Annotated in this window: 45 protein-coding genes, 1 pseudogene and 2 riboswitches (2 of these 48 cut by a window edge); of the genes and pseudogenes, 12 read left to right on the forward strand and 34 right to left on the reverse strand. The window is 60.5% G+C overall.

The features are described 5' to 3' along the window. The 8 genes from F4V43_RS10335 to F4V43_RS10370 all read right to left on the reverse strand — a co-directional run. A protein-coding gene (locus tag F4V43_RS10335; RefSeq protein WP_150458173.1) for an S-layer homology domain-containing protein crosses the window boundary here: on the reverse strand, positions 1-487 show its start. It extends 1625 nt beyond the left edge of the window; only the first 487 of its 2112 coding nucleotides appear in the window; its start codon is at positions 485-487; the stop codon falls past the left edge of the window. A 238-nt stretch (positions 488-725) separates the two neighbouring features. Next, positions 726-933: riboswitch (cobalamin riboswitch) on the reverse strand. 87 nt (positions 934-1020) lie between these two features. Continuing rightward, complete coding sequence (locus F4V43_RS10340) at positions 1021-4218, reverse strand: hypothetical protein (RefSeq protein WP_150458174.1); 3198 nt, start codon at positions 4216-4218, stop codon at positions 1021-1023. Next, positions 4215-5477 (reverse strand): hypothetical protein, encoded by a 1263-nt coding sequence (locus tag F4V43_RS10345; RefSeq protein ID WP_150458175.1) that lies wholly within the window; start codon positions 5475-5477, stop codon positions 4215-4217. The genes F4V43_RS10340 and F4V43_RS10345 overlap by 4 nt, the downstream gene beginning before the upstream one ends. A gap of 250 nt (positions 5478-5727) precedes the next feature. Next, complete coding sequence (locus F4V43_RS10350; protein ID WP_150458176.1) at positions 5728-6357, reverse strand: beta-mannanase; 630 nt, start codon at positions 6355-6357, stop codon at positions 5728-5730. 27 nt (positions 6358-6384) lie between these two features. Then, positions 6385-7653: a vWA domain-containing protein gene (locus F4V43_RS10355; RefSeq protein WP_150458177.1), complete on the reverse strand. Its 1269-nt coding sequence runs from the start codon at positions 7651-7653 to the stop codon at positions 6385-6387. A gap of 100 nt (positions 7654-7753) precedes the next feature. After that, complete coding sequence (locus F4V43_RS10360) at positions 7754-10183, reverse strand: transcription initiation factor TFIID (protein ID WP_150458178.1); 2430 nt, start codon at positions 10181-10183, stop codon at positions 7754-7756. A gap of 1 nt (position 10184) precedes the next feature. Beyond that, complete coding sequence (locus F4V43_RS10365; RefSeq protein WP_150458179.1) at positions 10185-13574, reverse strand: tubulin-like doman-containing protein; 3390 nt, start codon at positions 13572-13574, stop codon at positions 10185-10187. Between the two features lie 31 nt (positions 13575-13605). Beyond that, positions 13606-15432 (reverse strand): vWA domain-containing protein, encoded by a 1827-nt coding sequence (locus F4V43_RS10370; protein ID WP_150458180.1) that lies wholly within the window; start codon positions 15430-15432, stop codon positions 13606-13608. 253 nt (positions 15433-15685) lie between these two features. Between F4V43_RS10370 and F4V43_RS19715 the strand changes: the two genes are divergently transcribed. After that, entirely contained in the window at positions 15686-15835 is a 150-nt protein-coding gene (locus tag F4V43_RS19715; protein ID WP_191089553.1) for a hypothetical protein, read from the forward strand. Continuing rightward, on the forward strand, positions 15832-16761 hold the full coding sequence (locus F4V43_RS10375; protein WP_150458181.1) for a hypothetical protein: 930 nt from the start codon (positions 15832-15834) through the stop codon (positions 16759-16761). Before F4V43_RS19715 ends, F4V43_RS10375 begins: the two co-directional genes overlap by 4 nt. A gap of 215 nt (positions 16762-16976) precedes the next feature. Here F4V43_RS10375 and F4V43_RS10380 read toward each other — a convergent pair whose 3' ends face one another. Together F4V43_RS10380 and F4V43_RS10385 are read right to left on the reverse strand one after the other, a co-directional pair. Beyond that, the gene (locus F4V43_RS10380; protein WP_150458182.1) at positions 16977-17981 is read right to left on the reverse strand and encodes a Gfo/Idh/MocA family protein; all 1005 of its coding nucleotides are present in this window, start codon (positions 17979-17981) and stop codon (positions 16977-16979) included. 27 nt (positions 17982-18008) lie between these two features. Next, complete coding sequence (locus F4V43_RS10385; RefSeq protein WP_150458183.1) at positions 18009-18401, reverse strand: DUF1648 domain-containing protein; 393 nt, start codon at positions 18399-18401, stop codon at positions 18009-18011. 159 nt (positions 18402-18560) lie between these two features. Here F4V43_RS10385 and F4V43_RS10390 point away from each other — a divergent pair, with 159 nt between their 5' ends. Next, the gene (locus tag F4V43_RS10390) at positions 18561-19052 is read left to right on the forward strand and encodes a hypothetical protein (protein ID WP_150458184.1); all 492 of its coding nucleotides are present in this window, start codon (positions 18561-18563) and stop codon (positions 19050-19052) included. A 169-nt stretch (positions 19053-19221) separates the two neighbouring features. Here the strand turns inward: F4V43_RS10390 and F4V43_RS10395 are convergent, their stop codons facing one another. The 7 genes and pseudogenes from F4V43_RS10395 to F4V43_RS10420 all read right to left on the reverse strand — a co-directional run bounded on the left by F4V43_RS10395 (position 19222) and on the right by F4V43_RS10420 (position 26500). Next, on the reverse strand, positions 19222-20097 hold the full coding sequence (locus F4V43_RS10395; protein WP_191089554.1) for a hypothetical protein: 876 nt from the start codon (positions 20095-20097) through the stop codon (positions 19222-19224). Positions 20098-20411: 314 nt separating this feature from the next. Then, positions 20412-21251 carry a methyltransferase domain-containing protein gene (locus F4V43_RS10400; protein ID WP_150458186.1) on the reverse strand — a complete coding sequence of 280 codons (840 nt, stop codon included), beginning with the start codon at positions 21249-21251 and terminating at the stop codon, positions 20412-20414. Positions 21252-21451: 200 nt separating this feature from the next. Further along, entirely contained in the window at positions 21452-22375 is a 924-nt protein-coding gene (locus F4V43_RS10405) for a DUF6612 family protein (RefSeq protein ID WP_317983781.1), read from the reverse strand. Positions 22376-22492: 117 nt separating this feature from the next. After that, positions 22493-22594, reverse strand: a pseudogene (locus F4V43_RS19850) (GNAT family N-acetyltransferase); the annotation flags it as partial. Between the two features lie 5 nt (positions 22595-22599). Continuing rightward, on the reverse strand, positions 22600-23157 hold the full coding sequence (locus F4V43_RS10410) for a DUF1273 domain-containing protein (RefSeq protein WP_191089555.1): 558 nt from the start codon (positions 23155-23157) through the stop codon (positions 22600-22602). Between the two features lie 146 nt (positions 23158-23303). Next, positions 23304-24284 (reverse strand): iron-hydroxamate ABC transporter substrate-binding protein, encoded by a 981-nt coding sequence (locus tag F4V43_RS10415; RefSeq protein WP_150458188.1) that lies wholly within the window; start codon positions 24282-24284, stop codon positions 23304-23306. 182 nt (positions 24285-24466) lie between these two features. Further along, positions 24467-26500, reverse strand: a complete 2034-nt coding sequence (locus F4V43_RS10420; RefSeq protein WP_150458189.1) for a beta-galactosidase — start codon at positions 26498-26500, stop codon at positions 24467-24469. A 142-nt stretch (positions 26501-26642) separates the two neighbouring features. Between F4V43_RS10420 and F4V43_RS10425 the strand changes: the two genes are divergently transcribed. Then, on the forward strand, positions 26643-27506 hold the full coding sequence (locus tag F4V43_RS10425) for an AraC family transcriptional regulator (protein ID WP_223879849.1): 864 nt from the start codon (positions 26643-26645) through the stop codon (positions 27504-27506). Here the strand turns inward: F4V43_RS10425 and F4V43_RS10430 are convergent. Beyond that, positions 27503-28750: an MFS transporter gene (locus F4V43_RS10430; RefSeq protein WP_150458190.1), complete on the reverse strand. Its 1248-nt coding sequence runs from the start codon at positions 28748-28750 to the stop codon at positions 27503-27505. The genes F4V43_RS10425 and F4V43_RS10430 overlap by 4 nt on opposite strands. Before the next feature lie 176 nt (positions 28751-28926). Here F4V43_RS10430 and F4V43_RS10435 point away from each other — a divergent pair, with 176 nt between their 5' ends. After that, positions 28927-29508, forward strand: a complete 582-nt coding sequence (locus tag F4V43_RS10435; protein ID WP_150458191.1) for a TetR/AcrR family transcriptional regulator — start codon at positions 28927-28929, stop codon at positions 29506-29508. Positions 29509-29918: 410 nt separating this feature from the next. On the opposite strand, the gene F4V43_RS10440 is transcribed toward F4V43_RS10435, so the two are convergent. Continuing rightward, positions 29919-31100, reverse strand: a complete 1182-nt coding sequence (locus F4V43_RS10440; protein ID WP_223879850.1) for an SGNH/GDSL hydrolase family protein — start codon at positions 31098-31100, stop codon at positions 29919-29921. 136 nt (positions 31101-31236) lie between these two features. After that, entirely contained in the window at positions 31237-33558 is a 2322-nt protein-coding gene (yicI, locus tag F4V43_RS10445; protein WP_150458192.1) for an alpha-xylosidase, read from the reverse strand. Between the two features lie 164 nt (positions 33559-33722). Here yicI and F4V43_RS10450 point away from each other — a divergent pair, with 164 nt between their 5' ends. Further along, complete coding sequence (locus F4V43_RS10450) at positions 33723-34646, forward strand: helix-turn-helix transcriptional regulator (RefSeq protein WP_150458193.1); 924 nt, start codon at positions 33723-33725, stop codon at positions 34644-34646. On the opposite strand, the gene F4V43_RS10455 is transcribed toward F4V43_RS10450, so the two are convergent. The 4 genes from F4V43_RS10455 to F4V43_RS10470 all read right to left on the reverse strand — a co-directional run bounded on the left by F4V43_RS10455 (position 34643) and on the right by F4V43_RS10470 (position 40392). Beyond that, the gene (locus tag F4V43_RS10455; RefSeq protein ID WP_150458194.1) at positions 34643-36043 is read right to left on the reverse strand and encodes an amino acid permease; all 1401 of its coding nucleotides are present in this window, start codon (positions 36041-36043) and stop codon (positions 34643-34645) included. The two genes, F4V43_RS10450 and F4V43_RS10455, sit on opposite strands and share 4 nt — an antisense overlap. A 135-nt stretch (positions 36044-36178) precedes the next feature. Next, positions 36179-36258, reverse strand: a riboswitch (glycine riboswitch). Positions 36259-36435: 177 nt separating this feature from the next. Beyond that, on the reverse strand, positions 36436-37860 hold the full coding sequence (gene araA / locus F4V43_RS10460) for an L-arabinose isomerase (RefSeq protein ID WP_150458195.1): 1425 nt from the start codon (positions 37858-37860) through the stop codon (positions 36436-36438). 221 nt (positions 37861-38081) lie between these two features. Next, positions 38082-38777 carry an L-ribulose-5-phosphate 4-epimerase gene (locus tag F4V43_RS10465; protein ID WP_150458196.1) on the reverse strand — a complete coding sequence of 232 codons (696 nt, stop codon included), beginning with the start codon at positions 38775-38777 and terminating at the stop codon, positions 38082-38084. A 1-nt stretch (position 38778) separates the two neighbouring features. Continuing rightward, positions 38779-40392, reverse strand: coding sequence for a xylulokinase (locus F4V43_RS10470; RefSeq protein WP_150458197.1), 1614 nt, complete (start codon positions 40390-40392; stop codon positions 38779-38781). Positions 40393-40737: 345 nt separating this feature from the next. On the opposite strand from F4V43_RS10470, the gene F4V43_RS10475 reads away from it, so the two are divergent. Both F4V43_RS10475 and F4V43_RS10480 read left to right on the forward strand, forming a co-directional pair. After that, on the forward strand, positions 40738-41826 hold the full coding sequence (locus F4V43_RS10475; protein ID WP_150458198.1) for a GntR family transcriptional regulator: 1089 nt from the start codon (positions 40738-40740) through the stop codon (positions 41824-41826). A 19-nt stretch (positions 41827-41845) separates the two neighbouring features. Further along, complete coding sequence (locus tag F4V43_RS10480; protein WP_150458199.1) at positions 41846-42310, forward strand: phage tail protein; 465 nt, start codon at positions 41846-41848, stop codon at positions 42308-42310. Between the two features lie 70 nt (positions 42311-42380). Here the strand turns inward: F4V43_RS10480 and F4V43_RS10485 are convergent, their stop codons facing one another. After that, positions 42381-43106 (reverse strand): 3-ketoacyl-ACP reductase, encoded by a 726-nt coding sequence (locus F4V43_RS10485; RefSeq protein WP_150458200.1) that lies wholly within the window; start codon positions 43104-43106, stop codon positions 42381-42383. A gap of 154 nt (positions 43107-43260) precedes the next feature. Between F4V43_RS10485 and F4V43_RS10490 the strand changes: the two genes are divergently transcribed. Further along, positions 43261-46230, forward strand: a complete 2970-nt coding sequence (locus F4V43_RS10490) for an S-layer homology domain-containing protein (RefSeq protein ID WP_150458201.1) — start codon at positions 43261-43263, stop codon at positions 46228-46230. Positions 46231-46327: 97 nt separating this feature from the next. Here the strand turns inward: F4V43_RS10490 and F4V43_RS10495 are convergent, their stop codons facing one another. Beyond that, the gene (locus tag F4V43_RS10495) at positions 46328-47098 is read right to left on the reverse strand and encodes a hypothetical protein (RefSeq protein WP_150458202.1); all 771 of its coding nucleotides are present in this window, start codon (positions 47096-47098) and stop codon (positions 46328-46330) included. A 125-nt stretch (positions 47099-47223) separates the two neighbouring features. After that, positions 47224-47922 (reverse strand): TetR/AcrR family transcriptional regulator, encoded by a 699-nt coding sequence (locus tag F4V43_RS10500; RefSeq protein WP_150458203.1) that lies wholly within the window; start codon positions 47920-47922, stop codon positions 47224-47226. Positions 47923-48055: 133 nt separating this feature from the next. Here F4V43_RS10500 and F4V43_RS10505 point away from each other — a divergent pair, with 133 nt between their 5' ends. Further along, complete coding sequence (locus F4V43_RS10505) at positions 48056-49408, forward strand: MATE family efflux transporter (protein ID WP_150458204.1); 1353 nt, start codon at positions 48056-48058, stop codon at positions 49406-49408. Between the two features lie 48 nt (positions 49409-49456). On the opposite strand, the gene F4V43_RS19855 is transcribed toward F4V43_RS10505, so the two are convergent. Then, positions 49457-49843 (reverse strand): collagen-like protein, encoded by a 387-nt coding sequence (locus F4V43_RS19855; protein ID WP_150458205.1) that lies wholly within the window; start codon positions 49841-49843, stop codon positions 49457-49459. A gap of 184 nt (positions 49844-50027) precedes the next feature. On the opposite strand from F4V43_RS19855, the gene F4V43_RS10515 reads away from it, so the two are divergent. Beyond that, complete coding sequence (locus F4V43_RS10515) at positions 50028-50864, forward strand: alpha/beta fold hydrolase (RefSeq protein ID WP_150458206.1); 837 nt, start codon at positions 50028-50030, stop codon at positions 50862-50864. Between the two features lie 120 nt (positions 50865-50984). On the opposite strand, the gene mqo is transcribed toward F4V43_RS10515, so the two are convergent. The 6 genes from mqo to lepB form a co-directional block, all read right to left on the reverse strand. After that, complete coding sequence (gene mqo, locus F4V43_RS10520) at positions 50985-52532, reverse strand: malate dehydrogenase (quinone) (RefSeq protein ID WP_150458207.1); 1548 nt, start codon at positions 52530-52532, stop codon at positions 50985-50987. A gap of 104 nt (positions 52533-52636) precedes the next feature. Then, a complete protein-coding gene (locus F4V43_RS10525; protein ID WP_150458220.1) occupies positions 52637-53515 on the reverse strand; it encodes a radical SAM/SPASM domain-containing protein in 879 nt (292 codons plus the stop codon). Between the two features lie 26 nt (positions 53516-53541). Further along, the gene (locus tag F4V43_RS10530; RefSeq protein ID WP_150458208.1) at positions 53542-54537 is read right to left on the reverse strand and encodes a Gfo/Idh/MocA family protein; all 996 of its coding nucleotides are present in this window, start codon (positions 54535-54537) and stop codon (positions 53542-53544) included. Positions 54538-54629: 92 nt separating this feature from the next. Further along, positions 54630-56021, reverse strand: coding sequence for a threonine synthase (gene thrC, locus F4V43_RS10535; RefSeq protein ID WP_150458209.1), 1392 nt, complete (start codon positions 56019-56021; stop codon positions 54630-54632). A gap of 85 nt (positions 56022-56106) precedes the next feature. Further along, the gene (locus F4V43_RS10540) at positions 56107-56610 is read right to left on the reverse strand and encodes a CYTH domain-containing protein (RefSeq protein ID WP_150458210.1); all 504 of its coding nucleotides are present in this window, start codon (positions 56608-56610) and stop codon (positions 56107-56109) included. An 89-nt stretch (positions 56611-56699) separates the two neighbouring features. Further along, positions 56700-57176: a signal peptidase I gene (gene lepB, locus F4V43_RS10545; protein ID WP_150458211.1), complete on the reverse strand. Its 477-nt coding sequence runs from the start codon at positions 57174-57176 to the stop codon at positions 56700-56702. A gap of 142 nt (positions 57177-57318) precedes the next feature. Between lepB and F4V43_RS10550 the strand changes: the two genes are divergently transcribed. Beyond that, on the forward strand, positions 57319-57671 hold the start of the coding sequence (locus F4V43_RS10550) for a 3'-5' exonuclease (protein ID WP_150458212.1). The gene runs 427 nt beyond the window's last position; 353 of the gene's 780 nt are visible here — the first part of the coding sequence; the start codon lies at positions 57319-57321; its stop codon lies off the right edge, out of view.

The raw sequence follows: 57671 nt of genomic DNA on the forward strand, positions 1-57671 counted from the left end.
TCAGCTTGTCCGCATTCCACGGCGCCGATGCCGGTACGGCATACCCGCCCGCATCAAGCGCAAGCAGCCCGTAGATCGGGCCGTTGAGTCCCTGGGAAGTCATTTTCGCATGATTATAAATGCCTTGGACCAGGTTATAGCCGCCGATATTGGTGGCATCCATTCCGGCTGCCGCTGCAGCCAGCACCCGCCGCGAATATTCGGTCACCTTGGAATACGTTCCCTTGGAGGCCTTGATCTCCTGAACGAGATCCGTTTTATAACGTTCCGGCAGGGCTTGTCCGCTCCGGATCAGGCCGATGGCCTGCCAGTCGGAGGAGATTCCTCCCTTCAGTAAATAGGCCGCCGCGCCTTTAGCCGCCTGCGCAGCCTCGCTGCCGCTCGCGGCGGACGCCGTCCCGGCAGTCCCCCAGCCTCCCAGCAGCAGGACCGTCAGCATCAGAACCGCCATACAGGCGCTCCACGATTGGATCATGCGTTGTTTCATCTGTTCTTCCTCCCCTTGGCCGATTGCTTCGGCCGGTTATTAGTCCGGATGCTGGCGCGTTCGCGCTTGTCTCTTCCGCAGACGGCTCCTCTCCCCGCGAAACAAATAACGCCGCCCCTTAAGGGGCGGCGTTGACGGGTCCGTCTGCTTCATTTCCATCGTCGGAATCCGGCGCACATGCTGTCCGCATGACTGCCCGGGCTCCGCACTTCTTCGCCGCGCTCACACCCCGAAGAGCGGCGAATATACATCAAAAGGCAGGTCTCCTGGCTCATGCCTCAGACGCCGTCCCTCCGCCTTCCCGTTCGCTGGGCGAACAGTGGCCTACTTGCTGGAGGGGGGCTAAGCATTTACAGTGGCGGGACCGCGCCGGTCTTTCACCGGCTTCCCTATTAAGCGACTGGCCGTCTTGGCGGACAGATCGCACCTTTGAATGAATCCCGTATTCAATTTGAACATTCCTTATCATATCGGTAAAAGGTCCCGCTGTCCACACCCGGCATTTCCCTGCCGGATAGAAATCTTCTTCCCGCTTACTCCCCCGCGGGGGAAGCGGACGGCGCCGAAGCCGTTCCGGCCGGGCTCGGGGAACCCGCCGGAGAAGCCGCCGGCGCTGCGGCCGGCCCGGTGCTGGCGGACAGCTCCGCCGATGCGGGCAGCCCTTCCAGCTCTCCGGTCATGCTGCGGTAGACCATCGTTCCCACGGTGCCGGGATCTTGGGGCGAGGCTGTAGCTTCCGCCGGTTCAGAAGCAAGGTCCATACTGAATTTATCCCCGGGCTTCAGGTCTATCGCCGCATTGAACGCAAGCAGAACTTGATAGGAGGACGACAAGCCGGATACAAAAGGAACCGCCTGTACAGCGGCCGGGCCGGACGCCGGGGCGGCTGTTCCTTCGGCTGCGCCCGCAGATGCGTCCGCTCCCGGCAGCGCCGGGGAAGCGGACGGCATCGGCGAGACTGCCGCAGCGGGCGACGGCGATCCGCCGGCGTTCTCCGCCGTATCCGTGCCGGCGGCCGGCGCCGGGCTGGCGCCGTCAGGCGACGGTGCGGCGGCGCTCTCCGCGCCAGCCTCCTGCCCTTCGTTCAGCACCGTCTCCGGCCCGGCGGAAGAATCGGCACGGGCGGATGCGCCTGCGTTCCCGCAGGAGTGGACCGCCGAAGTCAGCGGGAAAGGTCCCTTCCACTCGCCCTTGCCGCCTGGCTGCACCGAAATTTCCCCGCCTGCCGTGAACGAGCCGCAGTCAGCGGCGGTGCGGAAGGTCAGAAGCACCTGACGCGCCGCTTCTCCGTCTTGCCCCGAATCGGCGGGAAGGATATACGCCGCAGCCGGGGTTCCCGCTTCTCCGGCGGGCGCTGTCTTCGGGTCGTCCTTGCCCAGAAGGCCGGCCAGCGCCGCGATCCCTCCGGCCAGCACCAGGATCGCCGGAATCAGAATCAGCAGCGGCCGGCGCCAGCGGCGGACCCACTGCTCCACAGGCGTCGCCAGACGGCTGCGGGCCTCCGCATAGGCTTTGAGCAGAGCGGGCCCGGCGGCGGCTTCATGGTTTTTGCGGAACTCGCGCGACTTGAAGGCTTCCCGGTCATGGGTCACCAAGTCTTTCACAATCGCCTGCCGGTAGCCCGGCTCCAGCCGGCCCGGCTCCTTCAGGAAGAGCGGCCGGTCCTGCGACCATTCCAGGAACCGGTACATCGTCTCCCGGCTGCCGCCGGACTTGCGCCGCACCTCGGCGAGCAGCGCCGCATATTCCAGCTGGCCTCCTTCACGGTCGGCCCGGCTGTGGTAATACGCCAGCGGCAGCAGCGCAAAGGGCTCCGCTCCGGGCGACTCCTGCAGCCACCGGCGGCCAAGGAGCTGGACCTCATCCAGCTCCTTGGGCGTCAGTCCGTCGAAGATATGCTCGTCCGGCTCCTCTTCCCCGAACCACCGGTAAGCCGCCCGCAGTACCTTGGCCTTGGAGCGGTCGTGGTGGCTCAGCGCCGGCTTCCACTCCGTCATGTCCGCCGGATAGCGGACGAACGGAATGTCGAGCAGCTGATCCGGCGTCAGCGTCTCCAGCGTCAGGCAATGCAGCAGATAGCGGTCGGACGCCGTGAGCAGCTCCTGCTGAAACGCCAGCGCTTCCGCCGGATAGCCCCCCCGCCGCCGCGCCTTCTCCGCCTTCTCGGCCTCGTCATGCATATCGGCGACGGCGCGGACCGGGTCCTCCTCCGTCTGCAGCTTCTCGATCAGAAAGTCCAGGACAGCGCCCCGGAAGGCTTGAAGCCGGGCCGCCTCCGGCATGAAGCGTCCCCAATGGACGGCGAACGCCATTACCTCACCCGCGCCGGAGGCCTCCGTCAGGCGGCGCTCCATATACGGCTGGAACAGCAGGCGGGTGAAGTCCGGCATCGCCAGCACCCGCCGGAAGAAGGCGGCGGCGAGCTCGCCGTCGCTCTCGACCAGCCGGTAGCCTTCCTCCAGCAGATCGGTGCGCCCCGCAATTTCGGCATTCAGCAGACCATGGATGAAATAATCGACCGCCCGGCCCCGGTTGCTGTGCCCCTCCAGGCCGAAATGGCGCCGGTAAGCGCCCATAACGGCGGGCAGCGGCATGCTCTTGCTCCGCACCGCGGCATACTCCCGGTCCAGAAGCCCCAGCAGCAGATCATGCAGCGGCGCTCTGGCTTCCACGGACGCGGCGTCCGGCAGCCAGTCCAGCAGGCTGTTCAGCACAGCTCCGCGGTCCTGCTCGTAGAGCGCCTCCTCTCCCCCCGCAAGCCGGTAATAGACGGCCAGTTCATTATAGGCGGATACCGACAGACGCCGTTCGGCCTTCTCGCCGCGCAGCAGCCGGTCCGCCCAGTCCGCGAACGCTTCGGCCTCTTCCCGGTTCCGCTGAAGCAGCTCCCAGATGAGCTCGGCATACGGCTGCGGGCCATCTCCGAAGTCCGCGTTCCAGGTCCGGCCGCCTGCCAGATCGAACCCGTAATCCTTCTCGATATTCCGGTCTCCCGGACGCAGGCTGCCGCTCTCGACAAAGGTCAGATGAATGTATTTGCGGCTCTGCGGTTCACTGGCATAGGTCAGCACGCCCAGCCGGCGGCGGAACTCCTGCGGGAGCGCCGACATCAGCAGCTCGGTCACATCCGCCGCCCGGTTCGGCAGTTCTCCGACCGGAACGTCCAGGGTCACATACATCTTCTTCTTGCCGGAGACGGCGTTCATCGCCGCCTGCAGCAGCGCCTGAAAGGTAGCCCGGTCAATGCCGAGCTTGGCCAGCTCCGCTGCGGAGAGAGCCGCCCTTCCGCGGGAAGACGGCACTGCCGGCAGCTCAGGCAGCGTTCCGCCCGGTTCGCCTTCGTAACGCTCGGCGAAGTCCGCATGCAGCCACGCGCCGTACTCCGTTACAATATCCTCGGACCGGAGGGCCGGAACGATATAGTTATGCGTGAAGAATGCGCTGCGCAGCCCCGTGAAATCCGCGGCCTTGTAGAGGCTGCGGCCGATCACCGTCTCTCCGCTGTCCGTATGGAACAGATGGACCGCCGCCGGATACTTCGATTCCTCCTTCTCTCCCGCTGCGGAGAGCTCCGCCGGGGCGTCGTAGAGACAGAAGGGATGCAGCACTTTTTTGACAAAATTGCCGTCCAGCTTGTCCGACTTGGCCACCGTATCGAAGCCTTCGGTCGTGCGGAACACGCCGCGCCGCTCGCGGGTGTACATCTGCTGCAGAATGCCCGAATCGATCACGCGCGGTCGCTCCCCTCAATGAAATTCAGCTTATAGAGCAGCCAGAGGAACGGCTCATCGACCCGGATCGGGCTGACGACGCCCTCTATGCGCTGGCCGACCGGGTTGCTGCCGAGGGCCGACACCGCGAAATAGGCCGTATTGGCAAAATACACGTCCATCGTATCCTTGAACGGCCGGTCCACCTTGCCGATGAACCGCCGGATTTCGCCGTCGATGTTGTCCACCTCGCCGAGATTCAGCGTCCCCCGGTGCACGTAATTATTGAATACATTGCTGTTCGCCTTGATATAGTCGCCGTCCTCGTCCTTCAGGGAATGGAGCATGTCGCTCTTCGCCAGCACGATGGCGGTCGGAATCTCCGTCCGGCTCTTCTCCTGGTAGGCGATGAAGTCGCCGAACATGGTCAGGACCACGTCGCGAGGTTCATCGTACTGGGAGACGAACGCGCCCGGATGATCACCGAGATTGATCCGGATCTTCTCGCGGATGGAACGGATCTGCAGCGGATCGACCATGAACAGAATGCCCGCCGAGTTCTTGATATGCTGGCCGTGCAGGCCCAGGTAATCCTGATCCACCATGCCCTCGCCGGCCACATCGAAGAAGACCAGCGTCAGCGGAGGCTTGCTCTCGTCCTTGAATACGAACTGGAAGATGAACGGCTCCTGCATCTTCTCCTTCTGCGTCGAAGCCAGCAGATCGCCCCGCTCGAACAGCGGATCTTCGTAGAGCGACCGGAACTTGCGGCTGATCTCGGCGTTCAGCGGCATGCAGGCTGCGTCGAAATGTCCGGCCGTCGTATGCTGGAGCGTATGGATCAGGGAGGTCATATAGACGGATTTGCCGACCTGCGACGCGCCGATAATCGAAATGATGTTGCTCGGCACCTTGCCGGCGGTCACCGGGAGCTCGTTGTGGCAGTGCGGGCACAGCCGCCGCCGGGTCAGCACCCCGTAGCGGTCGGTCAGTCCCGTCAGCACATGGTCGCTGTAATGGCGGTGCTCCTCGGGGATATCGGCGGGGTCCAGAATCGCTTCCAGATCATCCACCCCGTCCAGGCCAAAACGCTCCCGGTAGCGGTTGAGCACCGCATCCTCCGAAGGCGCGTAGTTCTCGTCGTCCTCCCGGCTGTGCGCCGCGCGGAAGACCACTTCATCCGGCCCAAATTTGGCAAAGCAGTACGGACAGACAATATCGTAGAACAGCGGCCGCGGCTGCGGCTGGTTCTTCTTCAAGAATCGGCTGAAAAATGACATGAATTCTCCTCCTCCAAAACAGTCGGCGGGACCGCTTGTCCCCGCGGCCGGACCGCGCCGGGAGTTCTCAACGCTGTGCGCCAGACTCCCGGCCGCCGTCCCGCCGGGCCCGGCCGCAGCGCAGGACCTGCATCCCTCGGGATACAGCGCGCTGCGGTTCCGGGCGTCCGGTCATTCGGTATCCGGATCTCTGGCATCCGGATCTCTGGGCATCCGGTCTTTCGGTATCCGGTCTTTCGGTCTGTGTCTTCTACTCCGGCACCAGCTCGTAGTAACGGGCCTGGCGCGGGCCGTCGGTAAAGAACAGCCGGATATAATCATCCGGCCCGATTTCGATCGGGGGCAGCGCGTTCACGCCGGGGGCGAAATCACGGACGAACGGGTAGCGAATGCCGTCTTCCTTGTCCTGCGGGTATCCGCCCCGCTTCTTGACGTAGCACAGCACATCCTTATCGACGGGCGTCTCGGCCGTGACTGTAATCTGCGCCGTTCCCGACTTGCGCAGCAGCCCGCGTCTGCGATGAACCGAGTAGCCGATGCGGGCTTTGCCCGCGCCGACCGTCACCTGGTCCCCGCCGTCCGGGCGGCGGACCAGCCGCGTTCCTTCCTCATCGGAGAGCCGGACGTAGACCGCGTAGCGGACCGGTCCGATCTCCTCCATCCGGTCGCGGTACCCGCCGGCGGCCTTGTATTCTTCGCGGGTGTAGAGCTTGAAGCCGCCCGGCGCCTCTTCCGGCCCGGCACCCTCCGGCATTTTGGCGATGCAGACCGCCTGGGCGCCTTCCGGCCAGTGCCAGCGGAGCGTGCAGACCCGGTCTTCGACGCTGGCCTTCAGATCGGAGACCGCCGGCCGTCCTTCTCCCGGTTCAATAAATTCCATGCTGTCGTTCCTCCCTGCTGTACGGGGTCAAAATCCTTTGCTGCTCCGGCCGCCCGGCCGGCGGTAGCCGGAAGACGGACCCTGCGGAACCGGGTCCCGTCTTCCGCGCCGGACCATCCGTCCCTCGCCGATGGGGATGACCGCCGTGAACAGCGCCATCACTCCTGCGAGCAGCAGCACGGCGATCAGCCGGATTACGCCGTTCAGGAAGCCGTTGCTTCCGAGGCCGAATTCCAGCGTCAGTCCGGCCAGCAGGCCGGACACCGCTCCGCCGGTGCCGAAGCTCCGCGCCAGATAGCGGTTGTCGAAGATGATGCCCAGACCGATGCCGAGCGCCGTTCCTGCCAGCAGCAGCGCAAGAACTCGCACCGCCGCATAATACGGGCTGTCCGCCGTGTCGTCCGTGCGCTCCGTCAGCAGCGTGCGGTCGCCGAGCCGGTCATAGATTTCCCGGAATACGGCTCCCAGCCGTTCCGCGTCCTCCACATCGTAGTACGCGCCGCCGGTAGACGCAGCCATATCCCGGAGCAGGCTCGTACCGGAGGCTTCCGTCAGCGCAAGGCCGATCGTATTGACCGCAACCTCCCGCTCCCGGTATGCGGCCAGATCGCTCTCCAGATCAAGCGAGCTGACCCCGTCCGAGAGCAGGATGACCATCGCGCCCCGCTCCTTGCCGGAAGCGCCGGTAATGACGTTCATCGCCTCCGCAAGAGCGCCGCGCAGATTGGTTCCTCCGTCGGTCGTGGACAGGCCGCCTATCGCCGCCAGCACCCGTTCCCGGTTGTTTCCCTTCAGCCGGATCAGCGGCTGGGCTACAGCCGCCTCGTCGCTGAACGAGACGACGGCGACCCGGTTGTCGCCGTCCATCGAGGCGATCAGCTCCCGCGCCGCTTCGTAGCGGCGGTTGGACGGGTCGCTCTGGGACATGCTGCCGGAGTCGTCGATCACCAGCACAATATCCTTCACGGGCTTCGAGCCTCCGAAATTCAGCTCATAGATGAATTCCGTCAGGGAACCGACTCCCAGCAGCAGCGCGACGGCCAGCGGCAGCAGCTTCCACGACAGTCCCAGGTAACGCTGCCGCCAGGACGCGCCGTTCAGTCTCGGCGATATCATTTCCGCCAGCAGACAACCGGCTCCGACGCCCAGCGCGACCAGGGCAAAATAGAGGCCGACGACGAGTATCGGCGGCCATTCCTCCAGCTTCGCGCCAAGCAGCAGCTCGCCTGCGGCAAAAGCCGCCGCGCCTCCGGCAAGGCTGAACAACAGCAGGAGTGCATTGATTTTACGCTGCATGCTTCAACATCCTTTCCCCCATCGAGCGGACCGAGAGTCCGCTCTTGTTGTGCGCGGGCCGGCCGGACTGTGCCGCTGCCCGCATTCTTCGCCGCCCGCCTTACCCGCGCAGCGGCGGCAGGTCCCCGCTCTCATCCGCATGCAATTCGTATCCGTTCTGAAGGTACGTCTCATAATAGATCCGGCCGTTGCGGTAATAGAGCAGATCCTCCAGATGGAAGCCGCCCATCAGGTTCAGCTTGGAGACCCCGCTGCGGCGTTCCTCATGGACGAAGCCGACCCGGTAATTGCGGGTCGTCTCTCCCTGGGCCAGCGCATAGCGCAGGAACTCGGAGCCCGAATCCCCGAAGAAATACTTCTCCTCGTGCCGGTGCTCCTGGGTGTACTGGAGCAGGCGGACATTGACCGCTGCTCCCTCCTCCAGATTCCGGTACAGCCGACGGAACAATTCTTCCTTCGGCAGTACCTCCCGGTTCTCGTACGCCGCCGCGACATTGGCCCGCCGCAGCAATTCTTCCTCGAACGGCAGTCCAAAAGCCGGCGATGCCAGCACCTCCCGTTCACACAGCGCGACCAGCTCCCGGAGGAAAGCCTCGCCGCCCCGGTCCAGCAGAGCCGCGGGATCGCCCAGCATCCGTTCCGTGAACCACACGCCGGGTCCGCGTCTGGATTCGGCCTCCGCCAAGACCTGCTCCGTCACGCCCGCGTAGTACTCCATAATGTTGCGGCCCGTATCGGAGTCGTTCCTGCCGATGGCTTCCATCGCGGCAGCTCTCAGTTCCTCTTCCAGCTCTTCCATCAGCCGCGCCCGGCGGCCGTTCTCCGCATTCAGCCGGTCCAGCGCATCCTCCAGCCTGCGGCAGAGCGCAAGCTCGGTCTCCAGGCGAAGAATGCCGTATCTGCGGCCATACGCTTCCTCGAACAGATAGCGGACGGCGTTGCGGACCGTCCGCTTATCCAGCAGAGGCACGCGCGGAATCGGCAGGCGGCCGACTTCCGCTGCATACAGCCCGGCCAGCTCCTCCCGCGCGGTCGCTATCGCCGAGCGCAGCCCGGCCATATGCTGGCGGAGACTGTGCCGCACGCTTCCGGCCTCGTCGCGGTCGGCGGTCCAGCGGGCCAGCTGCATGAAGTTCGGCGGCGCGGGCATCGCCGCCAGCGAACGCAGCAGCTCGCGCTCCGGATCGGCTTCCTCCAGCCTTCGTCCGGCCGGAGCCTCGAAGTTCGCGCGGAAATAGCTCTCCGCGCCCTCGCCGAACAGCAGCTCCTCCGCCTCCCGGAGCGACAGCCGCCGCAGCTCTGCAAAGGACGGCTGCGTATGCGCCATCAGGCCGTTCATCTCGGCCAGCTCTTCCGGCTCCGGCAGCAGCCTTCGGGCCCGCTCCCGGAGGCTCGCCTCGTCCATTCCCATCAGCCCGAGCCGCTCCCGCGGGCTGAGGCCGCTGCTCTGCCGAAGCTGACCGGCCAGCAGGCGAAGCAGATGATACAGCACGGCCAAGGCGATCTGCCGGTTCGGCCGGGTCACCTCGGCGAAGCCCGCCGAAGCGTAGGTCTCCCGGCCCGATACCCCGCGGATGCCGCTCTTGAAGGCGGCGTTGTTATAGCCGCCCTGTCCGCCGTAGCCGCCCGGGCCGTGTCCGGCCGAAGCGCCTCCGCCCGCCGGACGCACGGCATTCTTCAGCAGGCTGATATGCGAGATCATCTCGTAGTTGTCTTCCATGCCGCGGGGCGAGACAATGCCCCGCTCATTCTTGTCGGACAGGCAGTAGACCAGATCGAACAGCGGCGCCGGGCCGTGGCTGACCGGAATCGACAGCCCATCCTCCGTCACCAGCAGCGGTGCGGTCAGGGCATAGTCTGACGCCTGCATGCCGTCCAGCTCCCGCAGAAAGGCGAGTCCGGCGGAGCTGGCATAGCCGAAATGCTCCGCCTGCTCCCGCTCGGAGATCAGGACGAACAGGTCGGTTCGCACCGACTTGAACGACTGGGCCAGCACGGTGCGCGCCAGCAGCGCAATCTGGGGCAGCAGAATGTTCGCGGGATCGTCGACCATCGTCACGATCGACAGATGAATCACATCGAACGACGAATAGAGACGTCCGTAATCCGCAATTTCATTGCTGATCCGCCGCAGCGCGGTGTTCATCCCGGCGAGATAAGCGGATTGCTCCTGAAACGCCCGCCAGACGTCCCGGCGGACCGTTCGGGGGTCTCTGCCCCCCACAGCGGGGAGCGCCATCTTCCGGACGGCCAGGTCCGGCAGCCCCGGCTTCGGGGCTGCTCCCGGGGACGGCTCTCCCGCATCGGAGGCCTCCTCCGGCGCGGCATGCAGCGCCAGCACGCCGCCGGCATTATCCCATTTGCGGCGGCAGCTCTGCACGACCGGCGAGATCGCCGGCTCGCACCGGGCTCCGAGGAACAGGAAGAGCGCCGGGTAATGAATGCTGGTGCGGCCGTCGCCGCTGCCCTGCTGCGCCTCCTCCCGGAGCGCATAGCCGTCCGCGAACTGCTCAAGCATCGCGCGGCCCATCTTATTTCAGCCTTTTGCGGATCGCGCTTAGCTTGCCGGTCATCGTCTGGTAGAACGCGTACATCTCGTCTCCGTCGGCATGCTCCGCACGTTCATACTCCAGCGAGTCGCGCGCTTCCAGGAAGGTGACGTACAGATTCTCCAATCGGTAGAGCAGCGGCGCCACGTCCTCGGAAGCCGTCATTTCGGCCGCGCGCTTCGCGGCTTTGCGCTGCAGCGCCGCCCGGCTCTTCTCGTCCAGGCTGCGATAGTGGCGGTACACCGCGTATTCCACATAGTTGCGTTCCTTCATCAGGTTGGCGAACGGCTCCCAGCTCTCTTCGTCCTCATCCTTGTCGTAGACGAACAGCGCGCCTTTCTTCGCGATCGTATCGGTGTAGAGCGCCTCGAGGAACTGATCCAGCCACTTCTCTTCGTCCCGGTGGCGGCCCAGAAGCGACTCCAGCTCCGCCGATTTGGCCGCGAGCGCGTCGTACTTCGCCAGCTCCTCCCGGACACGGGCGATCAGCAGCGGTGTGCGGATCAGATTCTCCCGCGCCAGCTCGCGGGTTACGCTGCCGAAGATATCCCGGGCGCCTTCCCGCACGAGTCCGCCGTCCCGCAGGCGCTTCAGCTCGTCGGCCGCCTTTCTCACTTCACCGAGGTTCGGGCGGCCGGAATCCAGCCGCAGATCGAACGCCCGAAGCACCGCCTCCACATCAAGCGGCCCCGTCAGAATGACCGAATAGCGGCTGCTCGTCTGTTCCGCCGCGCTCTTCTCGGCGATGACGCCCAGCTCCAGCGCCCGGTCAAAGTCGGCGCGGACGCCGGAATTGTACGCCTTGACGCGGAAGTTGCTGTACGTATCGCCCCAGGATTGCTCCGGAATCGGCGACGGCAGGTAGGTCCAGTTCTCCCTCTCCGTCATGACCAAATGGCGTCCGATGCCTTCCTTATCGAGAATCGTACGCTCGTAGTTCTCTTCGTAGACCTTCAGCGGCGTATAGACGAACAGCGGCACTCCGTTGCGCGTGTTGAGCCAGAAGATCCGGTTCTTGACTTCGCTCTCCTTGATCGTAAAATGCGACTTCCCGAGCGCATTGTCCTGATACGCTTTGATTCCCTTCAGGATGCCCGGCGCCTTGACCGGCACCGAGACGAAGCCCCAGGACGGAAAATGCAGGCTGCCCGAGCTGTTGCTCAGGTGGAACACCGGCACGGCTTCATCATCCAGCTTGCCGGCTATCGTCCGCTCCACCAGCTTGTCGAGCGGCTCGTCCTTGCCGAACTTCATAACCAGGAAGTCTTCCATGGAGCGGGTGATGAGATCGCCGAACTTGTCGCTCAGGAACTCCGAGATCGAAGCGACGATGTCGATATCCTGCTCCTGCACCCAGCGGCTGGAATGGCGCAGCATTTCGCGCGAGAAGTCGCGGATCAGGTCGTCGCCGTCCTTTTGGTCCATCAGCTTCGAGATCGTCCCGGCAATGTCGGGTACGCTGACAATGTTCCAGTAGTACGTCTTGTTCCCCTTATGGTCGGTCTGCTCCTCGCCGCTCGTCAGAATGTCGCCGTTCTTCTCGAAGATTGCGCTCAGCGCGTTCAGAATCTCCGTAAATACGCCGTAGATTCGGCTGTTCTCTTCATTCAGCAGCTCGAACAGGTCTTCGTAGAACTCGATCATCCGCTCGGTCCGCTCGACATCGGCGTGCAGCCAGTATTCGTTGATCTTGGCTTCGATATAGGCGTTCTTCTTCTTCTCCTTGGAGACAAAAGCGCTCCGCGCGTCGCCCAGCTTGTCGTCGGCCGCATCCCGGGCCGCCTCGATGTCGCGCGGCAGGCGCAGCAGTCCTTCGCGCAGCGTCTCAACATAGGACTGGATCAGCTTCAGGAGACAGAAGCCTTTTTCGGTATAGATCAGCCGGGAGACATAGAAGGGGCCCTGCTCGGGATGAAGGAACGTCCGCTCCATCTCTTCGCCGAATTTGGCCACAATCTCGCCGGGAAGCTGCTTGCGGGTCTTGATGTACTCCTCCCGGGCGCGGGCCAGGAAGCCCTGCTCCAGTTCGGTATCCATATCGACGACCTGGTTCTTGATGACGTTGGCGTGGCTCAGCCGCTCGCTGTTCTCGAAGCCCGGCAGCGGCTCCGGCACCCGGGACTCGAAGGTCTTGACCATGGTGTCGAGGTCGATGCCGAGCTTGCGGGCGGTCTTCTCCACATCCTCCTGGCCGGGAGCCTGATGGAACATTTTGTCCATCTTGTCGAACAGCCGGTAAGCCAGATAGGTCGTCATTTCCTCAATCGGCAGCACGGCGGAAGACGCCCCGATGATGTTGTATTCATAGTTGGCCGGATAGGACTTGTTCATCTGCGCGATGTTCGTCCGGATATTGCTGATATAGTCGTGAATCGCGAACTCCTCGCCCGACTGCTTCTCTTCGCTCGCCATGAAGTTCGTAATGTTCTCGGCCGTCACGTTCATGCAGTAGTCATAGGCGTTCTCCAGCAGCTTGCCCTCGGTGTTCGTCGCCGAGATCAGGTGGCAGAGATTGAACGGCGGCAGCGGCGAATTGACCGTCAGGATGTTGCCGTACTGCTGGCGGAAGCGTTCGCCCCGGCTGTCCACGTTCATCCAGTAATCCAGTTCCTTGAGCGCGGCATAGCCGTTCTTGCGGACATACTCGCGCGTGTGTTCGCTCAGACTTTTATTGGCCAGGTTGACGTCGGGCGTGAACAGATAGCCGAGCGTGTTGACCCGGTCGATGCCCGCCGAACCGTAGTCCCGTTCAATCAGGCCCCGGACGATGTAGGCGATGTCGAGGAACGTTCCGCTGCCCGTACCGCCCGATAGGCCCGTCAGCAGGAAGACCATCAGCTTCTTGTTCGTGCCAACCGACAGCGTCTTGATCTTCTTGTCGATGGCGCCGACGACCTGGTTGATCTTCGTGAACAGCAGCAGCCGTCCCGCCTGGCGGACGCCGGCGGCGCCGTTCATCCCGTCGGTGATGCTGAGCTCGGGCGAGAGCCATTCCGTAATATAGGGATCGAGAATGCTGCGGTTCTGCAGCAGGCCGCCGATCTCGGCGTTGGCCAGCAGCACGAATTCGTTCTGGGAATCGAGGCCGACGCCCCGGTAGCGCTTGCCGCGGTCCTGCTCGTTCGTCTCAAAAGCTAAGAATTCCACATTGTCCGGTTTGTCCCGCTTCTTCTTCGTAATCGGGTCCTCCGGCAGCTTGAACCGCCGGTTGATCTGATATTTCAGCCGCAGCAGGGCGTCGATGCCCGTACCCCCGAGGCCGATGATCAGAATCGGGTTGTCGATGGTATCGACCCGGATTTTGTCGCTGACGATACCTCCTCCGAGCGATACGTCCAACTGCTGGATATGCTCTCTAACGACCGGTTTCATAAGTGGTGTTCTCCTCTCGTTCGTGCGTCTCTTACTTCAAATATTCCAGCAAAATGCTCTTGTCCACGGTATGCAGCTGCACGGCAATGCGGTCGCCGCTCTTCAGTTCCAGCCCCCGGACGGTATCGACCGCCCGGCCCGATTTCTCGACTGCGGTATCCGGCCCGCCCTTCAGCACGATCCGGTCGCCGGTCCCCGGACGGAACACCAGGTTCTCCGTCTCTTTCAGCTCCGGGGCGAGCTGGAGAAGCTGATGCAGCGTGAACTTGCCGCGGAACCCGCTCAGCTTCTTGTACTGCGGGTACGTCTTCTCGCCGGTGTTGCCGTCTACCACTTCGACGACCATCTGGCCGACGAAGCCGCGGTTCGCCTTCTTGTAGAACAGCCACGCGGCGGCCGCAGCGGCCAGCACCGCCAGCGCTCCCAGCGCGATCAGGATATTGCGGAGCGTATGGCCGCTGCCGGACTCGCTGCCGCTGCCCGCTCCGCCGGCCGGAGAGGCCGCCGGGACCGCTTGGCCGCCTGCGTTGATCTTGACGGCGGGGCTCTCCCGGTAGAAGCTGCTCTCTTCGGCCCGGACCTTCAGCTCGTAGTTATGGCTTGCTTGGACCTGGAAGGTTCCCTTGAAGACGCCCTGCGTATTGTCGAGCGGAAGCTTCTCGGTCTTGCCGGTGTCCAGATCCGTCGCCAGAAGGACCGCCTTCATTCCGGCATAGAGCCCCGCTTCCTTCACCTGTGAGCCGCTGCTCATCAGATGGGCGGAGATATCGAGCTTGTCGCCCTTCTTGTACACTCCCGGAGCCGGCGAATCGACAGCCAGCGTCAGATCGTAATTGAAGATCAGATTAATGTCGATCTTGTCCTTCGGCACGCCCTTGACCGAGAGCTTCCAATCTCCCTCCTGAGGGGACTGGAGCTTGATGAGACTGTAGGTCTTGGATTTGGAGAGCAGCACGCCGCTTGAAGGGATGGCGACGTCCTTTCCCTTGGGATCGGTCAGCTTCGCGGTGACCGGTTGATCCGAGATAATGGAAATATTGGCTTCCAGCACGCTTGCGTTCGGCACGGATACCGTCACATCCTGGTAGTCTCCGTTCGCCGTCAGCGACTGCACCGGCACGACCTTCAGCTTCAGATGGTCGGCAAAAATTTCGCTCAGAATCTCCGGCAGATCATCCGCCGTATTCGTCGCGAACGCCTTGCCGCCGCTGTCCTGCGAGAGCTGCGCCAGCTTGGCCTTGTTCAGCTTCCCGTCGGCGTTCAGCCCGATGGTATAGATCGGATAGCCGTTCTTCTTGGCCGCCGCTACGGCGTCGGCCAGTTCCCGGTCAGACTCGCTCTCTGTCCGGCCGGTCGCTTCGTTGAAATCGTTGTTGCCGTCGGCGAGCATAACGATCATCGGCTCATGCGAAGCGTCGCTGCCGTTCTGCAGCACTTTCACCGCTTCCTCGACGCCGACGGCGATATCGGTATAGGCCCCGCGGTCCAGGCCGTCGATGAAATCTTTCAGATCCTGCTTGTCGGAAGCGGACTTCACTTCCATCAGCGCCTTCTCGCGCTGTACCTTATCGGTATAGGCCACGATGCCGACTTTGTCCCCCTGCACGGACAGCATATCGACGAACAGCTTCATGGCCTCCGCGGCGATTCCGCCGGGATCGCTCGTCTTCATGGAATTGCTGACGTCCAGCAGCAGCACGGCGTCGATCCGAGACGCCGCCCCTGCCGGCGTCTTGGCCGAAGCGGCTGCCGCATGCGCGGCGGACGGCTCGCAGACAAGCGCGAGCAGGAGCAGCACGCTCAGGAACGCAGCGGAAATCCGGGTTCGGATGTTATCAATCGTCAAATGTCGAAACATGGCACAACTCCTCTAATCATTAGGTGTTCGGCCAGGCGAGCGCCCGCTGGTCGGGGCAGCTAAAATCTGTAAACAGCCTGCCATTATGATATAATTAAACCCTTCAAACTTCAACCGAGGCCAGGCCGGACAAGGCGGCAGGAGCGCCTTGACAGCGGCCGGCGCATCGAACGCCGGCGGCTCTGCTGCCATTGTAGCGGATGTACATTAAAGGAAGCTGAAGTCCGCGGCCCGGTAAGGAAAGGACCAAATTATGATTACATACGCAATATTGGGACTTGCGTTTCTCTATACGGCGATCCAGGCCATTCTGCTGCTATTGCGCCGCCGCAAGCCCGTCAGCCGGGAAGAGATCGACGAGCGGCTGCTCGCTTCGCTGAACGGGGGGAACCGACCGTCATGAAGACTGCCAAGAGACCCGTCGTGCTGCGCCCGTTCCGCTATCCCCGCTATTCGTTCGACGCGCTTCGCGTCTGTACGCGCTGTTCCCGCTATACGGCTCTCGCCGGGGAGCGCTGTCCGGCCTGCGGCAGAGCGTCGCTTCTTCCGGTGGAAGCCAAGGCAGCCTCCCTGGCTTCCAAGCGGCGCACGGTCCGGCTCGCAGCCGTGCTCATCCTGTCCGCTGCGGCCGTCTATTTCGCTGCCGACGGATCGCAGCGGTTCATCGCCCTTGCAGCCGGCCTGCTGCTGACCGTACTGCTGTCCTGGCTGCAGCTCCGCGCCCGCCTGACCGAAGACATCCGCTCGCTGGACGAGCTGTTCCGCCGGGATATCGGCCTCATCCGGGAAGGGCTGGAGGGCGACCGCCAGGAGGCGGTATCGGTGCTGCGTGAAGACGATGTGCTTGCCTATGAAAAGCTGCGGGAGGTCTCCGTGCTGCTCCGGGGCGACCGGGTCTCCCGCCAGCGCGTTGCGCTGCTGCACGGCTTCCAGCTCCGCAAGGACATGGATCTGGAGATGGAGTCCCTGATTCTGCGGGACTTCGAGCCGCTGCTCGCCGAGTACATCGGCGAAGTCGCGAAGCTGAAGCCGGAGCTTATCAAAGACCGGACGCTCCGCTACTGCCAGCTTCATGAAGCGCAGATTCTGGAAATGAAGGAGGGCCCGGCCATTCTGACCGCCGTCGCTGCCGCCGCCGTCCGGATGAAGCGCTACTGCCTGCTGTACTCCGGCTTCATCGGCCGTTATGCCGACGGTCTTCCAAGCGACCGGTTCCTCCGCCTGCTCCGGCTGGTGCAGGCCGACCCCCGGGAAGCCTGGAACGGACTGGACGCCATTGTCCGGGACATCGCCGGGAACCGGGGCATCCCGGAGGCACGGTCTCATTGATGGCCCCTGCCATTGGCCCTGCCGGGATAGGCGCGGCAAGGGTTCGGTTATTGGACGCCGCCGGGCGTCCCCTTCCCTGCACTCTGCGCTGCGGCGCCGCCGGGCAGTCCGGATAACCGGGGCCCAAGACCCAAAAAACCAGCGTTCCCTCCGCCAAGGAAGGAACGCTGGTTTTTGGACGTTTATCCATATGGGTACTGCTTAGAAGCCAGGCGTTATTCGCCCGGGTAGACAAGCCCCCACTGCTTGCGTACACGATCCAGCAGCCCCATGATCTCCAAGGATTCATCCAGCGGCATCACCGGGCTCTCCTTCAGACCTGCCCGAAGGCAGCGGGCCACTTCGTCGGCCTCCAGCACATAGCCCTCGCAGACGCGGTCGTCCTCGAACCGCTCGACTCTCTCGTCTCCCGCGTACAGCTCGGCCGCATACGGATTAACCGGGGTCAGCGGGATATAGATACGGCCTTCTGTCCCGTAGATGTGCACATCGTTGGCCATGCCGAGCCGGATGGCGCCGGCCAGCTGGGCCGCCTTGCCGCCTTCATAGCCCAGCAGCAGCGAGAACTGCTCGTCGACGCCCGTCTCACCGATGTGTACCGCGCTCTGCACGTCCTTCGGGGACGGACCCAGAATCATGGATGCCAGAGCGACCGGATAAATCCCGACATCCAGCAGCGCGCCTCCGCCAAGCTCCCGGTTCAAGAGCCGCCCCTGCGGATTCCAGTCGGACCGGAAGCCAAGCTCTGCCTTGACCAGCTTCACTTCGCCGATCTTTCCGGCGGCAATCCATTCCCTGACCTGCACCATAGCCGGAATGAACCGGCTCCACATCGCTTCCATCAGGAACACGCCGTGTTCCCGGGCACAGGCGACGACCTCCTCCAGTTCGCTGCGGTTAAGCGTGAACGGCTTCTCGCAGAGCACCGCTTTGCCCGCGCGCAGCGCCAGCATGGCGTTCTCTTTATGAAAAGGATGCGGCGTTCCGATGTAGACGGCCTCTACCTCGGGATCGGCTACCAGTTCCTCGTAGCTGCCGTAGGCCCTCGGAATGCCGTGCTTGCCGGCAAATTGTTCCGCGCCCTCCGGACTCCGCGAACCGACTGCAAAGGCAGCCCCCTCCCGGCTGTAGGCCAGATCGCGCACAAACTTGTCGGCGATTACTCCCGTACTGATAATCCCCCAACGCAGGGGAACCTTCTTGTCAGCTTCATTAGGCATCGTTGGTCAATTGCTCCCTTCGTGAATTTACACCATTGCCGCCAGCGCGGAAATCCCGATACCCGAGAAGAGCAGAACAACGACGGCGCTGGACACATTCCATAGGGCGGCACGGGTCTTCGGCAACATGTCGCCGAAGGACGCCGCACTGCCGAGCATCTGGCGCAGACCCAGCATGAACAGCAGCCCGAGTTCGCCAAGCCCTGCCAGCAGCAGCAGCTCCCAACTGGTCTTCGGGACGAACCGGTCCGCCGCGCCTCCTCCGTCATAATGAATCGGAACCATATCGGGCATTCGCGGGTAGAGCAGAAGATATACGGCAAAAGGGATGATTCCAATCAGCACGCTTGCGATTATCCATCGTTTGGTCCGGGCCACGGTCAGCGCTCCTTCGTCGGTTCCATTCGGCCTCACCGTCATCGCCCTGTCTCTCGCAAGCTGTACTTCTCCCGTATGCGCGGCGCTCCGAATGTAAGGCCTTTCTTATCCATACCTTGTCATTATACCATCGTTTCAGCGTCCGGTGCGCCGTCATGTTATAATGAAACGAACGACCGAACGAACCGGAGGTTATTAATCATGCTCACTTTTGAACAGAAGCTTCGCATTCTGGATTCCTATCCCGAACTGACGCGCAGAGACGTCTCGCTCGGCCGGGTAAATTACAGTCTGGAGACCAGTCTTCATGACAAAAAAACCGTCGCCTACCATCTGCATCCGAACGGCAACGGCTATGTCTATGCCGGCCTTCTGCGCGGCCGCGAGACGGACGCCAAGGGTCTCGTCAACATCCGCGAATTTGAAGAAGCCGAGCTGCGCGAGCTGGTGGAGGCCTCCATCGCTTCCTTGTCCCAGGCGCCGGCTGACGCCGGCACCTCCGCCCCCCGCAAGCCGAAGAAAGCCAAGAACAATTCGGTCTGGCTGGACGCGGACGGCAGCGTCCTGGAACTGAAAGCCGAAGAAGGGCTCTGGTATCTCTACTCCGGTCCCAATCTCGACATGGCGTTCGAGACGCGCGCCGAGGCCGAGGAGTATCTCGCGGAGGAAGGCTTCACGGAGAAGCCGGAGTAGAATAGCCGCGAGCGGGCCGCTTCCGCTTCACTCCGGCCTACCGGAGATCACAAAAGGCCGAGCGCCGGCACCCGGAAGGGTATCGGCGCTCGGCTCTTTTGCATCCTAGTCTATATGCTTATTCGTCCGCGTCCTCCCGCTTTCGCGGCTTCGCGGTATCTCACCGGCCTCAAGCCTGGCGGAAATGCCGGCGCAGCAGACCGGTCAGCTCCTCCCTGTGAGCATGCGGATCGTAAGCGGAATTATTCACGGTATGGACCGGCATGTTCAGTTGACCCAGGATCTTCCGCTCCAGGGCTCGGCGGGCTTCCAGCACCTGCACGGTCCCTTCCAGCCCCCGGAGTCCCCGGCGCAGCCCGTACCCCTGGCCGGTGTAATACGCCATGAAGCCTTCCGACCATTCCCTCGGCCGGTCCGCTACCGCCTTGCGGAATGAGAAATTCAGATCCTCCTGCTCCACGTAGATCAGCATCGGCTTCAGAGGTTCGATCAGCGAAGCCAGCTCCGCCACATAGGCCTGCGTCTCCGCATCCGCCGCCCCGTACTTAATCATCCCCACGGTAACCGGATTCTGAATGAAGCAGCATTCGAACACGTACACTCCGGATTCCCTGCGGGCCGTCTCCGCGAATCTTCTCCATTTGGCGGCGATCAGCTCCCGGTTGCGCGCAAGCGGAAGCTCATAGATATCATATTTCTGTGCGGCTTGAAGCCAGGCGTTCTCCGCTTCCTGCCCGCTGCCTCCCTCGCCCGCCCCTGCGCGCTCTTCCCGGATTCGGCGGTATTCCAGCAGATAATGGCCGTCCTGCCGGACAAGCCGGTCTTCGATTTCCTCTTCCGGCGGGTTATAGGCCTTCTTCCAGGCGGCGTATTCCGCTTCGGTGAAGCCGGACACCCCGTCGTAATCGGCGGGATGATTCAAGTCCCCTTCCGCATACAGCCGGGAACTCAAGCCCATCTGTGTCAGCGTCTCATGCACGAAGGCGGCGGTGGTCGTTTTGCCCGAACCGGGCAGCCCTTCAATCAAGATCAATTGGGCGGTCATGGTCATTTCCCCTTTCGCAGTTGAACCCCGGAGGGGACAGCGTGCCTCGCGGGATGCGCCTTATCCCAAGCCAAAGAGCGGATACCACAGGTATCCGCAGGCCGGTTCGCACAGCCCCTGTCCCTCTTCCGTTTCCTTGCAGGCAGGCATGTCAAATCCGGCAGCAAAATTGCTGCGCGGCGGCATCCCGGCAAGACTTGAAGACTAGGTTACAGGTTCATCCACATGGCGGGTTCGGGGCTCCTTCGTGCGCATCTTGCATCCAGCTTACCATCCTGCCGCAAATGCAACAAGCCTTCCGCGCCTTTACGTCTTCAGCGCCGGCGGTTCCGCTCCCGGGAAGGCCCGCCCCGGCCTCTCCGTTTGCCTCTGCCTCTGGCTTGGCTTCCCCTTCTACGGCCGGACCAGGCGCGCCCGGACAGGGACCGCGCGCGCCGCCGGACTGCCGCGGGAGAAGATGTCTTCCCGGCGCTTGCCGCACGGCCCGCCTGTCTGACATCCATGGCGAATGGACGCTCCCCGGCCGAAGGTTCCTCTGCCGGAACGAATCGGAGCGCCGCCGCGCCCGGCGGCTCCTCCAGCGGGCAGCGGGCGATCCGGTCCAGTTCCTCCTCCGGCAGCGGCTCTTTGACCGCCAGCAGATGGTACATGATCCGGTGCGCGACGTTAAGCTGCGATTGCCGGAGCAGCGACAGTTCGAACCGGTCGTAGAGACCGGCATACTGCGGGAAGTGGAAGACTTCCATCCGCAGCAGCCGAAAGTCGGTTCCGGCCGTCTGCGCCGCTCCCTTGACCAGCGACCATTCCTCGGGAAGCGGAAAAGCGTCCTCCCATCCCGCCGACTCCGCAGGCGGATAGGGCGACCAGAAGCGCGGGGAGTGCTCATTGAACCGCTGGCGCAGATAAGGATTGGCCATATGGACGGCCGCGTGCGCATAGGGGGCAAGCAGACAGACGACCGCCTTATGCCGGCAGACCCGGAACAGCTCCCCAAGAGCTGCCGGCAGGTCCCGGGCATATTCCAGGCAGCCTTCAAGAAGAACCGCATCGACCGTTCCGTCGCCGAACGGCAGCCGTCCCTCCCCGGTCCAGGGCAGACTCCGGGACGAAGGCGACGCGTAATCCCTGCAAGCCGTGCCCAGCTCGATTCTCATGAAGCTCCCCCACCTTCATCAGCGCTATGGGTTAAGATATGAAGCTTCCCGGCCGGCGGAAGCGGCGGCTGTCCCCCGGGCTCCGGCCGCGTCAAGGCGCGGCCCCAGGGCAACGCATACGAAAGAGCCCTCCGGCCTGAAATATGGCGGGAGGGCTCTGGGAGCGTTCTTTTTGGCGGAGCAGGCTGATCGGAATAGACTTACTGTCCGGTGCCGCTCTGCACCTCTTGGGCATTGAGCGCTTCCTGCGGAACCTTGATCTCGTCGATCCCGTTATGATCCGACAACTGGGCGCTCACCGTCATATCCAGCTTCACCGTCTGGCCTTCGGCATCCATGTCCATCGCCATAATCATGTCGGTCGCAACCGGATAGTAGGTCTTCTTATCCACCGTGTACGACAGCGTCATGCTCTTGATGTTCATCTGGTCCAGCATCTGGGCCTGCTGCTGATTCGACTGTCCCAGATAGCCTTTGGCGATGTCTTTTACCTTGTCGCCGCTGACCTGGACGTCCATCGTGTACGCGCCGTCTTTCTCGAAGACTTTGATCTCCTTGGCGAAGGACTTGAACTGGTTCAGCTGCTGCTCGGGATTGACGGACTGCGTCATAGCGGTCTTCAGCGTCTCGTCGAGCGGCATCTTCTGCCATTGTCCGTTGGCCTGGATGTACATCTCTTTATCGGTAATATATTGTTCGAATGTCTGCTCCTGGCCGGTCATGTTGCTGGTAACCGTCTGGTGCATCCGCATCGGACTGCGGGTGAATTCGGTCTGCGTATCCATCTCGATCTCCTGCTGCTGGCTCTCGCCGTTCTGCGAGAAATCCATGTTCTGAATCGTCGAGGTCTCCATGGCATAGCTCTTCAGACCGGCTGTCGCTTCGGTTACTTTGGCGATCAGCTCATCGGCGGAGATGCCGGCCTCGACCGGTCCTGCCGGGCTGGCCGACGGGGACGTGCTTCCGGCCGGAGCGGATGCCGTAACCTGGGCCGAAGGGGTTGCTGCCGACGCATCGGCTTCGTTGTTCGCGCCGCCGTTGTTCCCGCAGCCTGCCAGCAGCAGCGCAGCGGTTCCCATAACTGCAAAAGTCTGTTTCTTGTTCAGTGTGCGAAAGAAAGACATCAAGTAGAATTCCTCCTGTAGAATATTGGGCTAGAGTTCCATTACCCCCTACCTACACGGTTAACACATCTTTGGGCTGTTTTATTAAAAAATAATTAAAAAAGTGAAACTCTCCGTCTATCGGTCCAGTTTCTTGACCAGAATCAGCTCCGGCGGGTCCTCCTCCTGCAGCAGGCAGCCTGCATCGTGGTAGCCAAGCTTCCGGTAGAAATGCTGGGCGCTTCTTATTCGTAGCGCTGACGGCTCTCCTCATCGGCAATGCCCTGAACCTCGTCCGCTGTGATGACCAGCATTTCATATCCGTTCTCTTCATACCGCTTCATCGCCCGTTCCCGGAAGAACTTCGGGCTGCCCTCCGCGGCCTCCTCATCATAGAAGAGCAGGATGCCGTCGCTCTTGCGCAGCAGCAGCTCGTCCCGCGCGCGGAACTGCCAAGGCCCTTCGTAAGGTCGATTGCTTACGGCGGCGCAATAATCCGCTGCCGAAGTAATCCGGCGGTACTCCTCCTGCTTCTCTTCCTTCCAGCGCTCTTCCGGCGCGGCGTGGGCGGTCACGATCCCGAGCTTCAGTTCGGGATAGTCCGCCCGCAGCGCCAGCACGACTTCGCATACCCAGAGATCGAAGCCGTATTGGCCCGGCGTAATGACCCATTCCAGTCCCTCATCGAGAAGCGGAAGAATCCGGGCCTCCGCTGCTTTTTTGATATAGGGAATGGCGGGGTGCTTGTCGTTGTAGATGCCCAGTTCATGCGCCCGGTAGCCGGTTGCCAGCAGTGTCTTCATTCGATGGACCCTCCCTTGAAATTCCAGTATAGTACACCGGAGACCGCCCCGCTATTCCTTAGGGCACTTCCCGCCGACTCCCGGGCCGCAAAAAAAAGGCCGGAAGGAACGTTCCCGTTCCCCCCGGCCTTGTCTTCTTCATGAACCTATTTCATGGCAAGAAAAGCATCCGTGAACAGCTTCAGCAGATGATCCAGCGTAATCGGATCGCTGTAGGACGAAGCTTCCGTCTCAATCTCGATGACATGGCCGTTCTTGACGGCCGGGATGTTCTTCCACGTGTCGGTGCCAAGGAAGGCGTTGTCCGTCCCCGCCGGACGGCTGAGAACAATATAATCCCCCGCATACTGCGGAACCGTCTCGTTGGACAACGTGTAGTAACCCGGTCCGAGCGCATCCTTCTTGACGGCTTCCGGCATCTTCAGACCCATCGCCTGGTACAGCACTTCCGTGCCGCGCGCCCAGTTGCTGCCGAAGACATAGAAGCTCTTGGCATCGTACTCAAAGACCGAGACCGTGGCGTTCTCTCCGATCTTGGCTTTGATGTCCTTGCCGGCCGCCTCGGCGCGGGACTTGAAATCATCCACCCAGGCCTGTGCCTGATCGGCCTTGTTCAGCAGCTTGCCGATTTCAATCTGCTGGTTCAGGTAATCGAGCTTGCCCCAGGTGTAGACCACCGTCGGCGCAATCTTGGACAGCTTGTCGAGATTCTTCATATAGTCGCCCGCAATGATCAGATCGGGATTCAGTTCGATGATGTCCTCTAGACTCTCGTCGGATACAACCTTGATGTCCTTCAGCTTATCGGTGAACAGCGGATTCTTACCGGTCCACTCGTCCACCCCTACCAGGGTCCCGCCCAGCGAGATGACGTTCGGAGCGAAGCTCAGCGCCACAATGCGCTGCGGATTGGCCGGTACCTCGACCGGACCTGTCTGCGATTCGTATGTAATCGTTCCGCTTGCGGCCGGAGCGGCCGAGGCAGCGGCGGAAGCGGAAGCTTCCGGAGCCTGTGAAGGCGCGGCGGTGCCTGCCGCCGTATTGGTATTGCCCGATCCGTTATTGTTGCCGCAGGCAGCCGTCACAAGCAGCAGCACCAGGGCCAACGGTGTCAGCCATTTTTTCATTCGAATAGATCCCCTTTCATTCTCTGAACTAGTATGATAATGATTCTCACTCTCACCTAGTTACTCACTATAGGGGGTACGGTGCGGCTTGTCAACCGGATTCGCGCAAAAAGAGGCCCGGCCATTATCGGCCGGCCCCCTTGATTTCTTCGCGTATTCTCTGCCGGAATTCGCCTCTTGTGCTACTGGAGCGCGCCCTCCAGAATCATCACGCCCCGCGCCGGAACCATCACCTGACCGCTGACGGCGCGGCCGGTGAGCAGATCCGTGCGCTCTGCCGCGCCGATGTCGGCCGGAAGCTCGCTTGCAGCGTGGTTCAGCAGGAACAGGAAGGACTTGCCGTCCTTGACGCGCTGTACGGATTCCACTTCTCCGGCTGCCGTTACCAGCGGCGCGATCCCCTTCTCCTCACACAGATTGCCGACAAAAGCACGCAGGAAGTCCGCATCCGGACTGGAGGCGATATAGTAAGCCTTGCCTTCGCCGAAGGCGTTCACCGTCAGCACAGGCATGCCCGCATAGAAGTCGGAGCCGTACGACGCCAGCACTTCGGCCTCCTCGCTGTGGATCAGATCGCACAGAATGCCGCAATCATAAGAGCCCTTCAGCGCATTCCAGCTCTCTTTCATGACGATCTCGTTCTTCATGTCCGGCAGCAGCGCGTCGATCTCTTCCGCCCAGATGCCCAGCAGGCTGCGAAGCTCGCCCGGATAGCCGCCGACGGTTACGAGATCGTTCTCGTTGACAATGCCGCTGAAGAAGGTCGTGACGAAAGTGCCTCCCGCCCGGACAAAAGCTTCGGCCTTCTTCGCGAAGCCCGGCTTCACCATGTACATAACCGGGGCAATGATAATCTCGTATTTGCCGAAATCCTCTTCGACGCCGATCATATCGGTTTCAATATGCTGCCGGTACAGGGCGTCATAGTATTTATGCACTTCTCCGACATAGTCCAGCGCCACCGACGGCCCGCTGGACAAATCAAGGGCCCAGCGGTTCTCCCAGTCGAACAGAATGCCGACCTTGGCCGCACTCCGCGCATCCAGCAGCTTGTCTCCGAGCTGCTGCAGTTCGCGGCCGAGCTCCGCGGATTCGCGGAAGACGCGGGTATGTTCATGGCCGACGTGCTCGATCACGGCGCCGTGGTATTTCTCGCAGGCTCCGATGGAACGGCGCAGCTGGAAGAACATGACCGTATCCGCTCCCCGGGCTACCGCCTGGTAGCTCCACAGCCGCATGACGCCCGGACGTTTCAGCGAGTTGTACGGCTGCCAGTTCTGCTGGCTCGGCGTCTGCTCCATCAGCATGAACGGCTGGCCCTGCTTGAGCCCGCGCATCAGGTCATGCGTCATGGCCGTAAGGCTGACCGGCGTGTCCAGCGCCGGGTAATTGTCCCAGGAGACGACGTCGAGGTACTTGGCCCACTCAAAATAATCCAGCTCCTGGTACAGTCCCATGAGATTCGTCGTGATCGGCACATCCTTGCTGTGCTCGCGGATCGCGTCGTATTCAATCCGGTAGCATTCCAGCAGGCTGTGGGACATGAACCGGCGGTAATCGAGCGAGATGCCCTGGAAGTTCGTCCGGTTGCCGTTCCATTCCTCGCTCAGCTCATTCGGCACAACGATCTCGTCCCAATCGTAGAACGTATGGCCCCAGAACCGCGTATTCCACGCCTTGTTCAGCGCATCCAGCGTGCCATAGCGCTCCTTCAGCCAGAGGCGGAACGCCGCTTCGGACTGCTCGGAGTAGTCATAGCCGCCGTATTCATTGGAGATATGCCAGGCCAGAAGCGCCGGATGATCCTTGTACCGCTCCGCCAGCTTGCCGGCAATTGCAGCCGCGAACTTGCGGTAGACCGGGCTGTTCGGGTTGGAGTTATGGCGTCCGCCGAATTTGCGCTTGCGGCCCTGAACGTCCACGCGGGTCACTTCCGGGTACTTGCGGGCCATCCAGGCCGGATGGGCGCCGGTCGCCGTCGCCAGGCAGACATAGGTTCCGTTCTTATAGAGCCGGTCCATCATGGCATCCAGTCCGCTGAAATCATAGGTATCCTCGTCCGGCTGGATCAGCGCCCAGGAGAAGACATTAATCGTAGCGATGTCGATCCCCGCCAGCTTGAACATCCGCTCGTCCTCAGCCCAATCGGGCGCCTCCCACTGCTCGGGGTTATAGTCGCCGCCGTACCAGATCTTGGGCAGTTTGTCGTTAATCATCTGCAGACACATCCTCTTGGCAAATTAGAGTTTGAATTCAGGGTGCATATAAATATATATTTATTGTAAGCGCTAATCACTTCGCGATATATATAATATCTGCGACCCTGTATATAAGAATATGGAACAAGGATGTGGGTCTATGTCCATGATGGTTCCGGGACACCGGCGCCTGTTCTTTCCGGACGCCGACGCCCGCGGGCTGCCGGTAAGACTGGAGAGCATCGGCTATAATCCCGCGCAGGAGACCTTCGTTCGGCCGGAGGGCTATCCCGCCTGGCACTGGCTTCAGACCGCCGAGGGGGAAGGCGGGATTGCGATCGGAGAACTGCGGAGCGGAGCGCAGACCGTGGCGCTGCCCGCAGGCAGCGGTGTGCTGCTGCCGCCCCATACGCCCCACCGCTACGGTTCGGTCGGCAGCGGGAACTGGGGCACTTACTACCTGACCTTTGCGGGCGACGCCGCCGCGAATCTTCTGGAGACGCTGGAGCTTGGCGGCATTTACATCTGCCGCTGGGACAAGGATTCCCCGCTCTCCGGTCTGCTGGAGGACATGCTTACCCGCCAGGAACGGGAGCGGGACCGCGATCTGTTCGGGCTGGAGGCCTCCGCCGCTGCCTACCGCTTCCTGTTGACGCTAAGCCGCTATGGCGGCACCTCCGAGAGAGCCGCCCTGTCCAGCCACGCCGCCCGGCTGCAGCCGCTCCTTCGCTGGATGGAGGAGGAATACGGCAACCCCGGCGTCGGTCTCGACGACCTTGCCGGGGTGCTCGGGGTATCCGGCCGTTACCTGAGCCGGATGTTCCTGCAGACGTTCGGCCTGTCGCCGTACGCCTATTTTCTGCGCCTGCGCGTCCGCAAGAGCAAGGAGCTGCTGCTGCAGCGGCCGGGCGATACCGTGACCGCCGTCGCCGCCCGGGCCGGCTTCCGCGACGTCAGCCACTTCGTCGCCACCTTCCGGCGGCTGACCGGAACGACGCCGGAGCAGTTCCGGCGGCTGCATTAGGTCCGGGAACGGTCGGTCAGCGAGTAGGCCAGCGCCAGCAGCGGCGGCACCGCGCCGATCAGCGTCGCCAGTTCCCAGCCGCCGGTGGCGTAGGCCCAGCCGCCTATCGAAGAGCCGGCTGCGCCGCCGATGAAGAAGATCGCCATGAACAGACCGTTCAGCCGGCCCCGCGTCTCGCTGCCCAGGGCATAGATCGCCCGCTGGCCCAGCACCAAATTGCCGGAGACCGCCATATCGAGCACGATTGCGATAAGCGCCAGACCGATCAGCGACAGAACTGAATCGCCGCGGATCCAATGCGCCGCCGCAAAGGAGGCGGCGGCCGTCCCCAGCGCGGCGGCCGTCAGCGGGCGGGTCAGCCCGCGGTCCGCCAGCCGGCCGGCGACCGGGGCGGCAGCCGCACCGCCGACGCCGGCCAGCGCGAACCAGGCGATGCCCTGCTGGGAGAGCTGGAACCGGTCGGCCAGGTAGAGCGGCACCGTCGTCCAGAAGAGACTGAAGACGCCGAACAGGCTGGCCTGGTACAGCGCTCTGCGCCGGAGTACCGGCGTATGGCGCAGCAGCCCGCCGAGCGAGAGCAGAAGTCCGCCGTAGGTCAGCGCGGGCTCCGGCCGCCGCTTGGGCAGAACGCGGGCCAGCAGCGCCGCGAGCACGACCATGAGCACCGCCGAGAGTCCGAAGACGGCATGCCAGTTCCAGAACCCGGCAATGAAGCTTGCGGCCGGGCGGGCCAGCATAATTCCGAGCAGCAAGCCGCTCATGACGTTGCCGACTGCCTGCCCGCGCTGCTCCTCGGAGGAGAGAAAGGCGGCATAGGGAACCAGGATCTGGGCCACGACCGCGCCGATTCCGATGACAAGCGAAGCGGCAAGGAACAGGGCCGCGCTGTCCGCCAGCATGGCGGCTGCCAGCGCTGCGACCAGAACGGCCAGCGAGATTACCGCGAGCCGCCGGTTCTCGGCGAGATCGCTGAGCGGCACGACGAACAGCAGGCCGAGCACATAACCGACCTGCGTCAAGGTGACAATAAGGCCGGTCGCCTGGGGAGACAGGCCGGTCGCCTCCCCGATCGGACCGGCCAGGGTCTGGGAATAATACAGATTGGCCACGATCAGCCCGCAGGCTGCGGCCAGCAGAAGCATCAGCCCCCGCGTAAGCGGCGCCCGGGCCTCCTGCCCTTGCTGCTCTTGCTGCTCTTGCTGCTCTTTCCGCTCCTCATTTGCTTCCGGTTCACGCTTGAACATAAGCGCATCCTCCTTGGGGCGCACCGGATGTCCACCGCGCCCTAATTTAAATACTGAACGTTCAGTTCATTAATTTGATGATTCGAATTATATACTGAACGCATCGTTTTGTAAATAGGGAGAGCTTCGAGTATACTGAATGTATGAAGGTGAACGGTTGCAAAGGAGAGATTCATGTGACAGGCAAGAGAGGGCGCCCCCGCAGCGCGGAGACGCAGCAGTCCATCCTGACGAATGCTTATGAACTGCTGCTTGAGGAAGGTTTCGCCGCGGTTACGGTAGAGAAAATCGCCGAGCGCGCCGGAGTAAGCAAGGCGACGATCTATAAATGGTGGCCGAACAAGGCGTTCGTCGTCATGGACGGCTTCCTGTCCGCCGCTTCCGCCCGGCTGCCGGTACCGGACACCGGCAGGCTGATGCAGGATGTGCGGCTCCATGCCGCCCGGGTCGCAAGTTTCATGACGAGCCCTGACGGCAAGATTATCACCGACCTCATTGGAGAAGGACAGTTCGATTCCGGGCTGGCCGAAGCGTACCGGAGCCGGTATTTCGCTCCCCGCCGCCTGGAAGCGCGCCAGCTTCTGGAGCGCGGGCGCTCGCGCGGCGAGCTTCGGCCGGACGCCGACATCGACCTGGCCATTGACCTCATCTATGGCCCGATCTTCTACAACCTGCTGATCTTCGGCGCGCAGCCGGATGACGCTTACGTCGAGCGGCTGGTGAAGGCGGCTTTTGAAGGTCTCCTTGCGGAACCTTAAGCCGACTTGAGCCGCCGGAATAAGCCGCCCGGGCCGGCCCAGAAAGCACGGCTCTCTCCGGCTGCAGCTTCAGTCCGGCTCCGGCCCGGGCCTCAAATGCGGCTCCGGCTTCACATGCGGCCCAGTTGCACCAGCGGCCCCGTCACATCAGACAAAGCCCCGCCAGCGATGGCGGGGCTATCTGTGTACCTCTGCAATACAGGGGTCTGCCTAAGGGACTCTTCTTGACGGGTTGTGCTTGCTGGGTTCCGCTTGCTGGTTTGCGCTTGCTGGGTTCCGCTGGCCGGGTTCCGCTTGACGGGTTCCGTTTGCCGGGTTCCGCTTGACGGGTCCTACTTGAGTGGTTCCGCTCCGGTGAGTTCCGCTTGAACGCCCCTGCTTGGAATCAGGCCTGCTTGCGGTTCGCCTGTCTACGGCTGCCGGTACCACGCGAGAAATGCCTCCGCCACGGCCGTCCCGGCCAGCCCGTTCGGATGCGGGTCATATTCCCCGCTCATGTACTCGGACCGGATGCGGTGCTCCCGCGGGGCAGGCTCCGACAGCACAGCGGCGATGTCGAATACCGCATCGGTTCCCCGGGGCGGGTTCTCCCGAAGGCGGCGATTGACTTCGCGCCATTCCCTCTCCCGCTCGTCCTCCATATTGAACGGCGGAACGGTGCCGAGCATGATCCGCAGGTCGGGGCGGCCGCTCTTCAGCCTGGCGACCAGCTCGCCGAGATCGCCCAGGAGTTCCTCGGCGGTGCGGCGGCCGATATCCAGATCGTTCACGCCGAGCACGAGCAGCGCTTCGTCGCAGCCGGACATTTTGCCAAGCCAAGGTCCGCCCCCGGAAGCGTCATAGGCCCGCGCCCAGCCCGAGCCGAGATTGTAGACGCTGGTCTCGGGTCCAAGGCCGTCCGCAATTTTCGCCGCCCAGTATTCATAGCCGTCCCGTGCCGTCCGCACGCCCTGGGTAATGGAATCTCCGAAGAAAGCCAGCTTGCGCCGCACCTGCTTCCGGTAGCCGATGTAGGCGGGCAGCACCAGCAGCTTCTCGGACAGCGTCAGCGCTCCCGGCTGCTCCCCCGTTCCCGGACCGTCATAGGCGGTCGCCAGCATATCTTCGACATTGAACGGAATCGTCTTGCCGCCGCTGACAGTGCGGAGGGTCCAGCCGAATACGAGATCCTGCCCTTCGGACAGCTCCACCGATGCTTCATCGCTCCAAAAGCACTCGCCCGGCAGAACCCGTTTCCCGCGGCTGCCCCCGAACGTCACCGGAATACGGTCTTCATAAGCAATCTGTCCGTCCTTCCGGCCGCCGGCGGCGAACCAGGCAGACTCGATCTGCCATTCTCCGCCGGGAATGCCCGCTCTGGAATCCTGGCCCTCGTCCCAGGTCGAATCGACGGCGTTGCTGTGCCACAGCTTCAGACGGAGCACCCCCTGTTCCCGGGTCCGGATATAGGTCACGAACGTATGGGTAAAAGGCTCCGGCCGGTCCATAATGAAATTGGCCGCAGCCGACAGCACCGTCGCCGAAGCGTAGGCCGGGTCGCCCTCCGCTCCCGGCGGGGCAGACCGCTCTTCCTTGTTCATCGCCGTCTCCATCGCAAATCTCCTCCTGCTCTTCATGATTGGACACTTCTTATCGAACAGCAGCCTCTTGCGTCTGGGCGGCTTCCCCGGAAGGGCTGCCGCCGGCGCAAGAGGCTGCGGGAACTGCAATCTGTATCGGGCCTGTGAACTAGGCCATCTCGATGACCAGCGTTACGCTCGCGCTGCCGGCTGCCACGCTGACCGTGCCGTCCGCGTTCAGCTCTCCGCCCTTGACGGAAGCGGCTGCGCCCATGTCGTACAGCTTCAGCGAGAAGGCTTTGCCGCTGCCTTCGGCTGTGACGTTCACGATCTTGCCTTCGCGGCTCGCCGATACCGTAAGCTCCGGCGCGCCCTTGAGATCGCGGACGACCGCGGAGGTCTCCGCACCGTCCTGCAGCGAGTAGAGACCCAACTGCACACCGTCGGCAAAATCATAATCCGGACGGGTGTCGTTCGCGCCGACGGCCAGCAGGGAGCCTTCCCGGACGAACAGCGGCAGGCTGAAGAAGTCATGCTGCTCTTTGCGCCAGGAGCCGCCCTGCACGGTCTCGCCCGTCAGGAACTGCGTCCAGCGGCCTTCCGGCAGGTAATACGTCACTTGGCCGTCTTCGTCGAAGACCGGAGCAACCAGCAGCGAGGAGCCCAGCATATACTGGCGGTCCAGCGTCTCGCAGCCGGGATCGTCCGGGAATTCCATCAGCATGGCACGCATGGAGGCCCAGCCGTTCTCGGCGGCTTCGCCGGCCACGTCGTACAGATACGGCATCAGGCTGCACTTCAGCTTCGTGAAGAAGCGGGTCACATCCACCGCCTCGTCGTCGTAGACCCACGGCACCCGGTACGACTGGCTGCCGTGCAGGCGGCTGTGGCTGGAGAGCAGGCCGAAGGCCAGCCAGCGTTTGTAGACATGGGCCGGAGCCGTGTTCTCGAAGCCGCCGATGTCATGGCTCCAGAAGCCGAAGCCCGACAGGCCGAGCGAGAGGCCGCCGCGCAGCGACTCGGCCATCGACTCGTAGTTGGCGTAGCAGTCGCCGCCCCAGTGAACCGGGAACTTCTGGCCCCCGGCGGTTGCCGAACGGGCGAACACGGCCGCTTCGCCTTCGCCGAGCTTCTCTTTCAGCACGTTGAAGACTACCTGGTTGTAGAGCTGGGTATAGTAGTTGTGCATTTTGTCGGGGTCGGAGCCGTCATGATAGACGACATCGGTCGGAATGCGCTCGCCGAAGTCGGTCTTGAAGCTGTCTACGCCCATGTCCACAAGGTCGCGCAGGTAGCCGGCGAACCATTCGCAGGCTTCCGGGTTCGTGAAGTCCACAAGACCCATGCCCGGCTGCCAGCGGTTCCACTGCCACACATCCCCGTTAGGCTTCTTCACCAAGTAGCCGCGCTCCATCCCCTCGGCGAACAGCCGCGAACGCTGGGCGATGTACGGATTGATCCAGACGCAGATCTTCAGCCCCTTGTCCTTCAGGCGCTTCAGCATGCCGGTCGGGTCCGGGAATACTCTCTTGTCCCATTCAAAATCCGTCCACTGGAACTCGCGCATCCAGAAGCAGTCGAAGTGGAACACATGCAGCGGCAGGTCGCGCTCGGCCATGCCGTCGACGAAGGAATTTACCGTCGCTTCATCGTAATCCGTCGTGAAGGACGTCGTCAGCCACAGGCCGAACGTCCAGGCCGGAGGCAGCGCCGGTCTGCCCGTGAGATCCGTATAGCGGGTCAGCACTTCCTTCGGAGTCGGTCCGTCGATCACAAAATAGTGCAGATTCTGGCCCGGCACGCTGAACTGAACGCGTTTGACCTTCTCGGAGGCCACTTCCAGGGAGACCTTCTCCGGCTGGTTGATGAAGACTCCGTATCCTTTATTGGTCAGATAGAACGGAATGTTCTTGTAGGCCTGCTCCGAGCTGGTGCCGCCGTCTTCATTCCAGATGTCCACCACCTGGCCGTTCTTGACGAACGACGTGAAGCGCTCGCCGAGGCCGTATACCCATTCGCCTACGCCAAGATCCAACTCTTCGCGCATGTAGGTTGCGCCTTCCGGACCGCGGACATGGGCCATGGCCTTGAAGGAGCTGCCGGTCAGACGCTTGCCGTCCCGCACGAAGTCGAGGCTCCATGCCGCGCCCTTGCTGATTACTGCGGACAGATTGCCGCTGGTATAGACGAGGCGCTCCTCGTCTTCGGTTACCGTTACGTGGCCGGTAGCTCCTTCATTCAGTTCGAACTTCGGTCCGCGTTCCACAGCGCCCATGAAATGCGTGACCTTCACGCCGATGACGCCCGGCAGCGGGGAATGCAGCTTCAGCGTCAGAAGCGCCGTATCCAGCATGTTGGCGCGGGTGAGAATCGGAGCGGTAGCCGCCACGACCGTCAGTTCGTCGCCGCTGCGTTCAGCTGTATAGAACTGAACCGCACTGTCGAGCGCATATCCGTCGCGGACAAGCCAATAACCATTGGAGAATTTCATTGTATGGGTTCCACCTTTCGGTTGAGAATGATTTGGATTGGTTCTGCATGTATACTTGCATTATAATGTGTATGAAAGCGCGATACTTGCAATATTCAGCGCAAAAAATAACACAATTCTGATATTCATCGAATTTGTATTCCATTTACAGGGAGGGGCTGCCGTTGGACCGCGGCTTGCAGACAGGCCTGAAGGAGACGCGACGCCACGGCGACGCCATGTTCCCGCTCGGCGTGTACGAGATCGCCCTGCCGGGCGGGGCCCATGTGCTGGACACCCACTGGCATGAAGAGGCTGAATTCTTCATGCTGCTGGAAGGCGACATTCTGTTCCAGACCGGAACCGAGGTCTTTCCCCTGCGCGCCGGGGAGGCCGCCTTCATTGACCCCGGCGACATTCATGCCGCCTACCCGGCGGATGACCGGCCCTGCCGGTTCTGCGCGATTGTGTTCCACCCCGATCTGATCGCGAGCGCCCAATACGACGCCGTGCAGCAGTCGGCGGTGCTGCCGCTCCGGGAGAAGCGGCGCACCTTCCCGCGGGTGCTGCGTCCCTCCGTCCCCTGGCAGCGGGAGCTGCTGGACACGCTGGGCCGGATCGCCGCGCTCTACGAGGAACAGCCGTCCGGCTTCCGCATCCGGCTGAAGGCCGCCCTGCTGGAGCTGCTGGCGCTGCTGGCTCCCGATGGCCGCGCCGTCAACCGCAGCGAGACCGGCGAAGCCGACAGCGCTAAGCTGAACCGGCTGAAGACGGTGCTGCTCCATATTCAGGAGCGGTATGCCGAACCGCTCCGCGTCGCCGATCTGGCCGGGCTCGTGCATATGAGCGAGGGCCAGTTCAGCCGGTTCTTCAAAGCGATGACCCGCAAGACGCCGGTGGAGTATATCAACGACTACCGGATCGCCCGCGCGGCCGAGGCGCTGCGGGGGAGCGAACGCAAAATATCCGACATCGCGCTGGATGCCGGATTCGATAACGTCAGTTATTTTATTAAGGTCTTCCGCCGGGCCCTGGGCTGCTCTCCAAGCGAATTCCGCAGACAGGCAGAGGAGAGCACGGCCCCGCTGCCTGAAGGTTCCGGTTCTTAGCGGGGCAGTTCTGCCGGACCTTCAGGCAGCGCTCCGCCAATTGCCGGGCTGCTCTCCCCTTTGCGGCTGCGCAAGGCATACAGCGTGTACAGAAGCACGAACCAGAGCGGCGTGAACAGCAGTGCCGGCCGCGTCTCATCGGCAACCAGCATAATGAGGAGAATCGCCGCAAACAGCCCCAGGACCGCATAATTGACAAATGGCGTCAGCGGCGCTCGGAATGCGGACGCCGCATGTAAATCCGGACGCTGTTTCTTGTAACGGATATGGCAGACAAGCACGACGGCCCACACCCACAGGAAACAAATCGCGCTCACCGTCGTTACGATGCCGAACGCCTGCTCCGGAACCAGCTTGCTCAGCAGGGCCCCTGCGGAAATGACGAGCGTGGACACCAGCAGCGAGTTGCCCGGCACATGATTGCGGTTCAGAGCGCCGAAGCGGGCGGAAGCCTGGCGGTTCCGGCTTAAGTTGTACAGAATCCGGCTGGTCGAGAACATTCCGCTGTTGCAGGCGGATGCGGCCGACGTCAGGACGACGAAGTTGATAATTCCTGCGGCAACCGGAATCCCGACCAGGGTGAAGGTTCGGACAAACGGACTTTCCGCCGGACTGAGCTGGGTCCAGGGGTTGATGCAGAGCAGCACGAAGAGCGCTCCCACATAGAAGAACAGAATCCGCAGCGGAATTTTGTTGATCGCCGAAGGGATATTTTTCTCCGGATTCGACGTTTCCGCCGCCGATACACCCACCAGTTCAACGCCGACATAGGCGAATACCACCATCTGGAACGAATACAGAAATCCCGAAATGCCGTTCGGAAATACCCCGCCGTGCATCCACAGATTGCGTACCGTCACTGAGCCTGCGTCCGTCTTCAAACCCGTGATCAGGAGTACCACGCCAAGCCCGATCAGCGCCAGAATGGTAACCACTTTAATTAAGGCAAACCAGAATTCCAGTTCCCCGAAGTTTTTGACGGTCATTAGATTCAATCCCAGCAGAATGATCAGACAGACGACCGCCGGAACCCACTGCGGGATGTCGAACCAGTACTGCACATACACGCCCACCGCTATCACATCGGCCATCGCCGTCATAATCCAGCAGAACCAGTACGTCCAGCCGGTCACATAGGCGGCCCGGGGACCCAGATAATCCTCCGCAATGTCCGTGAACGATTGATAGCCTTTCTTGGACAGCAGCAGCTCTCCCAGCGCTCTCATGACAAAAAATACGGCGACGCCCACGAGGATATACGTCAGCATGATGGACGGGCCGGCCTTTTCAATCGCTCGGCCCGAGCCCAGAAACAGCCCTGTGCCGATTGTCCCCCCGATCGCGATCAGCTGAACATGCCGGTTGGCCAGCTCCCGCTTCAATTCCTGTTGTGCCATGCTCTGTTCCCCTTTCAAATTCGTATAAGTCTTAGTGAAGCCAAAAAAAGAGACCGGATCTACTCCAGTCTCCTGCTGCAAGAATAATAAATACCCTCCTCCGCTCCGGCATAGCCGGTATGGATGGCTGGTATTCAGTACTCTTCTGTCCTTTTGCCTGAGATGGTGAACCCTTCGGCGCTGCGGATATCCGCAGTCTCTCCAGAAGCTGCTCCTGCTATAGTACGATCCATAGCAATCATAGCTTGTGAATAATATGAAGTTATGGAGGCGGCGGCGCCGCGCTCCGGATGGCTATTATCATACTTTTTATTAAACCTGCCATACAGTGACATAAGTCGCATATTAATAAAAAAGAGCGGACGGGCCGACCCGTCCGCTCTGCTCTGCCGCTACTTGATAACGACGTATTCCAATCCAACCAGCTTCGCGTAGGACACGATCTGGTCGGTCGTCAGATTCAGGGAGACCACGGTATGGTGCCCGCCGCCGTTCTCGATCCACGCCTTGACTCCGTCCTGGAAGTTCGGCTTTACCTGCCACAGTACCCGGGCGACCGGAAGGTTCGGTGCCGGAACCGTCGGCTCGAACGCCGTGACTTCATTGATGAGCAGCTTGTAATGCGTGCCGAAGTCGGCCATCGACACGACGACGCCTTCTCCAGCCTTGCCGTCGAAGACGAGCCGGGCCGGATCTTCGCGGTCGCCGATTCCCAGCGGGGAGACGAGAACCTTCGGCTTGCCCGACGCAAGGCTCGGGTCCACCTCCAGCATATGGGACTGGAGGATGGCTTCCTGGCCGGCGGCCAGCTCATACGTGTAATCCTCCATGAAGCCTGTGTTCCGGTTGTGCGCCATCACCTTCAGCAGGCGGTCCAGCGCGGCCGTCTTCCAGTCGCCTTCGCCGGCGAAGCCGTAGCCCTGCGCCATCAGCCGCTGAACGGCCAGCCCCGGAAGCTGCTTCATCCCGTGCAGGTCTTCGAAATTGGTGGTGAACGCATTATAACCGCCGTTGTCCAGGAAGCGCTTGAGGGCGATTTCGTAGGAGGCCTGCACCTTGACGCTGGCTTCCCAGTCTTCCTTGCTGTAGCTGCCGTAATCGAAGTCATACAGCTCCGCATATTCCGCGAACAGCCCGTCGATCTCTTCCTCCGTAACGGCGTTCACGTACGCCACCAGATCGCCGATGCCGAAATAATCCACGGTCCAGCCGAACTGGATCTGGGCCTCTACCTTGTCCCCTTCCGTCACGCCGACGTTGCGCATGTTGTCGCCGAACCGGGCTACCTTAATATTGAAGCTCTCGTTGTAGGCAACCGCCACATCCATCCATTCCGCGATCTGCTTCTGCACTTCCGGGCGCTCCCAGTAGCCGACGACGACTTTGTTCTGCTTCTTCAGGCGGGCGTTGATGAAGCCGTATTCCCGGTCGCCGTGAGCGGCCTGGTTCAGGTTCATGAAGTCCATGTCGATTGTCGCCCACGGAATGCTCTCGTTGTACTGCGTAGCCAGATGAAGAAGCGGCTTCTGAAGCAGCTTCGTGCCGCGGATCCACATTTTGGCCGGAGAGAAGGTGTGCATCCAGGTGATGACGCCGGCGACTTCGTCGCGGTAGTTGACTTCCTTCATAATCGAAGTAATCTTATCGGCGCTGACGGCCAGATCCTGCAGCACAAGCGGGTAAGGCAGAACTCCGCTTTTGTTGAGGGCATCGGTCATTTCCTGGGCATGCGCCTTGACCTCCGACAGCGCCTCTTCCCCGTACAAATGCTGCGAACCTACGACGAACCAGAATTCCTTGGCAATGGCTGTTGACATGAGTATCATCCTTTACGGTTGGTTTGGCAGAACGAAATGAATGGAATGGTTGTCTCCGGATTTCTCGATTAGCCGCTGGCGGCGGTGGAAATCCGAAAGACAAAGACGAACGCTGCCGCTCCTCCAGTTGCCCATTCCATTTAAATAAAGATTGCAGTCTCCAGTCAGCGAATGTCCGGAAGCCGTATTGGCCTTCCCTCGCGAAGCGGCTGCCCCGCTTCCTATTTCTGCCCGTAATACGCATCCTTGCCGTGCTTGCGCAGATAGTGCTTATCGAGTATCCGCTGCGGCAGCTCCTCGGCTAAATGGTTCAGCTCCCGGGCGAACAGGTTCATCTTCGATACCTCTTCCAGCACGACGCTGTTCATGACCGCCGACTTGGCATCCTTGCCCCAGGTGAACGGCGCATGGCCTTTCAGCAGAACGCCGGGCACTGCCATGACATCCAGGCCCCGCTGCTCGAAGGTCTCGATAATCACGCGGCCGGTCTCGGCTTCATAGCCGCGGTCGATCTCCTCCTGCGTCAGGAACCGGGCGCAGGGTACGGACCCGTAGAAGGTATCGGCATGGGTCGTTCCCATGACCGGCACATCGAGCCCGGCCTGGGCCCACACGGTCGCCCAGGTGGAATGGGTGTGCACGATTCCGCCGATCTGGGAATAGTGCTTATACAGTACGGCATGGGTCGGCGTGTCCGAGGAGGGGCGGAGGTCTCCTTCCACCACGTTGCCGTCGAAATCAACGACCACCATATCGGACGGCTTCATCCGGTCGTAGCCGACGCCGCTCGGCTTGATGACGAACAGGCCGCTCGCCCGGTCCACCGCGCTTACATTGCCCCAGGTATATTTGACCAGCCCGTGCTTGGGCAGATCCAGATTGGCCTCATACACTTCTTCCTTCAGTTGTTCCAGCATGTTATCCCCTTCCTTTCTCCGTAAGATGCTCCGCCGCTGCCGCCTCGATTGCCAGCCCTTGCCGGTAGCGCTCCATAAAGGCTTCAAAGCCCTGCACATCCGACTCTACAGGAGCGACCTCCTGCGCCTGGGCGTCCTTGAACACCTTGCGTTCCAGGAAGTCGGCCAGTTCTTCGCCCTCTTCGCGATCCTTCTGATAAGCGGCCAGGACCGCCATGCCCCAGGCGCCGCCCTCGCCGGCGTTCGCCATCACGGAGACCGGCACGTTCAGCGCGGCCGCCACGATCCGCTGTCCCACTACCGGCGTCTTGAACAATCCGCCGTGGGCCAGGATGCTGTCGATCGCAACCTTCTCCCGCTGCGTCAGAATATCCATGCCGATCTTCAGCGCTCCGAAGGCGGTGAACAGATGGACCCGCATGAAGTTGGCCAGATTGAACCGGCTCTCCGGCGAACGGATGAACAGCGGCCGGCCCTGCTCAATGCCGGTGATGTTCTCGCCCGACAAATACCCGTAGCTCAGCAGCCCGTCCCCGTCGGCGTCTCCTTCCAGCGCCTTGTTGAACAGGACAGAGAACAATTCGCCGGCGTCGGCTCGCTGCCCCATCGCTTCATAGAACTCGCGGAACAGGCCCACCCAGGCATTGATGTCGCTGGAGCAGTTGTTGGCATGCACCATCCCGACCGGGCTGCCGACCGGGGTCGTGACGATGTCGATCTCGGGGTAGACGTCCGTCAGCTTCCGATCCAGTACAATCATGGCAAAAACCGAGGTGCCGACGGAGATATTCCCCGTCCGCTTCCGCACGCTGTTCGTAGCGACCATACCGGTTCCGGCGTCGCCCTCCGGCGGACAGAGCGGAATTCCCGGCTGCAGGTCGCCCGCCGGGTCCAGCAGCTTCGCTCCCGCTTCGCTGAGAACGCCCGCCTGCTCGCCTGCGCCGCACACCTTCGGCAGCACCTCCTTCAGCTTCCAGGCATAGCCTCTGCCGGCCGTCAGCTCGTCGAACCGCGCAGCCATCGCGGCATCGTAGTCCCGCGACGCTTCGTCGATCGGGAACATGCCCGAGGCATCGCCGACGCCGAGCGCCTTGCTTCCGGTCAGCTGCCAGTGGATGTAGCCCGCCAGAGTCGTCACATACGAGATCTGCGGCACATGCGGTTCTTCGTTCAGAATCGCCTGATACAGATGCGCAATGCTCCAGCGCTCCGGGATATTGAATCCGAACTCTCCGGTCAGCGCCTTCGCCGCCTGGCCCGTCGTGGAGTTGCGCCAGGTCCGGAACGGGACCAGCAGCCCGTCCGCGGCGTCAAACGCCATATAGCCGTGCATCATGGCCGAGAAGCCGATCGAACCGACAGTCCGGAGAACCGTTCCGTATTTCTGTTCCGCCTCCCGCTTCAGTTCCGCGTACGCTTCCTGCAGGCCTGTCACAATGTCCGTCAAATGGTACGTCCAGTACCCGTCCTCCAGCAGATTCTCCCATTCATAGCTGCCCGACGCGATCGTCCGGAAGTGACGGTCAATCAGCACCGCCTTGATCCGCGTGGACCCGAGCTCGATTCCCAGCACCGTCTCGCCTCCGGCAATCGCCTGCCTGATGTCCTGATCCATATTTCATGCCGCTCCCCTCTGTGCCTTGCCGTGTTCGCGCCCTCCAGTTAAGAAGGCGCTTTCCTCAATGACAGCCCCAGTATATTTTTTGTACGTACATTTGTCAATAATTAAATAAATATATACATACAATTAATAGCCTCACTTGGATCGCACGGCATATCCGCCCCCCGCAGCTGCGGAATTGAGCCTGCTTCTTGCCTTCCGCAAGGCTTCAGGTATAATCGGTATACAGAGCGCATGCTGCCGTTATAGCGATAGGTTCGCTTTTCCTGAAATATGTACATACAACTTTGACTCGTGATTCTCTTTATGAGTGAACTTTTGCGAAAGAGTGGGTATTCCATGAAGCCAAAATACCAGGTCATTCTGGAAGAAATTAAGAGCGACATTCTGTCGGGGGTCTATGCCTCAGGCCAGCAGATTCCGACGGAATCCGCGCTGCAGGAGAAGTACGGCGTCAGCCGGCAGACGGTCCGCAAGGCCATTCTGGAGCTGGCGAACGACGGCTTCCTGCGAAGCGAGAAAGGGTCGGGCACCTATGTCAGCCATCAATACCGGACCAAAGCCGCCGGCAGTGCCGGGACCCGGACCATCGGCGTGATAACAACGTATATCTCGGATTATATTTTCCCCTCCATCATCCGCGGAATCGAGAGCCGACTGAACGAGGACAATTATTCTCTGCTGCTGGCCAGTACGAACAACGATGTCGCCCAGGAGAAGAAGGCGCTGGAGATGATGCTCTCCTACGGTGTGGACGGCCTAATTATTGAACCGACGAAGAGCAACTTGTATAATCCCAATATCGCCTACTACCTGTCGTTTAAGGAGCAGGAGGTGCCCCTCATCATGATCAATGCTTACTATGAGGAGCTGGAAGTTCCTTTTCTCTGCCTCGACGATGTGCAGTCCAGCTATCTGGCGACCCGGGAGCTGATCGCGAAGGGACATACCCGGATCGGAATTGTCGCCAAGATGGACGACCTTCAGGGCAAATACCGGATGAAGGGCTATATCAAGGCGCTCGCCGAAGCCAGGCTGAACTTCCAGCCGGAGCAGGTGCTGTCGTTCGATACCGAGACGAAGCCCGATCTCGCCTCCAGACTGACGGAGTTCCTGACCGTGAACCGGGACAGCCTGACCGCGCTGGTCTGCTACAACGACGAGGTCGGCCTTGAAGTGATTCATGCCTGCAAGCGGCTGGGCCTTGCCGTTCCCGGCGATCTGTCGGTCATCGGGCAGGACAACTCCTATATGGCGAAGAATGCGGGCATTAAGCTGACGACCCTCACCCATCCGCAGGAACAGATGGGCCGAGACGCGGCCGACTGGATTATCCGGAAGCTTCAGGGCAAGAAGGATTTGCGGAGCCGCACATATTACCAGCCGGTGCTGATTGAAGGAGAGACGGTGAAGGAGCATCTCATTTAAGGAGAGCGAGGAGTGCGCAATGGCTCATCTTGTCGATTTCAAAAATGTGTCCGCTGCCGGATTGGAGTCCTCCCCGGTGGCCGAAGCGCTGGCCGGACTGCGCGCCAACGAAGCGCGCTACTTCATGAACAAGTACAAGCACGCCTTCACGGTCGTGCCCGCGCAGGAGAGCCGGGAGACGCTGGAGTATGTGAACCGGATTCTCCGAGAAGAGCGGCAGCTCGAGTTCGCCGCCAGACCGCTGGAGACGTCGTCTTTTCAGGTGGAGAATATCCGGTTTGCCTACGTCTTCTATGAAGACGGTCTAGCCCTTAACGTAATGTATACGCTGGATGATCCCAAGAAACGGGCGGTCGGCTTCAAGCTGTCCGAAGGCATGGAAGTGCCTGCCGAGCTGGAAGGCCGGTTCAAGTTCGCCAGGCAGAAATCCAAGCTCGCCGGAACAATCCGGGGATCGTTCTTTGTCATTAAGGGCGAATATTAAATTTGGGAACAGCAAAAAGCCGCCCGAGGGGCGGCTTTTTGCTGTAGTTGTCGATCCCCCGGCGGGAAGATCAGAACGGGTTCGTCGCAATGAAGCTGGCGGTCTTCACATAGACGCGCGGGTTCAGCTTGAGCTGGTTCACGATGAATTCGGCGACATCTTCCGGCTGAACGAACTTCGCGTCATTGTTCTCCTGGATCAGCTTCAGATCCATCGCCATGTCCGTTGCGATCGTGCTCGGCGTCAGGGCCGAGACGCGAATATTGTTGCGGCGGACCTCCTGGGCCAGCGATTCCGTGAAGCCGATCACCGCGAACTTGGAGGCGCTGTAAGCGCTGGAGGTTGCGGCTCCGTTCAGACCGTTGGTGGAGGAGATATTGATAATGTCGCCTGCGTTCTTGGCGATAAGCTGAGGAAGAACCGCGCGGGTCACGTAGTAGGTCCCCATCACATTGATGTCAATAATCTGCTTCCACTCTTCCGGGTCCATCTCCAGCACCTTGCCGAAGCTTGCAATCCCGGCGTTGTTGATGAGAATATCGGCATCGCCCAGTTCGTTCTTCAGCTTCCGGACGGCGGCCTCCACCTCTTCCTTAGAGGCAATATCAACAGCGGCATAAGCCACCTTCACACCCAGAGCTTCAATCTCGGCGGCAGTCTTCTTCAGGGTCTCTTCCGTGCGGGCCAGCAGGCCGATATGCGCTCCTTCTTTGGCGAGCGCAACCGCGGTTGCCTTCCCGAGTCCTCTTGCCCCTCCGGTTACAATAGCGACTTTGTTCTTAAGGGATTGTGCCAATTCAAACGACTCCTCTCTTGCCTGTTCTTGTCCTATTTCGGCTATATTGTATCACTATTCGGACCTTCATTACCAATTCACCTAAAATTAAACAGTGAAAATTTTGTCTAACTCTGTCGATATATATAGGATCATCCTGAAAGGAGTCTCATGAATGAAATTCAGCACTTTAAAATGGACCAAAATCACGGCTGTTCTTCTCTTGTTGATCAGCCTGTTCCCCGCCTTTCCCTCCGAGGGCCGCGCGCAGCAATCGGCCCCGGATTGGAAGCGGGTATCCTTCGGAACCCGGCTGCATTCGGCGGCCTGGAGCGGCTCTTCCTATGTAGCCGTAGGCGACCGGGGCACAATCTACCAGTCGGCGGACGGAGTATCCTGGACCTTCCGGGAGTCTCCCACCCAAGACCGCATGCTCACAGACGTGGAATGGGGGAATGACACGTTCGTCGCAGTCGGCGTACAGGGTGAAATCATGACCTCGCCCGACGGAGTAGATTGGACGGTCCGAAGAAACATCGACGGAAGAACTACAATAAGCTCTGTCAAATGGATCAACAATCAATTTATTGCTGCAGGTTATTATCGGCATAATGACATGGCCCTGGGAACGAAGGGAATGATTCTGGTCTCCGCGGACGGGATGGACTGGACAGTCAAAACCGACAGCGCCCTGGATACCTTCAACGCGGTTGCCTGGGGCAAAGACAAATACGTGGCAGCCGGCAACGGGGGAGTTCTGTACACCTCTCCCGATCTGGAGAATTGGACGATTCAAGATTCCAAATCGACTGACACCCATCACTTCGATGATGTAGCCTGGGGAAATGACCTCTTTGTGGCTGCCGGTTCCGGCGGGCAGATTCGCACCTCGACGGACGGCGTTACCTGGACCGTCCATGATTACACCGCCAACAACAGAGAGTGGTTTCACGATGTGCTGTGGGTGAATAACCGCTTCCTCGCCTTCGGATTCAATACGGTTCTGGCCTCCACCGATGGCCAGAACTGGACTCCGTACTCCTACGGAATCACCGGTCTGGAGTCGGGCGGAATCAACGGCGGCGCGTGGGGGAACAACGAATTCATTGCCGTTGGGGATGAATCCATTATTGTTACCTCTGCCGATGCCGAGGTATGGTCGAAGCAGAGAACCGCTGCGGCCACAGGCCAGAATCTCAACGCCGTCGCTTGGGGCGGAAGCGGCTTCGTGGCCGTGGGCGAAGAAGGCGCCGTCGTCAGCTCGGCTGACGGCGATGTCTGGGCAAAACAAAGCTCTGGAGTGACCAACCTTCTCACCGATATTGCATGGGGCAACGGCATATACGTGGCCGTGGGCGAAGACAGCCGCATTCTCACCTCGCCTGACGGAAGCTCCTGGACTCCGCGCACAAGCGCAGCCGACAACACCCGGTTCAAGACCATCGGATGGGGCAATGGCTTGTTTGTGGCCGGAGGTTCCGGCAACACCCTTCAGACCTCCTCCGACGGAGTGACATGGACGGCGATTTCGGTTCCTGCAACCTATATTGTATCGGTGTCCTGGATCGACAATCAATTTATGGTCTCGGCTCTGGACGGCAACAAGTATAAACTCCTGACTTCGTCCGACGGCATCACCTGGACTGCTCGGGAGACGGATTTCCTGGTGTCGCATATCGTCAAGGGAAATGGCAAGTTCATGGCCCTGGTGGAGAGCGCTCCGGGTACAATCGCAACCTCGGATGACGGCATTACATGGACAACCTCTGTTCTGGCCGACAGATTGTTTCCCCGGGAACTCTACTTTGCCGGCAATCAATTCACCGTTGTGGGCAACTGGAGCTATATTTACACTTCCACAGACGGCGAGAACTGGACGCCCCGGAATTCCCGGGCGGACATTTGGCAGGTGAGTCTCTCCGACGTTACGTGGGGCAACGACCGGCTGGTCGCTGTCGGCAGCTGGATGCTGGTTCTCACTGCTCCGCTTGCCCTCGCGCCTTCCGAAGACGGCACCGTTACCGGCAAGGTGGTCGATGCCGCCCAGTCCCCGATTAGCGGAGCTACGGTCACTGCCGGAGGGATCAGCGCCACAACAAATGCGGAGGGGACGTTCACGCTGTCTTCCGTGAAGGCTGGTACGCAGACGCTTGAAGCAAGCGCTGAAGGCTATCAACCGGGCACGAAGTCCATAACCGTAACGGCAGGCCAACAGACCGATGCGGGCCTGATTCAACTGACGGCAGCCGGCCAAGAATCGAACGGGAACAACGAAGACAACGCCAGCCCCGCCCCATCGGCGACGGCGGACAGCGTTCCGTCCGCTCCGGCTGCTCTCCCGGCGGCTACGCCGGCGCCGGTGCCGACCGCATCCGCTGCTCCTTCGGCTTCGCCTTCGGCCACTCCGGCTGCAACAGCGTCCGAGCCAGCAGATTCGGACGAATGGTCGCAGGACCCGAATGACATTTTCAGAAGCCAGGTTGTTAAGGCAGACAACAATGTGATTTCCGGCGTGCAGACGCGGACAGCCGAGATTTTGAAGGCTGGCTCTGATCTTTCAACGATTGACTACAGCGATATCGGACAGCATTGGGCGATCGGCTCCATTGAGAAATTGACCAAGCTCGGCGTCATTAACGGCTATCCGACCGGCGGATTTGAGCCGGATGATACCATTACCCGCGCAGAGTTCGCTGCAATGATTGCCCGGGGCTTCGTGGATATGGCGGGCCGAACCGTTAATATCCAACCTGAGGATTACACCGCATTCCGTGATATCAACAATCATTGGTCGTCCAAATACTTGATGAAACTGGTCCGAGTAGGCGTCATGACCGGCTACGGCGACGGCACCATCCGGCCGGAACAGACGATCTCCCGGCAGGAAATGGCCGTCATGATTACCCGTGTTCTGAATCCATCCGTTCTGAACAAGGATACGTCCAAGGTGACCTTCACCGATCTGAACGGGTCCTATGCGCAGGATGCCGTCAAGAAGGCAGCCGCCCTCGGCATTTTTGAAGGCAAAACCGCCCAATCCTTTGATCCGCTGGGCGGCGCAACGCGCGCCGAGTCCATCGAGACGATAATCAAGACGTATCAGCTCAGCCCCGCCCTTAAAGAAGCCTTGAGCCGTTTAAATTAATCAGACGGACTGCGGGTGCCGCCTCAATCCGCAAACGGCCGTCCGGGAACACTCCCCCGGACGGCCGCTTTTTATTCTTTTGGCGGAATCCGGCAGGTTATAACCCTTGAGCCAGCTTCCGGATCTCTGCGCTCATTCTCGGGTTGACCGGATAGACCTCTTCCAGATAGCGAAGAATCTGGAGCGCCGATTCCGGCGTCCGCTCATACCCCAGCATCATATCGCCTACCCGTTCCGCAAAATGGGGGTACCGTTTCTCCATCCGCCTTTCCTCCCCGAACACATCCCGGAAATACGGCTCTTCCGTCTCCAGCAAATGCAGAACGGACAGAATGCTGTCCAAGGCGTAGCTCTGGACGAACCGGGCCGCGGAGAGCTTCTCTCCCCGGGCATATCGGCCCAATCCGACATACAGGTTCGTCAGGGCTTCATTCAGCGGAAAGTCGAGACTCTGTCTCCGTTCGGCCTTAACCGAGCCGCCCTCTTCTCCAATGCCCTGGTTCGTGTACCCCTGCTTAATCCAGACGATTCGGCCTCCCTTATACTTCGCCTGCTTGAACTCCTCTTCTTCAAAGATCGCATATTCCCCATAAATTCCGTCCTCGAACAGAATCTTGTGCCCGGCATCGGTGTTGCGGAACTGATATGCCAGCGGATATACTTCCTCCAGCCAGTCGAGACACTCCAGATAAGCCTCCTTCGCTCCCGGTTCTACGAGTACGAAGAAGTCCAGATCGGAGTACTCGTCGATCCGTTCCAGCTCGGTTCCGACCGATCCGACCCCCAGCAGCAGCAGAGCATCTCCTCTGCGTTCCAGGGACGCCCCGATTTCATCCAGTCTTCTCAAAAGCTGCTTTTTCGTCGCCATTCTTGTCTTCTCCCTCCTGCTTAGGGTCCACGCAAAAAAGGTTCAACCTCTATCCTGCCGAGGTTGAACCTTTCGGTTGCATTGCCTTTGAATTAGCTACAGGTTATCGGAGATGTACAGGGATGTCAAGAGCCGCCGGGCTGCTGCTTCGCCTGCTCCCGGATGACCTGCTCGGTTCCAAGCAGGATCAGCTTCAGTCCGAATTCAAAGGCATGGTCGGAGCCCATCAGCTCGAACAGGCCGCTTTTGAACATCGTCCGGAACATTCCTGCCTCCGCTTCGCTCATGGAATCCATAAGACGGATCATATCCTCGCCCGGAAGCACTTTTCCCTCGCTCACAAGAGCGGAGACGCTGCGCTCATGCTGCTCATGGTCCAGAACAAAGTTGTAGACGTAATTGATCAGCGTAGTAACTACCTGGATTTGCTGCTCCTGCCCAAGCGGCGTCGGTTCCACGCAGAGCAGCATCCGGTTGGTGAAGCGGATAATATCCGGTTCATGCGGCAGCGCCATCATCATGAGCTGCGTGGAGCAAGGATAGCGGCTGAGCACGCGCCGAATCGTCAGTGCCATTTCCGATAACTGCTCCTTCCAGCCCCCCTCGGCGCGGAATTCCTCCAGAACGATTCCGGAAATCTGATTGGCCAGACGCTGGTAGAGCTTCTGCTTGCTCTTGAAGTACCAGTACAGCGACGGCGCCTGGATGCCAAGCCTTTCGGCCAGCCGCCTCATGCTGAATTTCTCGATTCCGTCCTCCCCCAGCAGTTCCCAGGACGCTTCCAATATTCGGTCTTCTGAAATTTGCGGCTGTTGTTTCTTCATCCATCAACCCGCCCTTTTATCTAACAGTGTAAGTTTGTGCTTTACAGGTTCGTACCTTCATGATATCATCTAACACTGTAAGGTTCAATCTAACACCGTTAGATTGAAAAATGTGAAGAAAGCGGTGACCTCTATGGACACAGAGAACCTGTATTATTTTGAACAAGCGCCTGTCGCCAAAGCTGTCGCTCATTTCGCTGTGCCGATGATGCTCGGCACCTCAATGAGTGTAATCTACTCCATCCTGAATGCCTACTTTCTCGGCACGCTGAACAATACCGCCGTCTTGACCGCCCTTGCCTTGACCCTTCCCTTGTTCGCCGTCATTATGGCGCTCGGCAATCTGATCGGCATGGGCAGCGGCACCTATATTTCCAGGCTGCTGGGCGAGAAGAAATATGAAGAGGTCAAGCAGGTATCTGCCTTCGCCTTCTACAGCAGTCTCGTTCTCGGTCTGATCGTTATGGCAGCCGGGCTGCCCCTCATCCACCCCATTGTCAACGCATTGGGCGCAACGCCCGATTCCTTCGGGTTCACCAAAGATTATGTTACGGTTATGCTGATCGGTTCCCCTTGCGTCGTTCTGTTCTTCACATTGGAGAATGTAGTACGCGCAGAAGGTGCAGCCCTCACTTCCATGGTCGGGATGATCCTCAGTGTGGCCGTCAACATTCTGCTCGATGCCCTCGTCATCTTCGTGTTTCATGGAGGCGTAATCGGAGTTGCTTCGGCTACCGTCCTCGCCAACCTGGCGGCGAGTCTCTTCTTCGCCTTCCATATGGGAGTCAAAAGCTCCTTCCTGACGATCTCCGCCCGCCGGCTCAAAGTGACCCGCGAGCTGCTTGGCAATGTGCTGAAGGTCGGCATTCCCGTCTTTATCATGAGCATCTTCCTGGGCGCCATGTCGCTCATCTTTAATCATTTCCTCGTCGAGTACGGCGATCAGGCGGTTGCCGCCTACGGGATCTCTTCGCGGCTGCTGCAATTTCCCGAATTCATCCTCATGGGACTCTGCGAGGGCGTGGTGCCCTTGATCGCCTTTACCTTCACCGCCAACAAGCTGCGCATGAGACGCACCATCGGCTTCACCGTTCAGGCCATCGCCGCCTTGGCCGCCGTATTCGGGCTGCTCGTCTATCTGATCTCGGACCACCTGATTGGCCTGTTCTCCAATGACCCCCAGCTGATTGCAGTGGGCAGCTACATCCTGCATGTGACCTTCCTGTCCCTGTTCATCTCCGGAACGACCACCTTGTTCACCGGAATCTTCCAGGCGACCGCGCAGGGCACCGCCGCTTTCATCATGTCGATCATTCAGGGCGTCACCCTGATTCCGGTCCTGTTCTTCGCCAATCGCCTGAACGGATTCCATGGCGTGGTCTGGTCGCTCGTCATCGCAGATGCCGTTGCCTTCCTGACCGGCGCCCTCATGCTGTATGCATTACGTCATAAGCTGCAGCCGGAGCTGGATACGTTGGTTCAATAAATCGCAGCAAAAAGAGAACAGCTCAGGCTGTTCTCTTTTTTGGTCGTCTTAGAAACAGGTGAATGAGCTGATCCGATTCAAATCAATGCCAAAATACCCCCAGAAGAAGCCGAACCATCTGAACCCTGCAACCGAAGTGCGTCCGACGAATACGGGATAGAACCAGAATTGCTCGCCATTGTTCAGCCAAATGTAAGTGTTACGGAACAGGCAACGTCTGATTCCGCCTAGGTCGACGGCAAAAGCGGTTGCCGACATCTGCGGGATGAATTGCGGCGGCGGAGCTGTCGGAGCCTGAACGCCTCCCGGCGCTCCGCCCGGAGTTCCCGGAAATCCTCCCGCTCCTCCCGGCCCTCCTGGTCCCCCCGGTCCGCTTGGTCCTCCTGGTCCTCCTGGAAATCCTCCGCCGATTCCCGGCGTTGGGAAAAACCCCATCTGCAATCGCTCCTTTCAAACGAAGTAGGCACAATTATCCTATGCATTCGCGGAGCGGGCGCTTGGGCGGAACAGCGATCTGTATGGATCATCTTCTCCTGGTTTGACACCGACCCTTCCACCTATTAAAATTCATCATATAAAAATTCCAACAAATTACATTCCTTAACGGAGGCGATGAGATTTGGCAAGAGTGCAGGTAGGTACGGAGAATGGCGCTCCAATCGAGCTCTATTATGAGGATCATGGCAGCGGAAAACCTGTCGTCTTGATTCACGGCTGGCCGCTCAGCGGACGCTCCTGGGAGAAGCAGGTGCCCGCGCTCACAAAAGCCGGGTTCCGGGTGATTACGTATGACCGCCGGGGGTTCGGCCAGTCTTCACAGCCTTGGAACGGTTACGACTACGATACGCTCGCAGCCGATCTGCATCAGCTGCTGCTTCATTTGAATCTGCGGGAGGTGACCCTGGTTGGCTTCTCTATGGGCGGAGGAGAAGTGGCCCGCTATATCGGCAGCTATGGAACCGAACGGGTCTTGAAGGCTGTCTTTGCCGGTGCGGTACCCCCTTATCTCTATAAATCTGCAGAGCATCCCGAAGGCGGAATGGACGATGCCACCATCCAAGATTTCCAGACCGAGGTTACCGAAGACCGCCTGGCCTTCATCGATTCATTTACCACGACCTTTTTTGCAGCAGACGGCAAGACCTCATTAGTCAGTGAGCCCTTCCGCCTGTATAATCGGGATATCGCCGCTTTCGCTTCGCCCAAAGGCACCCTGGACTGCATTGCCGCTTTCGGCCTTACCGATTTCCGCAAGGATTTGGCCAAAATCACGGTGCCGACCCTTATTCTTCATGGCGATTCGGATGTCATTGTCCCCTTGGAGGTCAGCGGCGCCCTTACCCATGAAGCCATCCCGGGCAGTCAACTCGAAGTGGTCAAGGGAGGGCCCCACGGCTTCAATGCGACCCATGCCGCTGAATTCAACGAGGCCCTGATCCGGTTCCTCCAGAGTTAATCCGTCCCGGCAGCCATGCAGACAAGCAGCCAGACCCTCCTGTCCGGAAGGTCTGGCTGCTTTGTCGTCCGCTTTTTAAATAAGGATAAGAATAGATGCCGTTTCCGAGCCCGTAAGCTCCTACAGAGTCGCCGCCTTCTTCCCTAGCGGCACTGCTTCGCGGGCCGGGTCCGCCGCCTCTGAAGCTTCGCCGGCGAGGCCCAGCGAATGCGCCGTGGCCGCCTGCATCTCGCGCAACAGCTCCGGATGCTCCAGGAGCGAGATGCCGTAAGCCGGAATCATCTCTCTGAGCTTCGGTTCCCAGACCTCCATCCGCTCGGGGAAGCACCGGCGCAGCACTTCCAGCATGACGTAGACGGCCGTCGAAGCGCCCGGGGAGGCGCCCAGAAGCGCCGCAATCGAGCCGTCCGCCGCGCTGATGACCTCTGTGCCGAACTGCAGCGTCCCCTTGCCCTGCGCCGTATCCTTAATGATCTGCACGCGCTGGCCCGCCACAACGAGCCGCCAATCGTCGCTCTTCGCATTCGGTACGAACTCCCGCAGCGCTTCCATGCGCTGCTCCTTGGACAGAAGAACCTGGCCGATCAGATACTTGGTAAGACCCATGTTCTTGGCTCCGGCCGCCAGCATGGTGGTCAGATTACCCGGTTTGACGGAGGTAATCAGATCCAGCATCGAACCGAACTTCAGAAACTTCGGCGTGAAGCCCGCGAACGGACCGAAGAACAGCGACTCCTTGCCTGCAATGACCCGGGTATCGAGATGCGGCACCGACATCGGCGGAGCGCCGAGCGCGGCTTTGCCGTACACTTTGGCCCGGTGCTGCGCCACTACTTCCGGCCGTTCGCACACCATGAACAGCCCGCTGACCGGGAATCCTCCGATGCCCTTGCCTTCGGGAATGCCCGATTTCTGCAGGAGATGAAGACTGCCGCCTCCGCCCCCGATGAAGACGAACTTCGCCCGGTGGCGTTCCACAGCGCCGCTGCCGGTATCCCGGATCTTCAGCTCCCAAGAGCCGTCCGGCGTCCGCTTCACGTCCTCCACGTGGCGATAATAGCGAATGTCCACTCCCTGACTCTGGAGATCGTCGAACAGCATCCGCGTCAGAGCCCCGAAGTTGACGTCTGTCCCTGCGTCAATGCGGGTCGCCGCAATCGGCTGATCCGCGGTCCGGTCTTTCATCATGAGCGGCATCCACTCGGCGAGCCGGGACGGATCGTCGGAATACTCCATGCCCTGGAACAGCGGATTGCGCGACAGGGCCTCGTACCGTTTTTTCAGGAAAGCCACATCCTCCGCTCCCTGTACGAAGCTCATATGGGGAACGGGAGCGATGAAGTCCCGCGGATTTTGAATACGCTTACGATTCACCAGATAAGACCAGTATTGCCTGGAGTATTGGAACTCCTCGTTCACCTTGACAGCCTTGCTGATGTCCATCGTTCCGTCGGGCCGCTCCGTCGTGTAGTTCAGCTCGCAGAGGGAAGAGTGTCCCGTTCCGGCATTGTTCCACTCGTTGGAGCTCTCTTCGCCGGCGCCGCCGCGCCGCTCATACACCGTAATTGTCCATTCCGGAACCAGTTCCTTCAGCAGTGATCCCAGCGTTGCACTCATGATCCCGGCACCAATCAGAATCACATCCGTCTGTGTCAATCGATCGCTCATGTTTACCGTCCCTCGCCTTTTATTGGATCATTGTCTTGTGTCTAGTGTATCACTACCGAAGGCAAATTTTAATATTTATCTAAAAAATAGTCTATCCGGCCTGTCTAGGAGCCGAACCGCTGCCGGTATCCGCATTTGCGGCACAGTTCCTCCACCGCTTCCCGCCGGGAGAACCCGTCAACCAGCCGGTTGGCCCGCTCGCTCTCCACAATCTCCGAGAACGGCTGCTCATGGACATTGCCGAGATTCAGGACACCCTCGCCGTCCAGACAGCAGGGAACGACGGTGCCATCGACCAGAATCGCCGCCTGGCTGCGCAGGGCATGGCAGAAGCCGTGTCCGTCGTCTTCCGGAGCCGTCAGGCTCGGCCAGCGGAATTCATGGTCCTGATTCAGATAAATCCGCTCGGCAATGCGCACCCCGCTTCCGGGAGCGACTCTCTCCTCAATCCGGTAATCCAGTCCGAACGCCTGCTCCAGCACCTCCAGCGTAGCGCGGTTGCGCTGACGCTGCCGGTTCGTCAGATTGTCCGGCGTCAGGTTCCAGAGGCGGAAGGAGATGAGAACGCCCTGGTCCGCAGCCGTCTTCGCAAAATCAATAACGGTCCGCAGGTACCCCTCCCGATTCTCCGACCCGGCGTGTCCGTCGAAGCTGTGCAGCGAGAAGTTCATCTGCCGGAGGGCCGGCTTGCCGAGCAGCTTGTCCGCATTCTTGACGATCAGCGTTCCGTTGGTCGTTATGTTCACCTTGAACCCTTTGGCATGCGCCAGATCCAGCAGTTCATGCAGGCGGGGATGCAGCAGCGGCTCTCCTTTGACATGCAGGTAGATATGCGACGTATGCGGCCGAATCTGATCCAGTATGGAAGCGAACTGTTCGGTGCCGATAAACTTGGCCTGCCGCTCCGTCTGCGGGCAGAAGCTGCATGCCAGATTGCAGACGCTGGTAATCTCGATATAAACCTTCTTGAAGGTCTTGCGCATCGCCGTTCCCGGCATCGCTTGGCGGATCATTCCGCCCACCGGTCCGCCGCGTATTTCAGGCCGATCTGCTTCCGCGCTTCCTCCATAATCTCCGATACCACCAGCGAACAGGCATGCGAATTGACCGCGCTCTGCCGCTCGCCTTGACGGATCAGCCGGATGAATTCCTGAATTTCATAATACATCGGCTCGAACGTCTGCGGATGGGACAGCACCTCGGTGCTGCCGTCGCGGTAACGGATCTTGACCTCATACGGCTGGTTGATCTTGTCGATCACCATCGTTCCGTTCTCGCCCTGGATTTCAGCGGGAAGGTAGGAATCCGTGATTTTGGAATACGACACGACCGCATCCATATCCGGGTACCCCATAAGAATGCTTCCCTCGCCGTCCACCCCTGACCCGAGCATAACGCCGACAGCCTTGACTGTATCCGGACGCCCGAACAGAACCGCCATCGGATACAGGCAGTATATGCCCAGATCCATCAGCGCACCGTTGGAGAACTCCGGTCTGAAGGCATTCATCACATTGCCCTGAAGATAGGCATCGTAACGGGACGAATACTGGCCGTAGCTTGCACAGTAGCGGCGAATCCGGCCCAGCTTGTAGAGGTTGTCCTTCACGACGCCGAAGTTCGGCATCAGGGTAGACTTCATCGCCTCCATGAACGTTACGCCGCTGCGCTCTGCCGCTTCAATCATCGCCCGCAGCTCATCGCTGTTGGAAGCCGCCGGCTTCTCGCACAGCACATGCTTGCCGTGGTTCATGCAGAGAATGGCCTGCTGCGCATGCAGCGAATTGGGGCTTGCAATATAAACGGCATCCACCTCGGGGCTCGCCGCCATATCCGCAAGATCCGTATAGATCGAAGCGCCCGCATACTTCTCCGCGAAATCCCGGCCCTTCTCCTCGCTTCGCGAATATACGGCCGAGAGCACGAACTCTTCATTCTCCAGCGCAGACTGCACGAACCGGTCCGATATCCAGTTGGTCCCGATGACTCCGAATCGAATTCTCATAAGACTCTCCCTCTTTATCTGGTATCTTCACACAGAAAGAAACGGCGAACGCTCTCTGCGGCGGCACCGTTTCTGCTATGGTTATCCTCTCGTTATCCAAAAAATTCGATCAGCCGGGCCGTAACCTCGGCTTTGTCATTGTCCACTATCGTCTGCACCTGCGGCAGCTCGGACAGAGCGGATATCGGCGCCGGGAATTCCTGGCGGATATCCAGCAGCGAGATCGCTTCGTCGAACTTCGCCGGATGCGCCGTTGCGAAAGTAATGCCGATCTCCCCGGCTCCGTTATGGGCCTCGTAGGCGGCTACGCCGCAGGCCGTATGCGGATCGAGCAGATAGCCTTTCTCCCGGCTGTACTTCGCGATCGTCTCCAGACAATCCCCGTTCGTGACGCCAAGCGCCGCAAAGTCGGCCTGTACCCGCCGAAGCTCCTCGCCTTCCGCTGCAATCCGGCCTTCGGTCTGAAGCTCCTTCATGCGTTCCGCTACCGCCGCGCCGTCTTCATTCAGCAGATAATACAAGTAGCGCTCGAAGTTGCTCGCCACCTGAATGTCCATCGACGGGCTGTGCGTCTGGGCGAATTCCCCCGGCTTGTACTCGCCGGTCTTCACGAACCGCTCCAGAATATTGTTCTCGTTCGTGGCAATAATCAGCTTGCCGATCGGCAGCCCCATCTTCTTGGCCAGATAACCCGAGAAGATGTTCCCGAAGTTGCCCGAAGGCACGCTGATGTTGACCGTGCGTCCCTTCGCCTCTTCGGGCAGCTGCAGGAAGGCGTGGAAGTAATACACCGTCTGCGCCAGAATGCGGACGAAATTGATCGAGTTGATGGCCCGAAGGTGGTATTTGGCCTTGAATTCCAAATCGCCGAACAGCTCCTTGATGATCCGCTGGCAATCGTCGAAATTGCCTTGGACGGACAGGTTCAGCACATTGGCGTCGTCCACGGTCGTCATCTGGAGCTCCTGCACCTTGCTGACCTTGCCGTTCGGGTGCAAAATGCAGATCTTGATGCCTTCTTTGCCGCGTACGCCGGCAATCGCCGCCGCTCCGGTGTCGCCGGAGGTCGCGCCGAGAATATGGATAATTTCGCCGCGGGTGCGGGAGATATAGGAATACAGCTCGCCGATGAATTGCAGCGCGACGTCCTTGAACGCAAAGGTAGGCCCGTGGAACAGCTCCAGCACATACAGGGAATCGTCGATACGGCGCAGCGGCGCCACCTGCGGATCGCGGAACGACGCATAGCTCCGGTTCACCAGTTCTTTCAGATCCTCTTCCGGAATTTCACCGTTCGTATATAAGGAGAATATCTTCAGGAACAATTCCTGAAAGGACAAAGAACGCCATTCTTCCAGTGTCTCCGCGTCCACAGCCGGAATCTCCGCCGGAACGAGCAGCCCTCCGTCATCCGCGAGCCCCATAAGGACCGTATCGATGAAGCCGATTCCCTTCACGTTGCCTCTAGTGCTGATATATTCCACGCTTATCCCCCCGATTAGCCACTTTTTAACCCCTATATTAACACGTTTGTGCACTAAAGTCCGCAAAATCCGTTCAGTGATCTGTTCAGCGGCGGAGATCCTGCTGAAGCTCCTTCCAGACAGTCTTGTTGCTGTATTTCTTCTCCACGCTGACGTCTGTCCCGAACCAGTCGGGCGGCTGGAAGCTCTCCGCTTCCTCCAGCGATCCGAACTCCACTTCCACGACCATCAGGTTCAGCTGGCTGTACAGATCGATCTCGACCGTAACATCCCCCCATTTGCCCGTGTGCCGCTCCTTCAGCAGGGGAACCGCCCGCACCGCATCTACCATCTGCTTATAGATGCCTGCCGTGATCGAGACTTCCACTTCCTCCCTGCTGATGCCGAGCCCGTTCTTGAAGGTGTGGGTGTACACCGTCTCCCCGGTGTCCCGGTCAGTGATTTTGCGGACCCGAAGCTCCTGGGGACCATCGATGGCGAGATAAGTCTGTTCCATCGCTTCCCGGCTCTCGATCCGAAGCTGCCCTTCGTCGATCAGCCGCTGCGGATATTCCGGCAGCAGGAATTTGCGTTCAATCTCCTGTCCCATTGTTCTTTGCCTTCTTTCTCCGGCCGCTAAGGCGCGTATAATGTCGAATGTGTCGGATTCAACCATTGTATGTGGAGGACCCGAGGAAGTCAATGCAGGCTCCCGCCCGTTACTTTGCCCCGAATGGCCTCATCTGCGATCCGCCCGATCATCCGGCTGTCCAGGCTGTCCATGCGGTTGTCGCCCAGTACATAGTAGCCGGCCGTACCCGTTGAAGACTTCCCGCTGGGGTCATCCGTATTCTCCGCTTCATACGTTTCCCGCGCCTGCGCTCCGAGATAAGATTCTTCCAGCACCTTCCCGTCAATCCATACCGTCCCTCCCCGATTTTCGACGCGTTCTCCCGGAAGACCGACGACCCGCTTGATATAAGACTTTCCTTCTGCCTGGAACAGAATCAGATCCCCCCGCCGGACATCGTGATTCTTATAGTAGCGTTTGTCCACCTTGATCCGTTCTCCTGCATGAAGAGCCGGTTCCATGGAAGAACCGTCTACCGTATAGACCGCCGTACCCGAGAACACAGACAGAATCAATGCCGTCATCAGCATCGTCAGGAACTTCATCTCTGACACGCTCCTTTTTTCTATTCTTTCCTATACTCTATCACGGCATGAGGGGCTTTAGTGTACGCGCCGCTCCGTTTTTTGCTACAATAGAAGAATCGGCGCCGCGGGGCGCCAGTTCACACAGACGGAGGCAGGCGGCGTGAATTACATCGTACTGGACATTGAATTCAACGGGCGGAAGTTCGCCAGTGAGCACCCCATGGAGGTCATTGAGATCGGCGCCGTGCGGCTGAATGATTCGCTGGAGATTGTCGATGAATTTTCTTCCCTCATTAAGCCCATATATTTCTCTACCCTCAATTCCTTCATTCGCAAAAAAACCGGGATTCCGCAGGAGGATATCGACGTCGCTCCCCGTTTCCCGAAGGTCATGGCCGCATTTCGCCAATGGCTGGACGCCTGCCCGGGCGATACCCTCTTTCTCACCTGGGGCGGCGAGGATATGAAACGGATCATCCAGGATGTGCGGATGCACAAGCTGGATGAGGCTTA

The sequence above is a fragment of the Paenibacillus spiritus genome (genome assembly GCF_008710135.1).
In the GTDB taxonomy this organism is placed as follows: Bacteria; Bacillota; Bacilli; order Paenibacillales; family Paenibacillaceae; genus Paenibacillus_AQ; species Paenibacillus_AQ glufosinatiresistens.

What these genes read in the sequence shown, in the direction of transcription:
- F4V43_RS10345 (WP_150458175.1), bottom strand. Translation starts at nt 5,477, where the DNA reads ATGTCATTTTTCAGCCGATTCTTGAAGAAGAACCAGCCGCAGCCGCGG.
- F4V43_RS10350 (WP_150458176.1), bottom strand. Translation starts at nt 6,357, where the DNA reads ATGGAATTTATTGAACCGGGAGAAGGACGGCCGGCGGTCTCCGATCTG.
- F4V43_RS10355 (WP_150458177.1), bottom strand. Translation starts at nt 7,653, where the DNA reads ATGCAGCGTAAAATCAATGCACTCCTGCTGTTGTTCAGCCTTGCCGGA.
- F4V43_RS10360 (WP_150458178.1), bottom strand. Translation starts at nt 10,183, where the DNA reads ATGGGCCGCGCGATGCTTGAGCAGTTCGCGGACGGCTATGCGCTCCGG.
- F4V43_RS10365 (WP_150458179.1), bottom strand. Translation starts at nt 13,574, where the DNA reads ATGAAACCGGTCGTTAGAGAGCATATCCAGCAGTTGGACGTATCGCTC.
- F4V43_RS10370 (WP_150458180.1), bottom strand. Translation starts at nt 15,432, where the DNA reads ATGTTTCGACATTTGACGATTGATAACATCCGAACCCGGATTTCCGCT.
- F4V43_RS19715 (WP_191089553.1), top strand. Translation starts at nt 15,686, where the DNA reads ATGATTACATACGCAATATTGGGACTTGCGTTTCTCTATACGGCGATC.
- F4V43_RS10375 (WP_150458181.1), top strand. Translation starts at nt 15,832, where the DNA reads ATGAAGACTGCCAAGAGACCCGTCGTGCTGCGCCCGTTCCGCTATCCC.
- F4V43_RS10380 (WP_150458182.1), bottom strand. Translation starts at nt 17,981, where the DNA reads ATGCCTAATGAAGCTGACAAGAAGGTTCCCCTGCGTTGGGGGATTATC.
- F4V43_RS10385 (WP_150458183.1), bottom strand. Translation starts at nt 18,401, where the DNA reads ATGACGGTGAGGCCGAATGGAACCGACGAAGGAGCGCTGACCGTGGCC.
- F4V43_RS10390 (WP_150458184.1), top strand. Translation starts at nt 18,561, where the DNA reads ATGCTCACTTTTGAACAGAAGCTTCGCATTCTGGATTCCTATCCCGAA.
- F4V43_RS10395 (WP_191089554.1), bottom strand. Translation starts at nt 20,097, where the DNA reads ATGACCGCCCAATTGATCTTGATTGAAGGGCTGCCCGGTTCGGGCAAA.
- F4V43_RS10400 (WP_150458186.1), bottom strand. Translation starts at nt 21,251, where the DNA reads ATGAGAATCGAGCTGGGCACGGCTTGCAGGGATTACGCGTCGCCTTCG.
- F4V43_RS10405 (WP_317983781.1), bottom strand. Translation starts at nt 22,375, where the DNA reads ATGTCTTTCTTTCGCACACTGAACAAGAAACAGACTTTTGCAGTTATG.
- F4V43_RS10410 (WP_191089555.1), bottom strand. Translation starts at nt 23,157, where the DNA reads ATGAAGACACTGCTGGCAACCGGCTACCGGGCGCATGAACTGGGCATC.
- F4V43_RS10415 (WP_150458188.1), bottom strand. Translation starts at nt 24,284, where the DNA reads ATGAAAAAATGGCTGACACCGTTGGCCCTGGTGCTGCTGCTTGTGACG.
- F4V43_RS10420 (WP_150458189.1), bottom strand. Translation starts at nt 26,500, where the DNA reads ATGATTAACGACAAACTGCCCAAGATCTGGTACGGCGGCGACTATAAC.
- F4V43_RS10425 (WP_223879849.1), top strand. Translation starts at nt 26,643, where the DNA reads ATGTCCATGATGGTTCCGGGACACCGGCGCCTGTTCTTTCCGGACGCC.
- F4V43_RS10430 (WP_150458190.1), bottom strand. Translation starts at nt 28,750, where the DNA reads ATGTTCAAGCGTGAACCGGAAGCAAATGAGGAGCGGAAAGAGCAGCAA.
- F4V43_RS10440 (WP_223879850.1), bottom strand. Translation starts at nt 31,100, where the DNA reads ATGGAGACGGCGATGAACAAGGAAGAGCGGTCTGCCCCGCCGGGAGCG.
- yicI (WP_150458192.1), bottom strand. Translation starts at nt 33,558, where the DNA reads ATGAAATTCTCCAATGGTTATTGGCTTGTCCGCGACGGATATGCGCTC.
- F4V43_RS10455 (WP_150458194.1), bottom strand. Translation starts at nt 36,043, where the DNA reads ATGGCACAACAGGAATTGAAGCGGGAGCTGGCCAACCGGCATGTTCAG.
- araA (WP_150458195.1), bottom strand. Translation starts at nt 37,860, where the DNA reads ATGTCAACAGCCATTGCCAAGGAATTCTGGTTCGTCGTAGGTTCGCAG.
- F4V43_RS10465 (WP_150458196.1), bottom strand. Translation starts at nt 38,777, where the DNA reads ATGCTGGAACAACTGAAGGAAGAAGTGTATGAGGCCAATCTGGATCTG.
- F4V43_RS10470 (WP_150458197.1), bottom strand. Translation starts at nt 40,392, where the DNA reads ATGGATCAGGACATCAGGCAGGCGATTGCCGGAGGCGAGACGGTGCTG.
- F4V43_RS10475 (WP_150458198.1), top strand. Translation starts at nt 40,738, where the DNA reads ATGAAGCCAAAATACCAGGTCATTCTGGAAGAAATTAAGAGCGACATT.
- F4V43_RS10480 (WP_150458199.1), top strand. Translation starts at nt 41,846, where the DNA reads ATGGCTCATCTTGTCGATTTCAAAAATGTGTCCGCTGCCGGATTGGAG.
- F4V43_RS10490 (WP_150458201.1), top strand. Translation starts at nt 43,261, where the DNA reads ATGAAATTCAGCACTTTAAAATGGACCAAAATCACGGCTGTTCTTCTC.
- F4V43_RS10495 (WP_150458202.1), bottom strand. Translation starts at nt 47,098, where the DNA reads ATGGCGACGAAAAAGCAGCTTTTGAGAAGACTGGATGAAATCGGGGCG.
- F4V43_RS10500 (WP_150458203.1), bottom strand. Translation starts at nt 47,922, where the DNA reads ATGAAGAAACAACAGCCGCAAATTTCAGAAGACCGAATATTGGAAGCG.
- F4V43_RS10505 (WP_150458204.1), top strand. Translation starts at nt 48,056, where the DNA reads ATGGACACAGAGAACCTGTATTATTTTGAACAAGCGCCTGTCGCCAAA.
- F4V43_RS19855 (WP_150458205.1), bottom strand. Translation starts at nt 49,843, where the DNA reads ATGGGGTTTTTCCCAACGCCGGGAATCGGCGGAGGATTTCCAGGAGGA.
- mqo (WP_150458207.1), bottom strand. Translation starts at nt 52,532, where the DNA reads ATGAGCGATCGATTGACACAGACGGATGTGATTCTGATTGGTGCCGGG.
- F4V43_RS10525 (WP_150458220.1), bottom strand. Translation starts at nt 53,515, where the DNA reads ATGCGCAAGACCTTCAAGAAGGTTTATATCGAGATTACCAGCGTCTGC.
- F4V43_RS10530 (WP_150458208.1), bottom strand. Translation starts at nt 54,537, where the DNA reads ATGAGAATTCGATTCGGAGTCATCGGGACCAACTGGATATCGGACCGG.
- F4V43_RS10540 (WP_150458210.1), bottom strand. Translation starts at nt 56,610, where the DNA reads ATGGGACAGGAGATTGAACGCAAATTCCTGCTGCCGGAATATCCGCAG.
- lepB (WP_150458211.1), bottom strand. Translation starts at nt 57,176, where the DNA reads ATGAAGTTCCTGACGATGCTGATGACGGCATTGATTCTGTCTGTGTTC.